Annotated in this window: 55 protein-coding genes, 2 tRNA genes and 1 riboswitch (2 of these 58 running past the window's edge); of the genes, 32 read left to right on the top strand and 25 right to left on the bottom strand. The window is 65.6% G+C overall.

What is annotated here, in order from left to right; translation table 11 throughout:
- Nucleotides 1-1,418, top strand: partial view of an MFS transporter gene (locus tag AB7008_RS01545; RefSeq protein ID WP_028158639.1) — the 3' portion only. 271 nt of this gene lie to the left of the window's left edge; 1,418 of the gene's 1,689 nt are visible here — the last part of the coding sequence; its start codon lies beyond the left edge, outside the window; the stop codon is at nt 1,416-1,418.
- A gap of 107 nt (nt 1,419-1,525) precedes the next feature.
- Here AB7008_RS01545 and AB7008_RS01540 read toward each other — a convergent pair whose 3' ends face one another.
- Nucleotides 1,526-1,741 carry a hypothetical protein gene (locus AB7008_RS01540; protein WP_014490726.1) on the bottom strand — a complete coding sequence of 72 codons (216 nt, stop codon included), beginning with the start codon at nt 1,739-1,741 and terminating at the stop codon, nt 1,526-1,528.
- 155 nt (nt 1,742-1,896) lie between these two features.
- Nucleotides 1,897-2,205 (bottom strand): hypothetical protein, encoded by a 309-nt coding sequence (locus tag AB7008_RS01535; protein WP_441258318.1) that lies wholly within the window; start codon nt 2,203-2,205, stop codon nt 1,897-1,899.
- Nucleotides 2,206-2,458: 253 nt separating this feature from the next.
- Here AB7008_RS01535 and AB7008_RS01530 point away from each other — a divergent pair, with 253 nt between their 5' ends.
- A complete protein-coding gene (locus AB7008_RS01530; protein ID WP_028158641.1) occupies nt 2,459-3,520 on the top strand; it encodes a polysaccharide deacetylase family protein in 1,062 nt (353 codons plus the stop codon).
- Nucleotides 3,521-3,593: 73 nt separating this feature from the next.
- Here AB7008_RS01530 and AB7008_RS01525 read toward each other — a convergent pair whose 3' ends face one another.
- The 5 genes from AB7008_RS01525 to AB7008_RS01505 form a co-directional block, all read right to left on the bottom strand.
- The gene (locus tag AB7008_RS01525) at nt 3,594-3,968 is read right to left on the bottom strand and encodes a hypothetical protein (RefSeq protein WP_441258317.1); all 375 of its coding nucleotides are present in this window, start codon (nt 3,966-3,968) and stop codon (nt 3,594-3,596) included.
- 171 nt (nt 3,969-4,139) lie between these two features.
- Nucleotides 4,140-4,215 (bottom strand) — tRNA-Thr (locus tag AB7008_RS01520).
- A 100-nt stretch (nt 4,216-4,315) separates the two neighbouring features.
- The gene (locus AB7008_RS01515; protein ID WP_304492284.1) at nt 4,316-6,091 is read right to left on the bottom strand and encodes a heme biosynthesis protein HemY; all 1,776 of its coding nucleotides are present in this window, start codon (nt 6,089-6,091) and stop codon (nt 4,316-4,318) included.
- Nucleotides 6,092-6,128: 37 nt separating this feature from the next.
- The gene (locus AB7008_RS01510; protein ID WP_441258316.1) at nt 6,129-7,364 is read right to left on the bottom strand and encodes a COG4223 family protein; all 1,236 of its coding nucleotides are present in this window, start codon (nt 7,362-7,364) and stop codon (nt 6,129-6,131) included.
- A 65-nt stretch (nt 7,365-7,429) separates the two neighbouring features.
- A complete protein-coding gene (locus AB7008_RS01505; RefSeq protein WP_304492282.1) occupies nt 7,430-8,191 on the bottom strand; it encodes a uroporphyrinogen-III synthase in 762 nt (253 codons plus the stop codon).
- 157 nt (nt 8,192-8,348) lie between these two features.
- On the opposite strand from AB7008_RS01505, the gene tsaD reads away from it, so the two are divergent.
- The 3 genes from tsaD to AB7008_RS01490 are packed head-to-tail and all read left to right on the top strand — an operon-like array spanning nt 8,349 to nt 10,815.
- Complete coding sequence (gene tsaD / locus AB7008_RS01500) at nt 8,349-9,416, top strand: tRNA (adenosine(37)-N6)-threonylcarbamoyltransferase complex transferase subunit TsaD (RefSeq protein ID WP_441261173.1); 1,068 nt, start codon at nt 8,349-8,351, stop codon at nt 9,414-9,416.
- A 2-nt stretch (nt 9,417-9,418) separates the two neighbouring features.
- On the top strand, nt 9,419-10,399 hold the full coding sequence (locus AB7008_RS01495) for an NAD(P)H-dependent glycerol-3-phosphate dehydrogenase (RefSeq protein ID WP_441258315.1): 981 nt from the start codon (nt 9,419-9,421) through the stop codon (nt 10,397-10,399).
- Between the two features lie 2 nt (nt 10,400-10,401).
- Entirely contained in the window at nt 10,402-10,815 is a 414-nt protein-coding gene (locus tag AB7008_RS01490) for an EVE domain-containing protein (RefSeq protein ID WP_028158648.1), read from the top strand.
- A 91-nt stretch (nt 10,816-10,906) separates the two neighbouring features.
- Here AB7008_RS01490 and AB7008_RS01485 read toward each other — a convergent pair whose 3' ends face one another.
- Nucleotides 10,907-12,001: an adenylate/guanylate cyclase domain-containing protein gene (locus AB7008_RS01485; protein WP_441261172.1), complete on the bottom strand. Its 1,095-nt coding sequence runs from the start codon at nt 11,999-12,001 to the stop codon at nt 10,907-10,909.
- A gap of 102 nt (nt 12,002-12,103) precedes the next feature.
- On the opposite strand from AB7008_RS01485, the gene AB7008_RS01480 reads away from it, so the two are divergent.
- Complete coding sequence (locus tag AB7008_RS01480; protein WP_041957300.1) at nt 12,104-12,559, top strand: SRPBCC family protein; 456 nt, start codon at nt 12,104-12,106, stop codon at nt 12,557-12,559.
- 14 nt (nt 12,560-12,573) lie between these two features.
- On the opposite strand, the gene AB7008_RS01475 is transcribed toward AB7008_RS01480, so the two are convergent.
- Nucleotides 12,574-13,743: a DNA topoisomerase IB gene (locus AB7008_RS01475; RefSeq protein ID WP_441258314.1), complete on the bottom strand. Its 1,170-nt coding sequence runs from the start codon at nt 13,741-13,743 to the stop codon at nt 12,574-12,576.
- A gap of 421 nt (nt 13,744-14,164) precedes the next feature.
- On the opposite strand from AB7008_RS01475, the gene acs reads away from it, so the two are divergent.
- Nucleotides 14,165-16,111, top strand: a complete 1,947-nt coding sequence (gene acs, locus AB7008_RS01470) for an acetate--CoA ligase (protein ID WP_028158652.1) — start codon at nt 14,165-14,167, stop codon at nt 16,109-16,111.
- Between the two features lie 410 nt (nt 16,112-16,521).
- Complete coding sequence (locus AB7008_RS01465) at nt 16,522-17,037, top strand: L,D-transpeptidase (protein WP_304492279.1); 516 nt, start codon at nt 16,522-16,524, stop codon at nt 17,035-17,037.
- 50 nt (nt 17,038-17,087) lie between these two features.
- Here the strand turns inward: AB7008_RS01465 and AB7008_RS01460 are convergent, their stop codons facing one another.
- Both AB7008_RS01460 and AB7008_RS01455 read right to left on the bottom strand, forming a co-directional pair.
- Nucleotides 17,088-17,675 carry a thermonuclease family protein gene (locus AB7008_RS01460; protein WP_071908726.1) on the bottom strand — a complete coding sequence of 196 codons (588 nt, stop codon included), beginning with the start codon at nt 17,673-17,675 and terminating at the stop codon, nt 17,088-17,090.
- A 56-nt stretch (nt 17,676-17,731) separates the two neighbouring features.
- Complete coding sequence (locus AB7008_RS01455; RefSeq protein ID WP_028151091.1) at nt 17,732-17,929, bottom strand: DUF1674 domain-containing protein; 198 nt, start codon at nt 17,927-17,929, stop codon at nt 17,732-17,734.
- A gap of 188 nt (nt 17,930-18,117) precedes the next feature.
- Here AB7008_RS01455 and AB7008_RS01450 point away from each other — a divergent pair, with 188 nt between their 5' ends.
- The 3 genes from AB7008_RS01450 (at nt 18,118) to purH (ending at nt 23,097) form a co-directional block, all read left to right on the top strand.
- Nucleotides 18,118-19,464, top strand: a complete 1,347-nt coding sequence (locus tag AB7008_RS01450) for an RsmB/NOP family class I SAM-dependent RNA methyltransferase (protein WP_248880911.1) — start codon at nt 18,118-18,120, stop codon at nt 19,462-19,464.
- Nucleotides 19,465-19,619: 155 nt separating this feature from the next.
- Nucleotides 19,620-21,338 carry a heparinase II/III family protein gene (locus AB7008_RS01445; RefSeq protein WP_441261171.1) on the top strand — a complete coding sequence of 573 codons (1,719 nt, stop codon included), beginning with the start codon at nt 19,620-19,622 and terminating at the stop codon, nt 21,336-21,338.
- 59 nt (nt 21,339-21,397) lie between these two features.
- Nucleotides 21,398-21,479, top strand: a riboswitch (ZMP/ZTP riboswitch).
- A 25-nt stretch (nt 21,480-21,504) separates the two neighbouring features.
- Nucleotides 21,505-23,097, top strand: coding sequence for a bifunctional phosphoribosylaminoimidazolecarboxamide formyltransferase/IMP cyclohydrolase (gene purH, locus AB7008_RS01440; protein ID WP_039155288.1), 1,593 nt, complete (start codon nt 21,505-21,507; stop codon nt 23,095-23,097).
- Nucleotides 23,098-23,198: 101 nt separating this feature from the next.
- Here purH and AB7008_RS01435 read toward each other — a convergent pair whose 3' ends face one another.
- On the bottom strand, nt 23,199-24,584 hold the full coding sequence (locus AB7008_RS01435) for an MFS transporter (protein ID WP_441258313.1): 1,386 nt from the start codon (nt 24,582-24,584) through the stop codon (nt 23,199-23,201).
- Between the two features lie 102 nt (nt 24,585-24,686).
- Between AB7008_RS01435 and ggt the strand changes: the two genes are divergently transcribed.
- Nucleotides 24,687-26,435 carry a gamma-glutamyltransferase gene (ggt, locus tag AB7008_RS01430; protein WP_441258312.1) on the top strand — a complete coding sequence of 583 codons (1,749 nt, stop codon included), beginning with the start codon at nt 24,687-24,689 and terminating at the stop codon, nt 26,433-26,435.
- Between the two features lie 97 nt (nt 26,436-26,532).
- Nucleotides 26,533-27,828, top strand: coding sequence for an MFS transporter (locus AB7008_RS01425; protein WP_039155286.1), 1,296 nt, complete (start codon nt 26,533-26,535; stop codon nt 27,826-27,828).
- Nucleotides 27,829-27,941: 113 nt separating this feature from the next.
- Here the strand turns inward: AB7008_RS01425 and AB7008_RS01420 are convergent, their stop codons facing one another.
- Complete coding sequence (locus AB7008_RS01420) at nt 27,942-28,607, bottom strand: glutathione S-transferase family protein (protein WP_014490749.1); 666 nt, start codon at nt 28,605-28,607, stop codon at nt 27,942-27,944.
- 161 nt (nt 28,608-28,768) lie between these two features.
- On the opposite strand from AB7008_RS01420, the gene AB7008_RS01415 reads away from it, so the two are divergent.
- From AB7008_RS01415 to panE, 4 genes are all read left to right on the top strand, one after another.
- Nucleotides 28,769-29,350, top strand: a complete 582-nt coding sequence (locus tag AB7008_RS01415; RefSeq protein WP_249155945.1) for a DUF2239 family protein — start codon at nt 28,769-28,771, stop codon at nt 29,348-29,350.
- Nucleotides 29,351-29,439: 89 nt separating this feature from the next.
- Complete coding sequence (locus AB7008_RS01410) at nt 29,440-30,789, top strand: MATE family efflux transporter (RefSeq protein ID WP_441258311.1); 1,350 nt, start codon at nt 29,440-29,442, stop codon at nt 30,787-30,789.
- 108 nt (nt 30,790-30,897) lie between these two features.
- Nucleotides 30,898-31,506 carry a 2-hydroxychromene-2-carboxylate isomerase gene (locus AB7008_RS01405; protein ID WP_028158663.1) on the top strand — a complete coding sequence of 203 codons (609 nt, stop codon included), beginning with the start codon at nt 30,898-30,900 and terminating at the stop codon, nt 31,504-31,506.
- Between the two features lie 112 nt (nt 31,507-31,618).
- Complete coding sequence (gene panE / locus AB7008_RS01400; RefSeq protein WP_304492276.1) at nt 31,619-32,542, top strand: 2-dehydropantoate 2-reductase; 924 nt, start codon at nt 31,619-31,621, stop codon at nt 32,540-32,542.
- A gap of 195 nt (nt 32,543-32,737) precedes the next feature.
- Here panE and AB7008_RS01395 read toward each other — a convergent pair whose 3' ends face one another.
- The 4 genes from AB7008_RS01395 to AB7008_RS01380 form a co-directional block, all read right to left on the bottom strand.
- On the bottom strand, nt 32,738-33,331 hold the full coding sequence (locus AB7008_RS01395) for a c-type cytochrome (RefSeq protein ID WP_304492275.1): 594 nt from the start codon (nt 33,329-33,331) through the stop codon (nt 32,738-32,740).
- 202 nt (nt 33,332-33,533) lie between these two features.
- Nucleotides 33,534-34,814: a PQQ-dependent sugar dehydrogenase gene (locus AB7008_RS01390; protein WP_028151103.1), complete on the bottom strand. Its 1,281-nt coding sequence runs from the start codon at nt 34,812-34,814 to the stop codon at nt 33,534-33,536.
- A gap of 379 nt (nt 34,815-35,193) precedes the next feature.
- The gene (locus tag AB7008_RS01385) at nt 35,194-36,180 is read right to left on the bottom strand and encodes an NAD-dependent epimerase/dehydratase family protein (protein WP_304492274.1); all 987 of its coding nucleotides are present in this window, start codon (nt 36,178-36,180) and stop codon (nt 35,194-35,196) included.
- 76 nt (nt 36,181-36,256) lie between these two features.
- Nucleotides 36,257-36,331: transfer RNA gene (locus AB7008_RS01380), tRNA-Gly, on the bottom strand.
- Nucleotides 36,332-36,606: 275 nt separating this feature from the next.
- Between AB7008_RS01380 and trxA the strand changes: the two genes are divergently transcribed.
- The gene (trxA, locus tag AB7008_RS01375) at nt 36,607-37,530 is read left to right on the top strand and encodes a thioredoxin (RefSeq protein ID WP_028158667.1); all 924 of its coding nucleotides are present in this window, start codon (nt 36,607-36,609) and stop codon (nt 37,528-37,530) included.
- 83 nt (nt 37,531-37,613) lie between these two features.
- Nucleotides 37,614-38,291, top strand: coding sequence for an LON peptidase substrate-binding domain-containing protein (locus AB7008_RS01370; RefSeq protein ID WP_014490758.1), 678 nt, complete (start codon nt 37,614-37,616; stop codon nt 38,289-38,291).
- A gap of 2 nt (nt 38,292-38,293) precedes the next feature.
- Here the strand turns inward: AB7008_RS01370 and AB7008_RS01365 are convergent, their stop codons facing one another.
- The 6 genes from AB7008_RS01365 to AB7008_RS01340 all read right to left on the bottom strand — a co-directional run bounded on the left by AB7008_RS01365 (nt 38,294) and on the right by AB7008_RS01340 (nt 41,869).
- A complete protein-coding gene (locus AB7008_RS01365) occupies nt 38,294-38,887 on the bottom strand; it encodes a cytochrome b/b6 domain-containing protein (protein WP_028158668.1) in 594 nt (197 codons plus the stop codon).
- 32 nt (nt 38,888-38,919) lie between these two features.
- Nucleotides 38,920-39,198, bottom strand: a complete 279-nt coding sequence (locus tag AB7008_RS01360; RefSeq protein ID WP_014490760.1) for a PepSY domain-containing protein — start codon at nt 39,196-39,198, stop codon at nt 38,920-38,922.
- A 219-nt stretch (nt 39,199-39,417) separates the two neighbouring features.
- Nucleotides 39,418-40,230, bottom strand: coding sequence for an SDR family oxidoreductase (locus AB7008_RS01355; protein WP_304492273.1), 813 nt, complete (start codon nt 40,228-40,230; stop codon nt 39,418-39,420).
- 3 nt (nt 40,231-40,233) lie between these two features.
- Entirely contained in the window at nt 40,234-40,677 is a 444-nt protein-coding gene (locus AB7008_RS01350) for a PaaI family thioesterase (RefSeq protein WP_304492272.1), read from the bottom strand.
- Nucleotides 40,674-41,477 (bottom strand): crotonase/enoyl-CoA hydratase family protein, encoded by an 804-nt coding sequence (locus tag AB7008_RS01345; RefSeq protein ID WP_441258310.1) that lies wholly within the window; start codon nt 41,475-41,477, stop codon nt 40,674-40,676. The genes AB7008_RS01350 and AB7008_RS01345 overlap by 4 nt, the downstream gene beginning before the upstream one ends.
- Before the next feature lie 41 nt (nt 41,478-41,518).
- Nucleotides 41,519-41,869: a hypothetical protein gene (locus AB7008_RS01340; RefSeq protein ID WP_028158672.1), complete on the bottom strand. Its 351-nt coding sequence runs from the start codon at nt 41,867-41,869 to the stop codon at nt 41,519-41,521.
- Nucleotides 41,870-41,973: 104 nt separating this feature from the next.
- Here AB7008_RS01340 and AB7008_RS01335 point away from each other — a divergent pair, with 104 nt between their 5' ends.
- Both AB7008_RS01335 and AB7008_RS01330 read left to right on the top strand, forming a co-directional pair.
- Nucleotides 41,974-42,504, top strand: a complete 531-nt coding sequence (locus AB7008_RS01335; protein WP_441258309.1) for a TetR/AcrR family transcriptional regulator — start codon at nt 41,974-41,976, stop codon at nt 42,502-42,504.
- Nucleotides 42,505-42,565: 61 nt separating this feature from the next.
- Nucleotides 42,566-42,763 (top strand): Trm112 family protein, encoded by a 198-nt coding sequence (locus AB7008_RS01330; protein WP_011083431.1) that lies wholly within the window; start codon nt 42,566-42,568, stop codon nt 42,761-42,763.
- A gap of 112 nt (nt 42,764-42,875) precedes the next feature.
- Here the strand turns inward: AB7008_RS01330 and AB7008_RS01325 are convergent, their stop codons facing one another.
- Entirely contained in the window at nt 42,876-44,096 is a 1,221-nt protein-coding gene (locus AB7008_RS01325) for a ubiquinone biosynthesis hydroxylase (RefSeq protein WP_441258308.1), read from the bottom strand.
- Between the two features lie 217 nt (nt 44,097-44,313).
- On the opposite strand from AB7008_RS01325, the gene tesB reads away from it, so the two are divergent.
- Nucleotides 44,314-45,177 (top strand): acyl-CoA thioesterase II, encoded by an 864-nt coding sequence (gene tesB / locus AB7008_RS01320; protein ID WP_028158675.1) that lies wholly within the window; start codon nt 44,314-44,316, stop codon nt 45,175-45,177.
- Nucleotides 45,178-45,214: 37 nt separating this feature from the next.
- Here the strand turns inward: tesB and AB7008_RS01315 are convergent, their stop codons facing one another.
- Nucleotides 45,215-46,120 carry a DUF4339 domain-containing protein gene (locus tag AB7008_RS01315; RefSeq protein ID WP_441258307.1) on the bottom strand — a complete coding sequence of 302 codons (906 nt, stop codon included), beginning with the start codon at nt 46,118-46,120 and terminating at the stop codon, nt 45,215-45,217.
- A 252-nt stretch (nt 46,121-46,372) separates the two neighbouring features.
- Between AB7008_RS01315 and AB7008_RS01310 the strand changes: the two genes are divergently transcribed.
- The 10 genes from AB7008_RS01310 to AB7008_RS01265 form a co-directional block, all read left to right on the top strand.
- Nucleotides 46,373-46,711 (top strand): P-II family nitrogen regulator, encoded by a 339-nt coding sequence (locus AB7008_RS01310; RefSeq protein ID WP_008142802.1) that lies wholly within the window; start codon nt 46,373-46,375, stop codon nt 46,709-46,711.
- A gap of 133 nt (nt 46,712-46,844) precedes the next feature.
- Nucleotides 46,845-48,146: an ammonium transporter gene (locus AB7008_RS01305; protein ID WP_028158677.1), complete on the top strand. Its 1,302-nt coding sequence runs from the start codon at nt 46,845-46,847 to the stop codon at nt 48,144-48,146.
- A gap of 57 nt (nt 48,147-48,203) precedes the next feature.
- Nucleotides 48,204-48,518, top strand: coding sequence for an ArsR/SmtB family transcription factor (locus AB7008_RS01300; RefSeq protein ID WP_014490770.1), 315 nt, complete (start codon nt 48,204-48,206; stop codon nt 48,516-48,518).
- 12 nt (nt 48,519-48,530) lie between these two features.
- Complete coding sequence (locus tag AB7008_RS01295; RefSeq protein ID WP_441258306.1) at nt 48,531-48,887, top strand: SRPBCC family protein; 357 nt, start codon at nt 48,531-48,533, stop codon at nt 48,885-48,887.
- 41 nt (nt 48,888-48,928) lie between these two features.
- A complete protein-coding gene (locus tag AB7008_RS01290) occupies nt 48,929-49,531 on the top strand; it encodes an ATP-dependent Clp protease proteolytic subunit (RefSeq protein WP_038932646.1) in 603 nt (200 codons plus the stop codon).
- 392 nt (nt 49,532-49,923) lie between these two features.
- Nucleotides 49,924-50,262 carry a P-II family nitrogen regulator gene (locus AB7008_RS01285; protein ID WP_008142813.1) on the top strand — a complete coding sequence of 113 codons (339 nt, stop codon included), beginning with the start codon at nt 49,924-49,926 and terminating at the stop codon, nt 50,260-50,262.
- Nucleotides 50,263-50,299: 37 nt separating this feature from the next.
- Entirely contained in the window at nt 50,300-51,748 is a 1,449-nt protein-coding gene (locus AB7008_RS01280; RefSeq protein WP_028158681.1) for an ammonium transporter, read from the top strand.
- A 215-nt stretch (nt 51,749-51,963) separates the two neighbouring features.
- Complete coding sequence (locus AB7008_RS01275; RefSeq protein ID WP_028158682.1) at nt 51,964-52,368, top strand: GFA family protein; 405 nt, start codon at nt 51,964-51,966, stop codon at nt 52,366-52,368.
- A gap of 358 nt (nt 52,369-52,726) precedes the next feature.
- Nucleotides 52,727-53,941 (top strand): aminotransferase class I/II-fold pyridoxal phosphate-dependent enzyme, encoded by a 1,215-nt coding sequence (locus AB7008_RS01270; protein ID WP_304492267.1) that lies wholly within the window; start codon nt 52,727-52,729, stop codon nt 53,939-53,941.
- 9 nt (nt 53,942-53,950) lie between these two features.
- Nucleotides 53,951-55,187: the 5' portion of a DNA translocase FtsK gene (locus AB7008_RS01265; protein ID WP_441258305.1), read on the top strand. The gene runs 1,247 nt beyond the window's last position; 1,237 of the gene's 2,484 nt are visible here — the first part of the coding sequence; the start codon lies at nt 53,951-53,953; its stop codon lies beyond the right edge, outside the window.

Below are 55,187 nucleotides of genomic sequence, written 5' to 3'. Positions count from 1 at the left end.
TGATTTCGCTCGCGATCGCGCTGATGGGCGCGACTGCGCTGACGGTGCTGGCCTGGCTCAAGCTGATCACCCCGGAAACGCTGCTCGTCTTCTGCTTTGTGGTGGGCAGCGGCAATGCGCTGTTTGGGCCGGCGTGGCAATCCTCGGTCAGCGAGCAGGTGCCGCCCGAAGCATTGCCGTCAGCCGTCGCGCTGAACGGCATCAGCTACAATATTGCACGCAGCTTCGGTCCCGCGGTCGGCGGTGTCATCGTCGCCTCGCTCGGCGCGGTGGCCGCCTTTGCCTGCAACGCGATCCTCTATCTGCCGCTGCTGGTGGTGCTGCTGCTCTGGCGGCGCAGCACCGAGCCCTCGCGCCTGCCGCGGGAGAAGCTCAACCGCGCGATGGTCTCGGGCTTCCGCTACATCACCAATTCGCCGCCGATCAAGATCGTGCTGTTGCGCACGCTGGTGATGGGCCTGATCGGCGGTGCCATCATGGCCCTGATGCCGCTGATCGCGCGCGACCTGCTGCATGGCGGCGCGCAGACCTACGGCATCATGCTGGGTGCCTTCGGCATGGGCGCCGTCGTCGGTGCGCTCAACATCCATGAATTGCGCAAGCGCATGAGCGGCGAGGCCGCGATCCGCGCCTGCACCATCTCGATGGCGTTCGCGATGGCCGCGCTTGCCGTGAGCACGGAGCCGGTGCTGACGGCGGCGGCGCTGGTGCTCGCCGGCGCGGTCTGGATGGCCGCCGTCGCGCTGTTCAACATCGGCGTGCAGCTCTCGGCGCCGCGCTGGGTCGCGGGCCGTTCGCTCGCGGCGTTCCAAGCCTCGATTTCCGGCGGCATCGCGATCGGCGCCTGGGGCTGGGGCCACCTCACCGATTATGCCGGCGTCGAGGTCGCGCTGCTGACGGCCGCCGGCCTGATGCTGATCTCGCCGGTGCTGGGCATCTGGCTGGCGATGCCACGCGTCGGCGCCCGCAACGAGGACGCGGACGTGCTCGCCGATCCCGAAGTCAAACTGTCGCTCACGGCGCGCAGCGGGCCGCTGGTGGTCGAGATCGAATACAGGGTGAGCCAGGAGAACGCGCGCGCCTTCCACAATGTGATGCAGGACGTGCAGCTCTCCCGGCAGCGCAACGGCGCCTATGGCTGGTCGATCGCGCGCGACATCGCCGACCCCGAATTGTGGACCGAGCGCTACCACTGTCCGACCTGGCTCGATTATCTGCGCCAGCGCAACCGCTCGACACAGTCCGAACGCGCGTTGCATCAGCAGGCGATCGATTTCCACATCGGCCCCGATCCGGTGCGGATCCGCCGCATGCTGGAGCGTCCGTTCGGCTCGGTGCGGTGGAAGGAAGAGACGCCGGATCGCGCCGGCGCCGAGGTGCTGCCGGTGGTCGCGAGCGCGGCGGGAAGCAGCACGTAGGTATCGTGAGCTCGTAGCCCGGATGGAGCGCAGCGCAAGCCGGGGCAGTCTCGCGGCAGGGAGAGAATCCCGGATTTCGCTCCGCGACATCCGGGCTACGAAAATCCCTACTGCCCGTGATCCGTCAGCACCTTGTCGCAGGCTTTGCTGAGGCGGGTGCGGTTCTGCTTGAGACAAGCGAGCACGACGCCATCGCCATTGTTCATCACGGCACGGCAGAAGCGCGTCACATCGCGCGCGCAGGCATCGTGGCCGGGCTGCTGTTGCGCTGAGGCGCTCGATGCGCACAGAATCAAAGAAACAATGAAAAGAAATCTGGTCATCGCGTAATGCCTCTTGCCCCAAAGATGTGCGGGCGAAGCTAGTGCGACGATCCCGGGGCCGCAACGGCTTTATTGCCGGGCGGGACTGGCGCGCGTGGCCCCGGCTTGACGCCGGGAGCACATCGCGAGGGGAGCCAACAACGATCGCCGTTGCGCTACTGCTTGTCCTGGGCGTCAGCGACCTTGCGTGAGGCGCCCTTTGCGAGGTCCTTGTCCATCACCGCGCGGCAGCCGGCGCTCAGGTCGGAACGATGCTTCATCATGCACGCCGTGATCTTCGGAATGTTGGGGATTTCCGAGGAGCACAGGCGGAAGGCATCGCCGGTGCACTGCTGCTGCGCCTCGGCCGAGAAGGCGAAGCTCGACGTCGTCGCGACGATCGAGACGATGGCGGCAAAGCCCAGAGCCAGGCTGGTGTCGCGGATCCTGCTCGTCAGCGATTTGGCAGAGAAAGATTTGGTCATTTGAAGCTCCCATGGGCGCCGCTGGAAGCGGGGCCCGTTGCTGGTGGGAACTACGATGCTCCGGCAAAACAGTTTCCACCGTGATGACGGTCACGGGTGGCCCGCCCTCTGTGACCTCCGTCACATGGCACACCTCGCTGAAAATCCGGCGCAAACGCCGTCGTGTTGGTGTCACGTTAACTGTTCCTTCGCATTAATGGCTCGTCGCGCGGGAGATTCCGCCGGGTTGGTTGCGTAATTGGAAAGAATAGCGATGCGTAATGCGTTGGGCCTGATGCTGGCCAGTGTAGTTGCGGCGGTCGTGATCGCCGCCGGCGGTTGGTTTTATTATTCCGCGCGCGCCGATCAGGGCGCTCCCAAAACAACGGCCGCTCGTGCCGCCGATCAATTGCCGGCACAGGCGAAGCTCGCCGCCAAGGATGACGTCGAGACCACCGCGGCGATCGCGACCAGGCCGACGGCACTTGCCCAGGCAGCGGCGCCTGCGCCCGCTCCGGCCATGCCGGTGCAGCCGAAGCAGGCCTGTGCCAATCCGAACGCGCTGGGCGTTGCCCGCGTGGTCGAGATCGACACCACCGGCGGACCCGGCTTCGGCTTCGACCATTTCAAGCAGTTCGACTTCCTCACCGACAAGGAGGTCGTGCTGACCTTCGACGACGGTCCGTGGCCGGTGAACACGCCCGCGGTGCTGAAGGCGCTCGCGGATGAATGCACCAAGGGTCTGTTCTTCTCGGTCGGCAAGCATGCGACCTATCATCCGGAAATCCTGCGCCAGGTGCTGGCCCAGGGCCACACGGTCGGCACGCACACCTGGTCGCATGTCAACCTGAACGGCAAGAAGATGACGGAGCAGCAGGCCAAGGACGAGGTCGAAAAGGGTATCAGTGCGGTGAAATTCGCGCTCGGTGCCAACCCCGCGCCGTTCTTCCGCTTCCCGCAGCTTCAGCACAATCCGGCGATCGTGAGCTATTTCGGCACCCGCAACGTCGCGATGTTCTCGACCGACATCGACTCCTTCGACTTCCGGAAGGGCGCGACGCCGGAGAAGATCATCGAGACGGTGATGACGCGGCTCGACAAGCTCGGCAAGGGCATCATCCTGATGCACGACTTCCAGAAGCACACCGGCGAAGCGATGCCGGCGCTGCTCGCGCGGCTGAAGGCCGGCGGATACAAGGTCGTGCAGATGAAAGCGAAGACGACGCTTCAGACGCTGCCGGAATATGACGAGGCACTGATGAAAGATATGAAAGTGCCGACCGCGGGCACGAACACGCGTCCGATCTCGAGCGTCGTGCAGACGGTTTCGCAGTAAGCCCGGAACGCTTCCTCAATACGCGCATGGCCGGGCTCTTGCCCGGCCATTTGCTTTCATAGCGAGCAGCGGCTTACCAGTAGATGCCGTGGCGATGCAGCTCGCTGATGATGCGGCCTTCGGTCCAGCCGCGCTTGTGCTTCGGCTTGCCCGCCTTTGCGGTCTTCGTGACGGGCTTGCTTGTCGCCGCCGGCGCTGAGGTCGTCGTCGTCGCGGTCACGGCAGGAGCCGTCGCCACGGCGGGAGCAGGGGCCGACACTGCCAGCGGACGATCGACGTATTTCGGGGCTTCCGTGGCTGGCGCGACTTCGCTGATTTGCATCGCCGGAGCGGTGGTCGTGGTGGCTTGCGGAGCGGCCGTTGCCGTGGCCAGCGACAGGCTGCGGTCGCCGGCATGGGCAGATGCAGAAGCCAGGGCCATGGCGGCCACCAGAATGATCTTGCGCATGTGAAATCTCCCCGTGTTTTCCGTGACCGGGAGACTAGGGGAGTTCACGTTGGAGATGATGTGACCGGGGTCACTCAGGTTGCCGCGCGATCTCGAACCGGCGCTCGCTCATGCCGGCCGGATGGCTCGGTCAAAACGCCGACTTATGACGATCGGATGAATTGGGAGCGCTGGTGCCGCAAGAGGGATTCGAACCCCCGACCCCGTCATTACGAATGACGTGCTCTACCGACTGAGCTATTGCGGCGAACCCTGCCGGGACCCGCGCAATGCCGGTCCCGATACGCGCGCTCCTGATATCGGGCATGGCCCGAATTGGCAAGGTGGAGCGGGCTTCGAAATGTGCCTCACGCGCCCCAGCGGGACCAGAATCCGCGCCAGCCGCCGGCCTGGGCCTTTGCATGGGCTCTGGGCGTGCCGATTTGTTCCGCAAATTCATCGCTCGGACCCTCGTCGTCGATCCCGGGATCGTCGGGGGCGCGGACGATCGGGATGACGGCCTGGACCGGGGCCGGCGCGGGCTTGGCGAGGTCGGCGCGGGTCCGGAACACCGGCGTTGCCGCCTCGGGCGATGATTCGGCCGTCTCAGGGGCGGGATTGACCGGCTCAGCGGCGGGCGTGACCGCAGGCTCTTCCTTGGCGGCCTCCGCGGTCGTCTCCTTGGCCTCAGGGGGCGAATTGTCCTGTGCGGCGGGGACGGGATCCGGCGCGGCCACGGGCGGTTCCACCGGGGCTTCGCTCGGGGCTGCCGTCACCCGCTTCGGCGGCGGCGCGGCCAGCATGGCTTCCTCGAAGGCCGAGGATTCGATCGTGGCGCCCTTGTCGGAGGGCAGGCTCGCGACCGGCGTTTGCCACTGGAAGGCATCGAGACGGCCGGTGACCGGCGAGACCGGACGCCAGCGGTCGCTGACGTAGCCGTCAGCGGTCCAGGCCGGATCGTGGCGGGCGCGCACCGCGCGCAAGGTCCAGGCGCGGGCACGGCCGCCGTCGCCATGCTCGGTGCGCTCGAGCTCGGCCATCAGCAGCGCGACGCGCTGGGTCGGATCATTGATGTAAGGCGCCAGCACCGCGCGCGCGCGCGCAAACTCGGAGGCGTCGATCGCGGCGCGCGCGATCGCGAGCTGGCCCTCGACATGGCCGGCCTTGTCGGCCGGCGTCTTGGCCGCCAGCGTCTCGACCCGCTGCAGGCGCTGCCGCGCGGAATCGCCGAGCTTCACATGCGCATAGGCGTCGGCAAGATCCGGATGCGGATTGGCGAGCCACGCGGCCTCGACCAGCTTCATGGAGCGGCGCACCTGATGCGCTTCGCTCTCGAACTTGGCCGCGAGCACCGCGGCCGGCACCAGCGTCGGCGCGAGCTTGATGGCCTCCATCACGCTCTCGCGCGCGACGTCGCGGTCCATGGTTTCCAATTCCAGCGCGCGGGCCGTGAGCAGCACACCGCGCTGGCGGCGATAGGCCGCCTTGTCGATCAGGCCCGCGGACAGATTCGAATCCAGGATCGCGAGCGCGCCGCTCCAGTCGCCGCGCGCGCAGCGGAAGCCGAGCACCGCGTGCGAGGCCCAGGTCGAGGACGGCGACAGCTTGATCGCTTCCTCCGCGATCATCACGGCGCCGACCGCATCGTCGGCACGCTGCGCCTCGATGAACAGGCCGCGCAGGCCGAGCAGCCGGGTATCCTCGCGCTCGGCCATGACGCGAAAGACGCGCTGGGCCTCGTCGCGATTGCCTTCGAGCTGGGCCGACTGCGCGTGCAGCAGCAGTGCGAGCGGATCGTTCGCGGCCAGCCGCCGCGCGGTATCGGCGTGACGGCGGGCGAGGGCGGTATCGCCATGACCGATCGCGAGCAGGCCGTGGGTGATGGCATGGCGGCCGCGCGCATGGCGTTTCTCATGACGGCGGCGGCGCAGGCGTCCCGGCGCGCGCCAGATCATCGTCACGATGCTCCAGACCAGCACGACCGCCGCTGCAAAGACGCCGAGCAGAAACACGAACCGCGGAAGCGTCGTTGACGCGCGGAAGCCGCCCGCGGTCAGGACGAGATCGCCGGGTTGATCGGCAACCCAGGCCGCGCCGGCCGCGGCCAGCGCGATCAGGACGAGGAAGAGGACGATGCGAAGCATGGCGATCCCTATTACGCGCTGATTGTTGCGCGAACCTTTACTGAGCAGGCTTGACCAGATCGGGCTTGGCGAGATCCGCCATGGCATCGTCGGCGAATTTGCGGGAGGCACCGAGCGCGGCGTCGCGCGCATCGGCCTTGTCGAGCCAGGCCTGTGCCGGCGCACGATCGGCCTCGGACAGCGTCTTCAGCTCGCGCCTTGCTTCCGCGAAATCGTTGCGGAGCGCTGCTGCCGTCACCCGTGCGACGATGGCACCGCGATCATTGCCGACGCCGTCGGTGCGCTCGATACGAACGAGTTTCGAGGCCCCCGCCTGGAGACGCTCGACGATGCCGGCACCGGCGGCCGGGGTTTCCGCCGGCGGCGAGAGCTTGGGCACGATGTTGAGCAGCTCACGGCTCAGCGCAACCGGCGTCGGAATGCCTGACGATGCAAAGGTGTCGAGCGGCTTCAGCATATCGGGCTTGGCCGCGAGCGACCGCGCCGCGGCCAATTGCGATTCGTAGGGATCGCCATGCCGAACCGCGACGTCGAGCAGAGCTGCCGCCACGACATGGCGCAGGGGCTTGTCATTCGTCGCCTTGTTGTCGGCAATCTTCTCGCCCTGCTGTGCGAGCTCGGCGCGCTCCGTCTTGCTGGCACGCTCCAGCTGCGCAATGCGGTCGCTGAGAGCGGCAAGATCGGGCGCGGCGGCGCGCGGTGCCGATTTCACGTCGTTGGCGGTCTTGTCTGATTGTGCGCGCAGATTGGCGATGTCACTGCGCAAGGCACTTGCGGATTTCTCCAGTGCATCGATCCGCGCCACCGTGGCCGGATCGGCGGCGGGCTTGCCCGCCTTGGCTTCGACCGCGGCGACACGTCCGCTGAGCGCGTCGACCGTTGCGCTCGTGACCTGCGGCGCGGCCGGCGGCGCCTGCACGGCGGGCCAGCCCAGCATCCAGCCGACGGCAATCACGATCGCGGCTGCGACCGCGCCGGAGAACGGCGCAATGACCCAGGGCGACACCGGCGCCGACGCGGGAGCGGGAGCAACCGCGGCCTCCGCGTGCGCGGGCTCCGGGTCGGGCCTGGCCTCTTCGGATTTGGACTCTTCGACCATGGCCTGCTCTGGCGTGGCCTGCTCCGGCGTCGGCTGAACCTCCGGTTCGGCGGCCGCCGTTGGCTGCGGCTGGGTCGAGATTTCGGTTGCCTCAAGGTCGATGGTGGGCGGGGTGCGCTTGGCACGGCCTGACTCGGGAGCCGGTCCTGCGTCTTCAGGCTTGTCATCGGCCATCGTGACGGTTCCTCACACTCAAATGCCCTAAACGGACCCGATCGCGTCGGATTCGGCCCGACCTCTTACGCCAAACGGGTCCGCAAAGCACGCTCCAAGGTATCAAATAGGGCATTTTCGTCCGGCGTCGCGGCCCCCAGAACCTGCGACGCGCCGGCATCGCGCAGCACGCTGGCGACCGTCTCGGACAGGCAGCATTGCGGGATCGCCAGCGCCGAGATTTCGACGCCTTCGTCCCGTGCCGCATCCAGAAAGGCCCGCGCGCTGCGACGGGAGTAGTGCAGCACCGCCTCGATCCCATGCGCGGCAAAGCCATCGCAGACATCGCGCGGCAGGATCTTGACCGGAGTCATGCGATAGGTGGTCTGCGTCACCACGCTGAAGCCCTCCGCGCCGAGCTCGCCACCGAGATCGCGCGACAGATCCGCGCCCGCGAGATAGAGCAGCGTGCCTTTCTTCTTCAGCACCTTGTCGCGCGCGCTCTGCATCACCTTGTCGCGCAAGGCCGCGGCATCGCCGCCGGCGACGATCACCTCGGCGAAGCCGGCGTCGCGCGCCGCGGCAGCCGTGTGCTCGCCGACCGCAAACAGCGGCAGCTCGAAAAGGCCAAGGTTCTTTAAGCCAAGATCCTGCAATTGCGGCGCGACGGCGCGGATCGCATTGGCCGACGTGACGATGATGGCGCCGTAGTCGGCCTCACTCTCGTCATGGAAGGCGACCGGCTCGAACTTGAGCATCGGGGCGAGCAGCACCGCATGACCCCGCGCCCGCAAATTTTTCGCCGTCGCCTCATTGTCGGGATGCGGCCGTGTGACAAGAATGGACATCGCTTGTGTTCCCGAACCGCGTGGCGGTGACGCATTCACGAAGGCGGCTGCGCGTGACGATTGCGCAAGTGGACCCCGGAATGCTACCGGACGTACCAGAACTCTGCTTTACGGATGAGCGCAAGAGCGCAAATTGGATAACAATTCGGCAATGCTGGTGCTGGGCATCGAAACCACCTGCGACGAGACCGCCGCGGCCGTGATCGAGCGCGCGCCCGACGGCAGCGGCAAGATCTTGTCCAACATCGTGCGGTCCCAGATCGAGGAGCATGCCCGCTTCGGCGGCGTGGTGCCGGAGATCGCCGCGCGCGCGCATGTCGACGTCCTCGACGGCATCATCGACCGGGCCATGCACGAGGCCGGCATCGACTATGCGCAGCTCAACGGTGTCGCCGCCGCGGCGGGGCCGGGGCTGATCGGCGGCGTCATCGTCGGCCTCACCACCGCGAAGGCGATCGCGATGGTACACGACACGCCGCTCGTCGCGGTCAACCATCTCGAGGCGCATGCACTGACGCCGCGCCTCACCGACGGAATTGAATTTCCCTACTGCCTGTTCCTCGCCTCGGGCGGGCATACCCAGATCGTCGCCGTCACCGGCGTCGGCCAATATGTGCGGCTCGGCACCACCGTCGACGACGCGATGGGCGAAGCCTTCGACAAGGTCGCGAAGATGCTGGGCCTGCCCTATCCGGGCGGGCCGCAGGTCGAACGCGCCGCGGCAAGCGGCGATGCCACGCGCTTCGCCTTCCCGCGCCCGATGCAGGGACGGCCCGATGCCAATTTCTCGCTGTCGGGATTGAAGACGGCGGTGCGCAACGAGGCGAACCTGCTCACCGAGATCGCGCCGCAGGATATCAGCGATCTCTGCGCGAGTTTTCAAGCCGCAGTGCTCGACTCGACGGCCGACCGGCTGAGCGTCGGCCTGAGGCTTTTCCGCGAGCAGTTCGGTGCTCCGCATGCCCTCGTCGCCGCCGGCGGCGTCGCGGCCAATCAGGCGATCCGCGGCGCCCTGCATGACGTCGCGCGGCAGGCCGGGACGCAACTGATCATGCCGCCGCCCGCGCTCTGCACCGACAACGGCGCGATGATCGCCTGGGCCGGCGCCGAGCGCCTGGCACTCGGCATGATCGACACGATGGAAGCCCAACCCCGCGCACGCTGGCTGCTCGATGCCAACGCCAAGGCGCCGGCCGGTTACGGCAACACGCGGGCGGGATTCTAGCCATGACGGCGTTCCGGTCGGTCGCAGTGATTGGTGCGGGCGCATGGGGCACGGCATTGGCGACGGTCGCGGCGCGCGCCGGACGGAACGTGACGCTCTGGGCGCGCAACAGCGAACATGCCGCGCGAATCGCCTCGACCCGCGACAATCCGCGGCTGCCCGGCGTGCGGCTGGCGCCGGAGATCGTCGTGACGCACGAGCTTGCGGAGGCCGCGCGCGCGGACATGGTGCTGATCGCGACGCCCGCGCAGCATTTGCGCGGCGCGGTCAACATGCTGGCCTCGCATCTGACAAAGCCGGCGCCGATCGTCGCCTGCGCCAAAGGCATCGAGCACGGCACCCATAAATTCATGACCGACGTCATCGCGGAAGCCGCACCTCACGCGCAGCCGGCGATCCTGTCAGGCCCGAGCTTTGCCGACGACGTCGCGCGCGGCCTGCCGACCGCGGTGACGCTGGCGGCGAAGGACGAGGCGCTGGCGAGCGCGCTGGTGCAGGCACTGGGCTCGGCGACCTTCCGGCCCTATCACACGACGGATGTCCGCGGCGTCGAGATCGGCGGTGCGGCCAAGAACGTGTTGGCGATCGCGGTTGGCATCGCGGTCGGGCGCAAGCTCGGCGCCTCCGCCCAGGCTGCGCTGACGACCCGCGGCTTTGCCGAGCTCACGCGCCTCGGCCGTGCCCTCGGCGCGCGCCGCGAGACGCTCACGGGCCTGTCCGGCCTCGGCGATCTGATCCTGACCTGCTCGAGCCCGCAATCGCGCAATCTCGCGCACGGCCTGGCGCTGGGCCGCGGCGAGCAGCCGCCCGCGGGCAAGCTCGCCGAGGGCGAGTTCACCGCACCAGTGTTGATCGAACTCGCAGCTTCGCACGACATCGAGATGCCGGTATCAGAAGCGGTCGCTTCGATCCTGAGCGGCCGGAGCACGATCGACGCTGCGATCTCGGGGCTGCTGACGCGCCCCTTCAAGGCAGAGGAATGAACATGGCGTACTGGCTGGTGAAATCCGAACCGTCGGTGTGGTCCTGGGACCAGCAGGTGGCGAAGGGCGCCAAGGGCGAGGCCTGGACCGGCGTGCGCAATTACACCGCGCGCCAGAATCTCGTGAACATGAAGAAGGGCGACAAGGCGTTCTTCTATCATTCCAACGAGGGCAAGGAGATCGTCGGCATCGCGGAGGTCATCAAGGAGGCCTATCCCGATCCGACCGACAAGACCGAAAAATTCGTCTGCGTCGACATCAAGGCCGACAAGCCACTGAAGACGCCGGTGACGATGGCCGCGATCAAGGCGGACAAGAAGCTCGCTGATATGGCGCTGGTGAAATATTCGCGTCTGTCGGTGCAGCCGGTGACGGCGGAAGAGTGGAAGCTCGTCTGCAAGATGGGCGGGGTTTAGTTGCAGGTGCTGTAGCCTGGATGGAGCGAAGCGCAATCCGGGAAAGTTGGGATTGGGGCACGGCCCCGGATTACGCTTCGCTCGATCCGGGCTACGATATCCGGGTTTGCGTCTCCGGCAGCGTAAACACCTCGCAGGGCGACGCGATGCCGCGCAACGGATGCGATCCGAGCGCGACGAGAGGCGTGTCCGTCTCCGCGGCCAGCGCCCCCGATACCAGCACGGTCCGTTCCAGGGGCTTGCACAATCCCTCCAGCCGGCTGGCGAGATTGACGGCGGGACCGATCGCCGTGAAATCGAGCCTGTTGGCGGCGCCGATATTGCCCCAGAGTATTTCGCCGAGATGAAGGGCCGCGCCGAATGCAAGCGGCGGCAGTCCTTGAGCGCCGCGCTCCCCGTTGAGATACGCCATGCCGGCTTCGGCTGCGCCTGCGGCACGCAGGGCGGCGTCGCAGGCGCGGCGCGGTGAGGCCTCGACCACCGGGAAGATCGCGAGCACGCCGTCGCCGATGAATTTCAGCACCTCGCCGCCGAAGGCATGAACAGCACCGGCGATGCGATCGAACCAGGCGTCGAGCGCTGCGATGACGTCGGCCGGCGGTGTGGTCTCCGACAAGGTCGTGAAGTTGCGCAGATCGGCGTAGAGCAGGGCGGCTTGAATGGTCTCGCCGAGATCACGCCGCAGCGGCGCCGCCAGCACCCGCTCCGCACTGCGCTTGCCGAGATAGGCATCGAGCGTCGCGCGCAACGTGGCGCGCGCAGCGAGCACGGCCAGCGGCGTCGCGGCGAAACGCGCAGCCTGGCGCAATTGCTCGATCTCGTCTGCGGTGAACGGACGCGGCCCGATCCAGCCGAGCTGCGGCCCATCTTGTCGTCCGACCACCTCTTCGTGCACCTCGCCGCGCGCGATGTCGCGCAGCCAGCGGCGCCCGGCATCATCGGGCGGGTCGGGTGCCAGCCCACTTGGTGCGAAGCCGAGCGCCTCGATGACCCGGCCGGTCTCCGCGCGCCACAGCCAGGTCCGCTTCGCGATCAGCGGATGCGGCACCTCCAACGTCAGGCTGCCTGCCGCAAGCGGCACACCGTCGGCGACCAGATGAGCGCCGAGTTCCGCGAGCAGACGGTCGGCTCCGGGGCAGTCCGAGGCGGCATCGACGAGCCAGGCGAGGGTCCGGGAGAGCTGCATGGCCCGATGATGGCGAAGGTCGGCCGTCTTTGTCACGGGCAATCCTTGACGCACCGCTCCGCCGCCGCCATGTGGCCAGTGTCAGCCGAGGGATGATCGCCGATGACCGAGCCATTCGTAGTGCGACGCGAAACCCAGATCGCAGCCCCCCGCGCCACCGTCTTCGCCTATTTGACCGACCCCGAGAAAATCCTGAGCTGGATGGGTTCCGACGCGACCACGGAGCCGCATCCCGGCGGGCTCTATCTCCTCAAGGGCATCGGCCCGCGCGGCGGCGTTGGCCGCGGCACCTTCCGCGAGGTCGTGCCGGTGCATCGCCTGGCCTACACATTCGGCTGGGAGGGCGGTCAGGAAGTGCCGCCCGGCTCGAGCCTGATCGAGATCGACCTGATCGAGCGCGACGGCGGCACGCTGCTGCGCATGACCCATAGCGGGCTCCCGACCGAGGAACAGGCCGCCGCGCACGCGAAAGGATGGGCGCATTATCTGGGCCGGCTCACGAGCGCAGCCGCGGGCAGCGATCCCGGTCCGGACACGGGTGTATCCGACAAAATGTAGCGACGTCGGGCGGATCACACCGCCGCGGTCGCCACCACCTGCTGCAAGAGTTGCTCGCGCCTGGCCTGCGAACGCTGGCCCTTCATGGTGGCGGCGAAGCGTTCGAGGATACCGTCCTCGAAGGCGGTGACGATGGTGTCGTGGACGTAGCTCTTGCGGCAGATCGCCGGCGTGTTGGAAAGCTTGTCGGCTGCGGCGCGGATCGCGTCCAGCACCTGCTTCTTGCGGCCGCGCTGGCTGGTCGCCGGCGTGATCCGCGACAGCGATTCCACCACGACCGCGGACGCCATCAGCGTGCGAAAATCCTTCAGCGAAATCTTGATGCCGGCGATCTCGCGCAGAAACGCGTTCACCTGCGTGGTGCTGACCGCGCGCACGATGCCGTAGGCGTCGCGATACTGGAACATGCGCTTGCCGGGAACGCCGTTCAGGATGCCGATGGCGCGCACCAGCTTGGCCGCGTCGCACTCCTTGCGCACCGCCTTGCCGCCCTTGGCCTTGAAGGTCAGCACGAAGGAATCGTCCTCGAGCGTAACGTTCGACTTCAGCATCGTGGTGGCGCCGCGGGTGCCGTTGAGGCGGGCATAGGATTCGTTGCCGGGACGGATCGCAGTGCGTGCGATCAGCTCGATCACGGCCGAGAGTGCGAATTCACGCGTCGGCTCGTCACCCGACAGGAACGCCGAGACCTTGCGCCGGATCTTTGGCAGCGCGCCGACGAGCTTTTCCAGCCGGTGCGCCTTGCGGTGCTCGCGGACCTTTTCCCAATCGGCGTGGTAGCGGTATTGCAGCCTGCCCGCGGCATCGCGTCCCACCGCCTGGAGATGCGAGCTCGGATCGGCCGAGTAACGCACCTCGCGATAGGCCGGCGGCACCGCCATGGCGTGCAGCCGGCGGATGGTGCGGGCGTCGCGGATATGCGCGCCATTGGGGCGGACGAAGGAATAGCCCTTGCCGCGCCTGACGCGGCGGATGGTCAGCTCGTTCTGGTCGCCGAGCCGCAGCCCCAGCTCCTTGGCGAGCGCCTCGACAGTCGCCGCGGGCGCGGCGTCGAAGACCTTTTTCGGGCTGAGACGGGCGGAACCGGCCGGTTTCGGCCATTGTCCGAGGGCTTTGGCCAGCGCGACAGCAGCAGGATCGGCCGAAGCGAGCCGCATCGTCCCGAGATTCTGCTGATCCATCATAGTCTTAAGCCTTAGCCCTGTCTGTTATCGGTCAATGCCGCTGTTCTGATTTTTGTTCCAAGGGTCTCTTGGAGGTCTCTTGGACGGTCTCTTGGGACCCGGGTTAGCCACTTAGGGTGTTCCGAACCGCATTGCGAGTCCCGAATCAGTGAGAGGCGGTTTCTAAATACCTCCTGCGGCGCATGGACGCCCTGCATGGGGCTATTCCGGCGTCTTGGTAAAGACCTGGAAAGCCGCGCCGGCCTGTTTCAGATCTGCGACAGTCGCGCCGGGCGGCGTTGATCTTCCGCATGGCCGGCCGCTCGCCGAAGGTCCAGCTTGTGCTCCTTGTCGGGTCCGGTTAGGCGGACGCATAATCGGTTCAATGATGACGTCGGCTCGCCAGTCGCCTGGGCTCGGCTTGCCGTATCTGGAGGGAAGCATGTCCGAGAAGACCTACGACGTCCCCGCGGAATGGGCCAAGCGCGCCTGGATCGACCAAGCCAAGTACAAGGACATGTACGCCCGCTCGATCTCGGACCCGAACGCCTTCTGGGCTGAGCAGGCCAAGCGCATCGACTGGATGCACGCGCCGACGAAGATCGAGAACGTCTCCTTCGCGCCCGGCAACATCTCGATCAAATGGTTCGAGGACGGCGTCCTCAACGTCGCCTGGAACTGCATCGACCGGCACCTGCACAAGCGCGCCAACCAGACCGCGATCATCTGGGAAGGTGACGATCCCTCGCAGTCCCGCCACATCACCTACAAGGAGCTGCACGACGAGGTCTGCCGGATGGCCAACATCCTGCGCACCCGCAACGTCAAGAAGGGCGACCGCGTCACCATCTACCTGCCGATGATTCCGGAAGCGGCCTACGCGATGCTGGCCTGCGCGCGGATCGGCGCGATCCACTCCGTGGTGTTCGCCGGCTTCTCGCCCGACAGCCTCGCCCAGCGCATCAACGACTGCCAGTCCAAGGTCATCATCACCGCGGACGAAGGTCTGCGCGGCGGCAAGAAGGTGCCGCTGAAGGCCAATGTCGACGCGGCGCTCGCCAAGGCCGACGGCGTCGACTGGGTCGTCGTGGTCAAGCGCACCGGCGGCACGGTCGAGATGAATCCGTCACGCGATCTCTGGTATCACGACGCCGCCAAAATGGTGACGACGGAATGCCCGGCCGAGCACATGCATGCCGAGGATCCGCTGTTCATCCTCTATACCTCAGGCTCGACCGGCCAGCCCAAGGGCGTGCTGCACACTTCCGGCGGCTATCTGGTGTTCGCCGCGATGACGCATCAATACGTCTTCGACTATCACGACGGCGACATCTACTGGTGCACCGCCGACGTCGGCTGGGTCACCGGACATAGCTACATCCTCTACGGGCCGCTGGCGAACGGTGCGACCACGCTGATGTTCGAAGGCGTGCCGAATTACCCGGATAATTCCCGTTTCTGGAACGTCATCGACAAGCACAAGGTCAACATCTTCTACACCGCGCCGACCGCGATCCGCGCGCTGATGCAGAGCGGCGACGAGCCCGTAAAGAAGACGTCGCGCGCAAGCCTCCGGCTGCTCGGCTCGGTCGGCGAGCCGATCAATCCGGAAGCCTGGGAGTGGTATCACCGCGTCGTCGGCGACGATCGCTGCCCGATCGTCGACACCTGGTGGCAGACCGAGACCGGCGGCATCCTGATCACGCCGCTGCCGGGCGCGACCAGGCTGAAGCCGGGCTCGGCGACGCAGCCGTTCTTCGGCGTCGTGCCCGAGATCGTCGATGCCGACGGCAAGGTGCTGGACGGCGAGACATCAGGCAATCTCTGCCTGACGCGGTCATGGCCGGGCCAGATGCGCACGGTCTATGGCGACCATGCCCGCTTCGAGCAGACCTATTTCTCGACCTACAAGGGCAAGTATTTCACCGGCGACGGCTGCCGGCGCGATGCCGACGGCTATTACTGGATCACCGGCCGCGTCGACGACGTCATCAACGTCTCCGGCCACCGCATGGGCACCGCCGAAGTCGAGAGCGCGCTGGTTGCGCACGAGAAGGTATCGGAAGCCGCCGTGGTCGGCTTCCCGCACGACATCAAGGGCCAGGGCATCTACGCCTATGTCACCCTGATGGCCGGCGTCGAGCCGACCGAAGATTTGCGCAAGGAGCTCGTCACCTGGGTGCGCAAGGAGATCGGTCCGATCGCCTCGCCCGACCAGATCCAGTTCGCACCGGGCCTGCCCAAGACCCGCTCCGGCAAGATCATGCGCCGCATCCTGCGCAAGATCGCCGAGGACGAGCCGGGCAGCCTCGGCGATACCTCGACGCTCGCCGATCCGGCCGTCGTCGACGATCTCGTCAAGAACCGGCAGAACAAGAAGTCGGCGTAAGGCACGCCCTCGTGCCCCGGACGCAGCGCAGCGCTTCTTCAGCGGTGCGCTGCAGAGCCGGGGCCGATCCAACGGCAGAGCGTGTGGCCTCCTGGGTCCCGGCTCTGCGCAGCAGCGCCAAGGCGCTGCAGCGCGTCCGGGACGCATTCCCCCCTGAAATAACGGCCATTCACACCCTCACGCACTTGTCAGGGCCCGCGGCGGCGCGCTCGCGTCATTCCAGCCGAGTGTTGTTTTCTTGTCATTTACTTTACTTCGAACATTTTCTTTGTTCCCCCTGCTGGCGGGCCCTTGGCGGCCGCGCGTGGAAACCATCCGGTTAACAGGCGCGGTTAAGAATATCCGGGCAAGCGGGCAATTGCCGGTGCTGCGTAGTTTTGGACGATCCGTTCGGGGCAGAGGAAAAATTGATGTCGGTAAGAATTGCTGTGGCGCTCGCCGCCACCATCGGGGCCGGGGTCTTGATGTCGACGGCCGCGCAGGCGCGGCCGGAAATGGTGGGGGCGCACCTGGCCGATTATTCGCCGGGCACCATCGTGGTCAAAACCAACGAGCGGCGGCTCTATCTCATCCTCGATAACGGCCACGCCGTGCGCTACCCGGTCGGCGTCGGCAAGTCCGGCAAGCAATGGTCCGGCACCACCCGCATCGACGGCAAATATCTCAACCCGGCCTGGTCGCCGCCTGCGGAAGTGAAGCGCGACAAGCCCAGCATCCCCGATGTTATTCCGGGCGGCTCGCCGCGCAACCCGATGGGCGTTGCGGCGATGACGTTGGCCGGCGGCGAATATGCCATCCACGGCACCAATGTGCCGGGCTCGGTCGGCGGCTTCGTCTCCTATGGCTGCATCCGCATGCTCAACGACGACATCACCGATCTCTACAGCCGCGTCTCGGTCGGCACGACGGTGGTCGTGACGCGCTGACCGCGGGGATCAGGCAAGCAAGAGCCGCGTCTTTCGACGCGGCTCTTTTGTTACCAGAAGCGCCAGCCGCGCGCGCACCAGCCGTCGCGATGGCCGCCATTGTAGCTCCGCGCGTAACCGCCCGCGAGCAACGCGGCAGATACGTCCGCAGTTCGCCTTGTCGCAACGTTGGCGAGAACACGGCCGTATTTGTCGGGGCCGAGATTGGTGATCGTCACGCCGCCCTGGCCGAGCAGATCGCGCAGCGCGCCGGTCGCCGCTTGAGCCTTGTCCAATTCATCCTGGCAGGATGCCTTCATCTCCGGCGCATCGATACCGCGCAGGCGAACGCGCGCAACGAGAACGCGTCCGTCGCGCTGGTGCACGCGAGCGAGAAAGGTATCGCCGTCGATCGTGCGAATGACGTCGACCGGCTGACGGATGTCCGGATTGGCCTGCTGCAAAATGATCTGGGCATCTCGCGATTGACCGTCGATCGCATGCGGGAAGGGCCAGTTCATCCCGTGCCGGAACGTAAGCACGACGGCCACCACGATTGCGACCACGAACATCCACGGCAACAGCCCGGAGAAGTGACGGCCGAACGGCGAACCACTGTATGAGGGCCGGTATGGATGGCTGGGATCGAAACGCGGCATCCGCGCACGCTAGGGCTGAGTCGGGCGATCCGGCAAGACAGCCTCAAAAGCCAGTCTCAAAAGTCCGACGCGATGCCCTTACGTTCCCAATCGCCATAGCGGGTGGGCTCAGGCCCCTTCGGCCCCTGCAATTCCTTCGGCGCCGCCGCGGCGTGGGCAGCAGCAGCCTGCCGGCGCGCCTCGGCCTCGGCCAGCGCGCGCTGGGCGGCTGGCGGAAGCGGCTTGCGATCGGGAACAGGGGGCTGGTCACTCATCTCGGCGGTTCCTAGCGCAGGATCACGGGGTGTGCGACGTCCAATAACGCATTGCTGAGATGGTCATGACGGGCTGTAAAGGCGAGAGGCCATTCTTACATTTGGCATATTCGCGTGCCAGAGATAGCTCTCTCGAGGCATGCGCCCATTGCGGCGGAACTGCCGCTCGCTCAGAACCTTGCGTCCGCATGCCATCTCAACGTTTCGCTCCTCCGTCCGAAGTGCCCGGTCTCGCGGCGCGGCGGATTGCCGCCGACATCGTCGACGGTGTGCTGCACAAGCACCGCACGCTTGACGATCAGCTCGACGGCAGCGGTGCCCATCCCGGATTGAAGACGCTCGCCGACCGCGACCGCGCGCTGATGCGCCGCTTGGTCGCGACCGTGCTGCGCCGGCTCGGCACGCTCGGCCATGTGCTGTCCCGCCTGCTCGACAAGGGCATTCCCTCAGAAGCGCCGCGCGCGCAGAGCGCACTCCTGATCGGCGCCGCCCAGATCCTCTGGATGGACGTGCCCGATCACGCCGCGGTCGATCTCTCCGTCCGCCTCGTCCAATCCGACCGGCGTGCCGCGCGTTATGCCGGCCTCGTCAATGCCGTGCTGCGCCGCTGCGCGCGCGAGGGCAAGGCGCTGGTGGACGAAGTTGCCAATCAATCGCTGGACCTGCCGCCCTGGCTGCTCGCGCGCTGGAGCGCGCATTACGGCGAGGCGACCGCGAGGGACATGGCGCTGGCGCTCGGCCACGAGCCCTCGCTCGACCTCACCGTGAAATCGGACGCCGCGCAATGGGCGAGCCGCCTGCATGGCGAGACGCTGCCGACCGGCACGGTGCGGATGCTGCTGCACGGCTCGGTGACGGTGCTGCCGGGCTTTGCCGAAGGACAATGGTGGGTGCAGGACGCCGCCGCGGCGCTGCCGGCGCGGCTGTTCGGCGACATCAAGGGCAAGGCCGTTGCCGATCTCTGCGCCGCCCCGGGCGGCAAGACCGCGCAACTGGCACAGGCCGGCGCGCATGTCACGGCGATCGACCGCTCACCCGCCCGGGTGGCGCGTCTGCGCGAGAATCTGACGCGGCTGTCGCTCCAGGCCGAGACTGTCGTCGCCGACGCCGTGGAATGGGCCGGCCCTGCCGAGGGTTTTGACGGCATCCTGATCGACGCGCCCTGCACATCAACCGGCACGATCCGGCGCCATCCCGACGTCGCGTGGCTCCGGCAGGAATCCGACGTCGCCGCCCTGACCGCGCTCCAGCGGCGGCTGCTGAAGAAATCCGTCTCGCTGCTCAAGCCGGGCGGGACGCTGGTCTACTGCACCTGTTCGCTGGAACCCGAAGAGGGCGAGCAGGCGATCGCGGCGCTGCTGGCCACGGAGGGTGGCCTGCGCCGCGTGCCGATCGAAGCTTCCGAGGTCTCGGGGCTCAGCGAGATCATCACCACGGAGGGCGACCTGCGCACGCTGCCCAGCCACCTGCCGAACGCCGATCCCAAGCTCGGCGGGCTCGACGGATTCTACGCAGCCCGGCTCGTTAAATCCTGATTTTGCACCGGTTTTTGCGCCGGCGCTGATTCGCGACACTTCAAGATGGTGTCAGACGTCCGATTTTGGGATTAAGAAGGATTCGTCGTTAATCCTCTCCCCCTCCAAGGCAAGGCGTGTCGGTCGCTCAACGCAGACGTATCTCGACGCTGGTGATGAACCGCTTCGCGCGGAACATGCTCGCGCGCGCGAGCGGCGGTTCCGTTGCGCTGTCGCGGGTCTGGCCCGGCCGTACCGACCGGCTGATCATCGCGCCGCATGACCTGCGCACGGCGGATGCGACCCGCGCCGCCGAGATCTATGCCGGCCGCTTCGTCTTCGCCGGCAAGATCGTCAATTGCCACGGCCGCTCGATCTTCGATCTCGAACCGCCGTCGGAAGACTGGGAGGTCGCGCTGCTCGGCTTCGGCTGGCTGCGCCATCTGCGCGCCGCCGACACCGCGCTGACGCGGGCTAATGCGCGCGCGCTGGTCGAGGACTGGATCGCCAACCCCGCCAACAAGCGCCGCCCCGTCGCGCGGCGCGCCGACGTGCTGGCGCGGCGTGTGATCTCGCTGCTGTCGCAGGCGCCGCTGGTGCTCAACGACACCGACAACAAATTCTACCGCCGCTATTTGCGGGCGCTGGCGCGGGAGATCCGCCTCCTGCGCTACACCATGGTCAACATTCCCGACGGGGTGCCGAAGCTCCAGGTGCAGATCGCGCTGTGCTACGCGGCGCTGTGCCTTGCCAACCAGGCGCGACAGATCCGCAGCGCGTCGAAAAAGCTTTCGGACGAGTTGCAGCGGCAGATCCTGCCCGACGGCGGCCACATCTCGCGCAATCCGGGCGCGCTGATCGAGCTCCTGATCGACCTGTTGCCGCTGCGGCAGACCTTTGCTGCGCGCAACATCGCGCCGCCGCCGGCGCTGCTCAATGCGATCGACCGCATGATGCCGATGCTGCGCTTCTTCCGGCACGGCGACGGCAATTTCGCGCTGTTCAACGGCATGAGCGCGACGCCCTCGGACCTGCTCGCCACGCTGCTCGCCTATGACGACACCCACGGTGCGCCGATGGCGAACATGCCGCATACCGGCTTCCAGCGCCTCGACGCCGGCCAGACCACGCTGATCATCGACACCGGCCCGCCGCCGCCGGCCGGCGTCAGCCACGACGCCCATGCCGGCTGCCTGTCGTTCGAATTGTCTTCCGGCATCAGCCGCATCGTCACCAATTGCGGCATGCCGACCACGGGCCGCGACAATTGGCGGCCGTTCGCACGCGGCACCGCGGCGCATTCGACGCTGACCTATCACGAGACGTCCTCGTGTCAGTTCGTCGAGATGTCGGCGATGAAGCGCCTCCTGCACGGCTCGCCGGTCACCAGCGGCCCCGTCGAGGTCGAGAGCTATCGCGAGATCGTTCAGAACGGCACGCTGCTCACGACCTCGCATGACGGCTACCTCGCGAAATTCGGCGCGATCCATCGCCGCGTGCTGATGGTCGCCAATGACGGCGCACGCATCGACGGCGAGGACACGCTGTCGCCGCTGCAGGGCGGACGCTTCAAGGGCGCCGACGCGGATTTCGCACTACGCTTCCATCTGCATCCGGCGGTGAAAGCGAGCCGGCTGTCGGATGCCCGCGGCGTCATGCTGGTGCTGCCGAACCGCGACGTCTGGACCTTCGAGGCGCTCGACGACAAGGTCGACCTCGAGGACAGCGTGTTCCTGGCCGGCAATGACGGCCCGCGCCGCACCGCGCAGATCGTGATCCGGCAGGATGCGCGGCAGGCGCCGTCGATCCGCTGGAGCTTCGTCCGCTCCACCGCTTCGCCGGCGGTCACCAATGCCCGCCGCAACGCCCGGCGCGAGCCGGAACTTCCGCTGTAAACGCGCACGATTCGGCCCCATCTCATCGTTGTGAAAACGGCCGAAAGCTGCTATCGAGCCCTCGCTCGCGCGACTGGCGACCTTGGATGGAGCACCATCGGGAAGCGCGGGATACAGAAGCCGCGCGCCTGGGCATAGACACTCCTTAAGACAGAGGATCTTGCTCATGACTGACCATCCCCGCCGCGTCACCCGTGCTCTTCTCTCCGTCTCCGACAAGACCGGCCTGATCGAGTTCGCAAAGGCGCTTGCCGCGCACGATGTCGAGCTGGTCTCGACCGGCGGCACCGCCAAGGCGATCGCCGCAGCCGGCCTCAAGGTGAAGGACGTTTCCGACCTCACCGGCTTCCCCGAGATGATGGACGGCCGCGTCAAGACGCTGCATCCGAAGGTGCATGGCGGCCTGCTCGCGATCCGCGACAACAAGGAACATGCGGACGCCATGAAGGCGCACGGCATCGCGCCGATCGATCTCCTGGTCGTCAACCTGTATCCGTTCGAGGCCACCGTCGACAAAGGCGCGGGCTTCGAGGATTGCATCGAGAACATCGACATCGGCGGCCCCGCGATGATCCGCGCCGCGGCGAAGAACCATGACGACGTCGCCGTCGTGGTCGAGGCCGAGGACTACAAGGCCGTGCTCGACGAGCTCGCGGCCAACAACGGATCGACGACGTTGAAGCTGCGCCGGCGGCTTGCCGCAAAGGCCTATGCGCGCACCGGCGCTTATGACGCCGCGATCTCGAACTGGTTCAACCGCCAGCTCGAAATCGACGCGCCCGACTTCCGCGCCTTCGGCGGCAGACTGATCCAGTCGCTGCGCTATGGCGAGAACCCGCACCAGACCGCGGCGTTCTATGCGACGCCCGACAAGCGGCCAGGCGTCTCGACCGCGCGGCAACTCCAGGGCAAGGAGCTCTCCTACAACAACATCAACGACACCGATGCGGCCTATGAGTGCATCGGCGAGTTCGACGCCAAGCGCACCGCGGCCTGCGTCATCGTCAAGCACGCCAATCCGTGCGGCGTCGCCGAGGGCTCCGATCTCGTCAGCGCCTATCGCAAGGCGCTGGCCTGCGATTCCACCTCGGCGTTCGGCGGCATCATCGCGATGAACCGCGCGCTCGACGCCGACACCGCGCGCGAGATTACAAAGATCTTCACCGAGGTGATCATCGCGCCCGATGCCAGCGAGGAGGCGATCGCGATCATCGGCGCGCGCAAGAATCTGCGCCTCCTGCTCGCCGGCAGCCTGCCCGATCCGCGCGCGCCTGGCCTCACCGCCAAGACGGTCGCCGGCGGTCTTCTCGTGCAAAGCCGCGACAACGCCGTGGTCGACGACATGACCTTCAAAGTTGTGACCAAGCGTGCGCCCACCGACGCCGAGATGCGCGATCTGAAATTCGCGTTCCGCGTGGCAAAACACGTCAAGTCCAACACCATCATCTACGCCAAGGATCTCGCCACCGTCGGCATCGGCGCGGGCCAGATGAGCCGGGTGGATTCAGCGCGGATCGCGGCGCGCAAGGCGCAGGACGCAGCCAATGAGCTCAAGCTCGCCGAGCCGCTCACCAAGGGCTCGGTGGTGGCGTCGGATGCGTTCTTCCCGTTCGCCGACGGCATGCTCGCCTGCATCGAGGCCGGCGCCACCGCCGTGGTGCAGCCCGGCGGCTCCATGCGCGACGACGAGGTGATCAAGGCCGCCGATGAGCACGGCATCGCCATGGTGTTCACGGGCACGCGGCACTTCAGGCACTAACTCATCGCGAGCGTAGCCCGGATGGAGCGCAGCGAAATCCGGGTCTCACGTCTCAGCAACAGCGGCCCCGGATCGCGCTTCGCTCCATCCGGGCTCCGCTACTAATCCCTCACCCGCATCAACAGCCCCAACCCGGCGACGAAGAACACCACCAGCACGGCCATGCCGGCCTTCTGGCTCGCCGTCACCGCGGTGATCATGCCGATCAGCAGCGGGCCGATGAAGGACGTTACCTTCCCCGTCAGCGCGAACAGGCCGAAATACTGCGCGATGCGGTCCTTGGGCGCGAGACGGATCAGCAGCGTGCGCGAGGCGGCCTGAAGCGGGCCGCCAGCAGCGCCGATGAGACAACCCAAAACGAGATAGGCGCGCTCGGCCGCGCTCGAGAACAAGGGCGCGCCCGGAAGAGGCGGCGCGACCTTGACGAAGAGGACACTGCCCTTGTCGACCAGAAGAATCGCCGCCACCGCCAGCAACAGAACAAGCAGGCTGCCGGCGATGACGCGCTTCGGCCCGAGACGATCGTCGAGCTTGCCGCCGAGCCAAGCGCCAAGGGCGCCGGCAATCGCGAGCATGATGCCGAAGGTGCCGATCTGGATCGTGTGCCAGCCGAAGGTGCCGGCGGCATAGATGCCGCCGAACGCGAACAGCGACACCAGCCCGTCGGTATAGATCATGTTGGCGAGCAGGAATGCCGCGAGCGATTTCCGCTGCGGCAGACCCTTGATCGATTGCCTGAGATCCGACAATCCCTCGCGCAGCGCCTCGCGCACCGGATGCTTCGCCGGATAATCCGGCGTGAACAGGAACAATGGCGTCACGAAGATGATGAACCACAGCCCGGTCAGCGGTCCCACGATGCGATCGCCCTGGTGGCTGACCGGATCGAGCCCGAACAGCGGCCTGAAGCCGAGCAGCGTGCGGCCGGTCTCGGGATTGGCGGCGAGGAAGCCGAGCACGATGACGAGGCTGACGATGCCGCCGATGTAACCCGTGGCCCAGCCGGTGCCGGAGAGCCGGCCGATCCGCTCGGGCGGCACCAGGGTCGGCATCATCGCGTTGTTGAAGACGGTGGCGAATTCCGCGCCGACGCTGGCGAGTGCGACCGCGGTGAGCAGCGGCGCAATGATGGCGGGATCGCCGGGCTTGCCGATCCAGAGCGTGCAGGCCGCCAGCACCAGCAGCGCGCCGAATCCCGCGATCCACGGCTTCCTGCGGCCTGAGGCATCGGCAATGGCGCCGAGCACCGGCGACATCAGCGCGATCGCGAGGCCCGCAGCCGCCATCGCGAAGCCCCACAACGACTGGCCGGTGGCGGGATCTGGCGCAATGCTGGTGGCGAAATAGGGTGCGAAAACAAAGGTCGTGATCAGCGTGAAATAAGGCTGCGCGGCCCAGTCGAAAAAAATCCAGCTGATGATGGCGGCGCGCGGCGGATAGGTCCGCTGCGCGCCGGCCAAGCGCGCATCCGGGGCGATCGTCGTCATATTCCAGTCCCCATCACGAACAGTTTTGCCTCTGTGAGGGCAAACCGTATAGCATTGAAGCGACGCGTGTGAACTGGCCCGAGGCCACGGCGGAAGCTTGATATGTCGTCATATTCGACACGGCGGACATTTTTCGCCTTCGTTGCCACTCTGGCGTTTGGTCTTGCGTCTGCGGCCGCACAGGATGCGCGGCGGACCTATGTCCCACCCGCGCTCGACACGGTGCACGCCGTTCCGTCCGAGCACGGCATGGTGGTGGCGCAGGAAAAAATATCGGCGCAAGTCGGCGCCGACATCCTGCGCCGCGGTGGCAACGCGGTCGACGCCGCGGTCGCCACCGGCTTTGCGATGGCCGTGACGTATCCGCGCGCCGGCAATATCGGCGGCGGCGGATTCATGGTGATCCATTCGGCCGAGCGCAACGAGGACATCACGATCGACTATCGCGAGACCGCGCCGGCCGCGACCACCCCGCAGATCTTCCTCGGCGCTGACGGCAAGCCCGATGCGGTGAAGTCGCGGGATTCCGCGCTCGGCGTCGGCGTGCCAGGCACCGTCGCAGGTCTTGCGCTGGCCTTGGAAAAATACGGCTCGGGCCGGTTCACGCTGGCACAGCTGCTCGAGCCCGCGATTGGGCTCGCCCGCGACGGCTTTGTCGTCACCGACGACATTGCCGACACGCTGCCGGGTTGGCACCGGCGGCTGGCGCGCTGGCCGTCGTCGGCCAAGATCTTCTCGCGCCCCGACGGCACGGCGCTCGGCGAAGGCGACAGGCTGGTCCAGAGCGATCTCGCCGAAACGCTGTCGGCCGTCGCCGCACAGGGGCCACGCGGCTTCTATGAGGGGCCGGTCGCGGACAAGCTCGCCAAGGCCGTGGCTGACGCCGGCGGGATCATGACGCCGGCCGATCTGAAATCCTATTCTGCAGTGATCCGTGCCCCGGTGCACGGCACCTATCGCGGCTACGACATTGTCTCGATGCCGCTGCCTTCCTCCGGCGGCGTGGTGCTGGTGGAGACGCTCAACATCCTCGAGGGCTTTCAGCTGGCCGATCTAAAACAGGGGTCGCCGGCTTCGCTGCATCTGCTGATCGAAGCCATGAAGCGCGCCTATGCGGATCGTGCGCGCTATCTCGGCGATCCCGCCTTCGTCAATGCACCGATCGAGACGCTCACTGCAAAGGACTACGCCGCCAAGCTGCGCGCCGGCATCTCCACGGAGCGCGCTACGCCGTCGAAGCAGCTCATCTCCGCCCCTCCCGCGCCGCGCGAGGGGACCAACACCACGCATTTTTCTGTCGTCGATGCCGGCGGCAATGCCGTCAGCAACACGTATACGCTGAACTTCAGCTACGGCGTCGGCCTCGTTGCCGACGGAACCGGCGTGCTGCTCAACAACGAGCTCGACGATTTCACCGCAGCGGTCGGCGCTTCCAACGCCTACGGCCTCGTCGGTTTCGAGCCCAATCTGCCCGGGCCCGGCAAGCGGCCGTTGTCCTCCATGTCCCCGACCATCGTGCTCAAGGACGGCAAGCCGGTGCTGGTGACGGGCTCGCCCGGCGGCAGCCGCATCATCTCGACCGTGCTCCAGGTCATCGTCAACGTGCTCGACTACAAGATGGATGTGGCCGCCGCCGTCGCTGCGCCACGGCTGCATCACCAATGGCTGCCGGACGAGGTGCGCGTCGAGAGCGGCTTTCCCGGCGATGTGCTGGTCGAGCTGAAGGCGATGGATCACCTCATCGTCGAGCCGATGGGACAGACTTCGGCCAATTCGATTCTGGTGACGCCGAACGGGCCATTCGGCGCGCCCGATCCGCGTACCCGCGGCGCGGAAGCCGCGGGACAGTAGTCTCGCCGTTGCATGGCACGGCAGCGCGCGCCTGCTTGCGCGGGCTGCCATGCGTGCTACCACCGCGCAGCTTCAAGGAACCGCCGGGGAAACGCACATGAGCACAGCCGATCCGACCCAGCGCATTGAGCGCGCGGAGATCGAAGACACCAGCCTTCTCGCCTTCTACCGCGACATGAACGCGCCGGAGCGGCGGACGTTCTGGGCCTGCGCCGCGGGCTGGGCGCTCGACGGCATGGACTTCATGATCTATCCGCTGGTGATCGGCACCATCATCGCGCTGTGGAAGGTCGATGCGGCCTCGGCCGGACTCGCCGGCACCGTGACGCTGCTGGCCTCCGCGATCGGCGGCTGGCTCGGCGGCTACCTCTCCGATCATATCGGACGTGTCAGGACGCTCCAGATCACCATCATCTGGTTCTCGTTCTTCTCGCTGGTCTGCGCGGTCGTGCAGAATTTCGACCAGCTCCTGATCGCACGCGCCGTGCTCGGCCTCGGCTTCGGCGGCGAGTGGGCGGCGGGCGCCGTGCTGATGGGCGAGGCGATCCGGCCGCAATATCGCGGACGCGCAGTCGGCTCGGTGCAGTCCGGCTGGGCGGTCGGCTGGGGTCTCGCGGTGCTGTCGCAGGCGATCCTGTTCTCGCTGATACCGGCCGAGACGGCATGGCGCTGGATGTTCGTGATCGGCGCGCTGCCGGCGTTGCTGGTGTTCTACATCCGCCGCTCCGTCACCGAGCCCGAGATCGCGGCCGAGGCCCGCGCAAAACAGGCCGCGAGCGGCGATCGTCCGGCGCTCTGGGAAATCTTCTCCGGCCCGATCCTGAAGACCACGATCCTGGCCTCGCTGATGGCGACCGGCTGCCAGGGCGGCTACTACGCGATCACCTTCTGGGTGCCGCAGTTCTTGACCAAGGAGCGGCACCTGTCGATCGTCGGTTCGACCGGTTATCTCTCGACGCTGATCATCGGCTCTTTCATCGGCTATCTCGTCGGGGCCTGGCTCGCGGATCGCATCGGCCGGCGCAATCTGTTCCTGATCTTCTCGATCGGCGCCATGGCCGTGGTGCTGCTCTACACGCAGCTGCCGCTGACCAACGAGATCCTGTGGGTGCTCGGCTTCCCGCTCGGCTTCTTCGCCTCGGGCTATTTCTCGGGAATCGGCGCGTTCCTGACCGAGCTCTATCCGACGCGGCTGCGCGGCTCCGGCCAGGGCTTCTGCTACAATTTCGGCCGCGGCATCGGCGCGCTGTTTCCGTTCCTGGTCGGCGCGCTCTCGGCGACGACGTCGCTCGCCAATGCGATCGCGATGTTCGCGGTGGTGGCTTACGCGTTATTCTTCATTGCGGCCTTCGCGCTGCCGGAGACGCGCGGGCGCGTGCTGCACGCGGACTGACTACTCGACTTCATCCCGGGGCGGTTCGAAGAGCCGAACCCGGGATCTCAAGATTGTGGCGCGAGATTCCGGGTTCGGTGCTGTGCACCGCCCCGGAATGACGGAAGAGAGACTTACCGTCCCACCTGATACGGCCCGCCCTTTTCCAGCGCTCTGGCATAGGCCGGCCGCGCGTGGATGCGCTCCAGGAATGCCATCGCCTTGGGATGGCCGAGCTCGAGCCCGCCACGCGCCTGCGCGGCTTCGAGCGGGAAGCTCATCTGGATGTCGGCGGCGGTGAACTCGTTGCCGGCAAACCACTCGCTCTTGCCGAGCTCGCCTTCCCAATAATCCATGTGCTGCTTGAGCTGCGGATTGACCAGCGCGGTGAGCGCCTGGTTCGAGACCTTGCGCACCAGCGGGCGAAGCAGCGCGGGTGCGCGCTTCGGCATCAGCGTGAACAGCAGCTTGAGCAGCAGCGGCTGCATCGCCGAGCCCTCCGCATAGTGCAGCCAATAGGTGAAGCGCAGCCGCTCCGGCGTGTTCGGCGGCGGAATCAGCCGGCCGTTGCCGTAGGTGGCGATGAGATATTCGATGATCGCGCCTGACTCGGCGATGGTGTTGCCGTTGTCGGTGATGACGGGCGACTTGCCGAGCGGATGGATGGCGCGCAGCTCCTTCGGCGCGCGCATGTCCGGCTGGCGCTGATAGCGCACGATCTCGTAGGGCACGCCCAACTCCTCGAGCAGCCACAGCACCCGCTGCGAGCGGGAATTGTTGAGGTGGTGAACGGTCAGCATCGTTGAGGTCCCCAGGCTAGGCGCGGTCGGCCGCGCCGTTCGTGCCAGCCCGGGAACGCAATGTCGAGCCATCCAGACGGATAATTTCACCCGGGTATATTGACGCGAGCAATTTACCCGGATATTAAAGGGCCAACGTCATCAATATGGCAATGATTTCAATGCAACGGATTTTCACGGCCTTCCAGGGTCATCGCCGCCTGGCGTCCGGGCCAGCAGGAGAGGTCGCGCTGGTCGTCAAGCGGATGACGTCACCGCCGGACGAACCCATCATCATCTTCGAGGACGGCACCGGCCGATCGATCGACTTCGATCTGCGCGGCGGGGATCGCGAGGTGCTGGCGCGGGTGGCGAAGCTCATCCCGCCGCCGGTCGAGGAGACCGCGCCCCCGAGCGAGCCCCGCGGGCGCGGCCGGCCCAAGCTCGGCGTGGTCGCGCGCGAGGTGACGCTGCTCCCGCGCCACTGGGAATGGCTCAACGCGCAACCGGGCGGCGCCTCGGTCGCGTTGCGGAAGCTCGTCGACGAGGCAAGACGCGTAAGCGGCGACAAGGACCGCGAGCGGCAGGCCCGCGATGCGGCCTATCACTTCATGTCGACCATGGCGGGTAATCTGCCGCAGTTCGAGGAAGCTTCGCGCGCCCTGTTCGCGGATGACCGGCGGCGCTTCACCGGACTGATCGCCGACTGGCCGGTCGACGTCCGCGACCACATCGTCAAGCTCGCCTACAGCGACCGCGCTTAGGCGCAACACTTTCTCTCACCCCATCGACGGCCAAGCCGCGCGCGCATCGCGCGGCAACGGCTTCGCACGCCCCGACGAAAGGCCCATCCATGTCCGCGCCAAAGCCACTCTGGACGACATTCCTCCGCTTCCTCGCACCGCTGGTGCTGAGCAACGCGCTGCAATCGCTGTTCGGGACCGTCAGCAACGTCTATCTCGGCCAGATGATCGGCGTCGACGCGCTCGCCGCGGTGTCGGCGTTCTTCCCGGTGATGTTCTTCCTGTTCGCCTTCGTCATGGGCCTGAGCACCGGCGCCACCGTGCTGATCGGCCAGGCCTTTGGCGCGGGCGAGCACGGCAGGATCAGGATCGTCGTCGGCACGACGCTCGCGATCGGCCTGCTGCTCTCACTTTCGGTTGCGCTGGCCGGCGGCTTCTTCAGCCGGCAACTGATGACGATGCTCGCGACGCCAGCGGACATCCTCGACCAGGCCAGTGCTTATGCGCGCATCATGCTGCTCACCATGCCGCTCGGCTTCGTCTTCCTGCTGATGACGGCGATGATCCGCGGCGTCGGCGACGCCGTGACGCCGCTGCTGGCGCTGGCCTTGTCGACTACCATCGGATTGATCCTGACGCCGATGCTGATCCGCGGCGCGTTCGGATTGCCTGCCGCCGGAATCACCAGTCCGGCCTGGGCGGCCGCGATTGCCAACGCGCTGACGCTGCTCGCGCTGGCCGCCTATCTGCTGCGGACGAAGCATGCACTGGCACCGGACGCCGCGCTGCTGCGTCATCTGCGGCTCAATCGTGCCGTGCTCGGAAACATCCTCGGCATCGGACTGCCGAGCGCGGTCGGCATGGTGGTAATGGCAATCGCCGAGTTGGTGCTGCTCGGGCTCGTCAATGGCTTTGGATCGGATGCAACCGCCGCGTATGGCGCGGTCAACCAGGTGATGGGCTACACGCAGTTCACGGCAATGTCGATTTCGATCGCGGTCTCGATCCTCGGCGCACAGGCCATCGGCGGCGGCGACAGGGCGCTGCTCGATGGCATCGTGCGCACTGGCCTCATTTTCAACATCGTCCTGACCGGCGGGCTGGTGGGGCTGATCTATCTGGCGCCGCGGGCCGTGCTCGGCCTCTTCATCACCGACAGTGCCGTGCTTGATCTCGCGAAGGGACTGCTTCACATCGCGCTATGGAGCTCGGTGCCGTTCGGCCTGGCCACCGTGTTTTCCGGAGCCATGCGCGCGGCCGGCGTCGCCTTGACGCCGATGCTGCTCTCGATCTTCGCCATTGTCGCGATCGAGCTGCCGGCCGCGGTGTTCCTGAGCCGCGCGATCGGCCTTGAGGGCGTGTGGGCCGCCTATCCGATCGTGTTCTGCGCCATGTTGGTTTTGCAGATGGGCTATTACCTCGTGGTGTGGCGCAGGCGCGCGATCAGGCGTCTGATCTGACCGGATCATCAAGATATTATGACCATCATTAAACGGTGGACCGGTGGCGCGCCCTGCGCCACAATGGATGAAAAGCCAGATCAGAAAGCCAGGTCAGGGAGAACGATTTTGACCCGCACAGCCCCGCAATTCCTGTTCGATTTCGGCAGCCCGAACGCCTATCTCAGTCATCTCGCGATCCCGGCGATCGAGCAGCGCATCGGTATCAAGTTCGAATACGTGCCGATCCTGCTCGGCGGCATCTTCAAGTCGACCAACAACAAGTCACCGGCCGAGACGCTCGCCGGCATCAAGAACAAGCGCGAATTCCAGGCGGTCGAGACCGAGCGCTTCGTCAAGCGCTTCAAGGTCCAGCCCTATGTCATGAATCCGTTCTTCCCGGTCAACACGCTGAACCTGATGCGGACCGCGATCGCGGCACAGACCGAGGGCGTGTTCGAAAAATATGTCGAGGCCGCCTTCCACCACATGTGGCGCGAGCCGAAGAAGATGGACGACCCGGAGGTCGCAGCCAAGGCGCTGGCGTCCTCCGGCCTCGATGCCCAAAAACTGTTCGCCCGCGCCCAGGAGCCCGAGGTCAAGGGTAAGCTGATCAAGAACACCGAGGACGCCGTTGCCCGCGGTGCGTTCGGCTCACCCACCTTCTTCGTCGGTAACGAGATGTTCTTCGGCAAGGAGCAGCTGCGCGAGGTCGAGGAATTGGTGCTGGAAACGTAGTCTGCACATCTCCAGCGACAGAATGTGATCGCGGTAGCATTCTGGGTTGCTTCGCTTCGTTCGCAACGACGTCTATAGATAGGCCGCTAATAGCAACAATAAGGAATTTCCCATGCGTATCCTCGTGGTCGGCGCCGGCGCCATCGGCGGCTACTTTGGTGGCAGGCTGTTACAGGCCGGCCGCGACGTCACCTTCCTGGTCCGGCCGCGCCGCGCCAGCGAGCTCGCGAGCGCCGGCCTCGTCATCAAGAGCCCGAACGGCGACGTGACCTTGAAGAATCCGCCGACCGTTCAAGCCGACGCGCTCAAGGACAAGTTCGACGTCGTGCTGTTAAGCTGCAAGGCATTCGACCTCGACGACGCCATCAAGTCGTTCGCGGCCGCCGTCGGCCCTGGTACGGCGATCATTCCCATGCTCAACGGCATGAAGCATCTCGACACGCTCGACGAAAAATTCGGCAAGGAGCGCGTGCTCGGCGGCCTCTGCGCCATCGCGGCGACCCTGAACGAGAAGCGCGAAGTGGTGCAGCTCCAGCCGATGCAGTCGCTCAATTACGGCGAGCGCGACGGCAAGCTCTCGGACCGGGTCAAGGCGATCGACGAGGCCTTCAAGGGCGGCATCAATGGCGCCGCCGCCAGCCCGAACATCATGCAGGACATGTGGGAGAAGTGGGTGTTCCTGTCTTCGCTCGCCGCAAGCACCAGCCTGATGCGTACCTCCGTCGGCAACATCCTCGCGGCCCCCGGCGGCAGGGACTTTTTGCTCGGCATGCTGGACGAGACCAGCGCAATCGCCACCGCGTCGGGCTACACGCCGGGCGGCCCGTTCTTCGAGCGCGTGAAGGGCAACCTCACCACCGAGGGATCGCCGATGACGGCATCCATGTTCCGCGATATCAAGGCGGGCCTGCCGGTCGAGGCCGATCACGTCATCGGCGATCTCATCGCCCGCGCCGATGCGGCAAAGGTGCCAGTGCCGAAGCTGCGCATCGCGTATACGCATCTGAAGGCGTATGAGAAGCAGCGGGCGGGCTGACCGCACACTCAACTGTCGTCCCGGACAAGCGCAGCGAAGCGGAGCGCCGATCCGGGACCCATAACCACAGGAAGTGGTTATGGCGCGCGCTGGTCACCACAAGTCTTCGTCAAACTTGGTCCTGTGGTTATGGGTCCCGGGTTCGCGCTTTGCGCGCCCCGGGACGACAATCGAGTTTGCCGCCACAGCTCCGCGCTATTTGAAATACGCGAGATAGTGCGAGACGGCGGTGATTTCCTCATCGCTCATGTGATAGGCGACATCGGCCATCGCAGCGCCACCGCCGCCGACGCGCTGGCTGCTCTTGTAGTCGTGCAACGACTTGACCAGGTATTCCTCGCGCTGGCCGGCGAGCCGCGCGACGGCCTTGGTGCCGGCGAAGCTATCCGTATGGCACGAGGCGCAGCGGCGGCCGACGGCCACTTGCGCGCCCTTTGTGGACAGGTCCGGATCCCCGTCTTCCGCTGCCTTCGGCGGCGTCATCTGCGCGAAATAGGCGCCGAAATTGCGGATGTCCTCGTTGGTGATCTCCTCGGCGATCGGCTGCATCTGGTCGTTCTTGCGCGAGCCGGCGCGGAAGAACACGAGCTGCCACTGGATGAATTGATCGGGCTGGCCGGCCAGCGAGGGGATGTTCTCCGTCTGCGAGATACCGTTCTCGCCGTGACAGCCGGAGCAGACGGCGGCCTTCTCCTGGATCGCGGCATTGTCGGCGGCCTGAGCGCGGACGATTGCAAGTGCTGCGAGCGATAGCGTCACAGACAGAATTCCAAACCGAACGACTCGCATGGCTGATTTCTCCGACTGTCATTGCCGGGCTTGCCCCGCCTGCTTGGCGTAGGCCCGGCAATCCATCCCGTTTGCAAAGAGGTTTCTGGTTTGATGGATGTCCGGATCAAGTCCGGGCACGACGAACGCGTTCCGCTGCAAGCCTGTCACAAACAAAAGAGGCTGCGGCCGTCATCCGGTCGCAGCCTCGTGTCGTCGCACGCTACTTCTTGCTGTAGCTGATGCGATAGATCGCGCCGGCCCAGTCGTCGGCGACGAGGATCGAGCCATCCTTGGCGAGGATGATGTCGTTGGGACGGCCGAGATAGCCCTGGTCGCCCTCGATCCAGCCGGAGGCGAACACCTCCTTCTTGGCGTTCTTGCCGTCGGGGCCGACGATTACGCGCGTGATATTGCCGCCCTGGTACTTGTGGCGATTCCAAGAGCCGTGCTCGGCGATCAGGATGTTGTTCTTGTACTCGGCGGGGAATTGGTCGCCGGTATAGAACTTCATGCCGAGCGGAGCGACATGCGCGCCGAGGTTCAGCACGGGCGGCGTGAACTCGGAGCATTTGTGGCCCATCGCGAACTTCGGATCGGGCAGGTCGCCCTGGTGGCAATAGGGATAGCCGAAGTGCTCGCCGATCTTGTTGATCATGTTCAGCTTGTCGCTGGGCAGATCGTCGCTGATCCAGTCGCGCGCGTTCTCGGTGAACCAGAACTTGCCGGTGCGCGGATCGACGTCGCCGCCGACCGAGTTACGAACGCCGAGCGCATAGATTTCGGCGTTGCCGGTCTTGGGATCGACGCGGCGGATCTGCGAGACGCTGGTCGGGGGCACGCCGACGTTGAAGGGCGGGCCGAACGGGAGGTAGAACCAGCCTTCCTTGTCGACCGCGATGTACTTCCAGCCATGCGCGGCATAGGAGGGCATGTCGTCATAGACGACCTTGCCGTCGCCGAGCTTGTCGAGATTGGCTTCCGCGTTGTCGTAACGGATCAGCTTGTCGACCGCGATGACGTAGAGCGCGCCATCCCTGAAGGCGAGACCGGTGGGCATGTTCAGCCCCTTCAGGATGGTCTTGACCTCTTTCTTTCCGTTGTTGTCCTTGATGGCATAGACGTTACCGAGGCCGAACGAGCCGACGAACAGCGTGCCCTTGTCACCCCAGGCCATCTGCCGCGCGGCGAGAACGCCGGGCGCATAGACTTCGATCTTGAAGCCGGCCGGCAGCTTGATCTTCTTCATCATCGCGGCGAGCTCGGCTTCCGACGCGCCGGTCGGCGGGCCCGACGGCGGCGCGAGGCCCTTCTGCGCCTCGGTCTCGTCGCCGAGGAACCAGTCATCCGGTGGATGGGTCCAGAACTCCTTGGTGCCGGATTCGTATTTCTTCAGCTGGCGGTTCTTGTCCTGCTGTTGCGCGCTGACTGCGCTTGTCCCCGCGAGAAGGGCAACCGCTGCAAGCGCCAGGACGGATTGAAAGACGGATTGATGGAATTTCATCGCGTCACTCCCCTAAGGCAGCCGTCAGGGCTGCACGTAATTTTGTTTTGCTAGTCGAGAGGCGAAGTTCCGACTCTGTCAGGACGACAGACGCAAAAATGTTAGCACATCTGCGGACGGTGAGAAGCGCGTCGGGAGCACTGCAGTCAGACTCAATAGAAATTGAGACTGAATGCCACGAAGATTTGCACGGCGACGATCACGATCACGCTGCAACGCGGAATCAAAATGGCGCGTGACTGATTTGCAGGCAGCAGGCGGGGCGGTCGCACAAAATTGCGAAAACAACCCCATGCACAGTAGAACGGCTCAGCCCGGTCTGCTCCCGGTGACGCCGGGCAGACATTTGATGCGTCGAGCAAAACAACAAAGACGGCGATTACGAGGCGACGGGATAGGGTCCGTCGTCGAATACGGTGTCGTGATAGCCTTTCGACCCGATCTCGCGTGCCAGCGTGCTGCGAAAATCCGTGCCCTCGCGCAGGCTGTTCAGGACATGCGCGAAGTCGAATTCGGGCCGCCAGCCCAGCTCGCGCCGCGCGCGGTCGTTGACATAGACGCGGTCGATCTCGGGGAATAGCCGCCATCCGCGCGCCGCATAGAGCTGCGTGCAATCCGGGTAGAGCTCGCGCACGACACCGGCCGCGTCGCGCGCGAGCGCCGCGAGATGACGGGGCTCGAACGGGCTGGTGGCGGAGATGATGTAACGGGCAAAACCGATCTTCGGCGCACGCGCGACGGCGAGCAGATGGGCGCTCACCGCGTCCGCTATATCCAACCGTCTATAGAGCAGCTCGTTGGCCTGCGCGTTGTCCAGCGGGTAAGCCGATCGCATCGCGGGATCGTCATCGTCCTCCGGAAAGAAGCGCGAGGTCCTCAAGATCACGACCGGCAGGCCGCGCTCGCGAAAGAACAGCTCGCACAGAGTCTCGGCCATCAGCTTGGTCGTGCCGTAGATGTTCTTCGGCACCGGCGCCAGGTCCTCGGTGACCCACACCGCGGCCTGTCCGGCTTCGGGTCGAAGCTGCGACCCGAATGCGCTGGTGGTGCTGGTGAAGACGAAGCTGCGCACGCCGGCCGCCACCGCGGCCTCGAGCAGATTGAGCGTGCCGGTGACATTGGTGTCGACGAAATCCTGCTTGCCGTGGGTCGCCACATGCGGCTTGTGCAGCGTCGCGGTGTGAATGACGGCGCCGACGCCCTCGATCTGCCGCCGCACGAAGTCGGGATCCACGATCGAGCCGACGGTGTCGGTGAAGGGCGATGGCTTCAGATCGATCCCACGCGCGTGGGAACTGCGCCCCCTGAGCATACGGAGAACAGCCTCCCCGAGGTGGCCTGCGCTGCCCGTGACCAGAATTGTCATTTGAGACCCAATACAGCCGCCAGCGGCGTGGAAGACCACGGCCCGACCCGGTTTGGCTGGATGCTTTGGGAAAAATTGGAGCGGGCGAAGGGGCTCGAACCCTCGACCCCGACCTTGGCAAGGTCGTGCTCTACCACTGAGCTACACCCGCATCCTGTGTCGGTCGCGTGACGCGCCGGCAACGGCTGTCGTATGCCAAAAGCGGACGGCGAATGCAACAGCTACCGGCAGCATAGATTCGCAATTGAAGGGCCCATATGGACCCCGAATGCGGCCAAATCGCCCGAAAACGCTCCGGAACCGGCGAATCGACCCTGATGGATTGAAATTCGGCCCATTCGGCCCAATCTAGGAGCCGACAACAAAGCATATGAATCGGCGACGTGCTAAAGAGCCGCCATTCCAGCCATCAGACGAGGGGATCCCGTGACGATCATCGAACAGGGTAACGGAGCGGCGGGCCCGGCTGCGGCCGATCTGATCAAGGACACCACCACCCAGACCTTCGTGAAGGACGTCATCGAGGAATCGAAGCGCCAGCCGGTGCTGATCGACTTCTGGGCGGAGTGGTGCGGCCCCTGCAAGCAGCTCACGCCCGTCCTGGAAAAGGCGGTCAAGGCGGCCAAGGGCAAGGTCAAGTTGGTCAAGATGAACATCGACCAGCATCCGGCGATCCCGGGCCAGATGGGCATCCAGTCGATCCCGGCCGTGATCGCCTTCGTCAACGGCCAGCCGGCCGACGGCTTCATGGGCGCAGTGCCGGAGAGCCAGGTCAACGCCTTCATCGAAAAGGTGACCAAGGGCGTGACGGCGCCGGGCGAGCCCAATATCGCCGAGATCCTGCAAGAGGCCGAGGCGGTGCTCGCCGAGGGAGACGCCGCCGCCGCGGCGCAGATCTATGCCGAGGTGCTGCAGCACGATTCGACCAACATCGCGGCCCTTGCCGGGCTCGCGAAATGCTACGCCGTCTCCGGCGCGATGGAGCAGGCCAAGCAGACGCTGGCGATGGTGCCGGAATCCAAGCGCAACGACCCCGCCGTGAAGGCCGTGCAGACCGCGATCGATCTCACCGAGCAGGCGGAGCAATTGGGGCCGGTGGCCGAGCTGGAACAGAAAGTCGCCGCAAACCCGCTCGATCATCAGGCTCGCTTCGACCTTGCGACCGCGCTGAATGCGCAAGGCAACCGGACGGCGGCCACCGAGCAATTGCTGGCGATCATCAGGCGCGACCGCAAGTGGAACGACGACGGCGCCCGCAAGCAGCTCGTGCAATTCTTCGAGGCCTGGGGTGGCACGGATGATGCTACCGTCGAAGGACGAAAGCGCTTGTCGACGATCCTGTTTTCGTAAGGATTATTGTTGGAGCATGATCTTGTCGGAAAGCCGCTTCACACTTTTCCGGATCATGCTCTAGCGCGTCTAGCGGGGTCCAGATGCCGATCAATATCGAATATCGCGGCCCCGCCGACCTGCCGGAGATCATTCCGGTATTTCCGCTGCCGGGCGCGCTTTTGCTGCCGCGCGGCCAGATGCCGCTCAACATCTTCGAGCCGCGTTACCTTTCGATGGTCGACGATTCGTTGCGCGACGGTCATCGCCTGATCGGCATGATCCAGCCCGACGTCGCCCACTCGCCGAAGAATTCCGACAGGCCGGCGCTGTTCCGCGTCGGCTGCGTCGGCCGTATCACCCAGCTCGCCGAATCCGGCGACGGCCGCTACCTCCTCGAGCTCACCGGCGTCTCGCGCTTCAAGGTGGTCGAGGAGCTCGAAGTGCTGACCGCCTACCGCCAGTGCAAGGTGGACTTCTTCACCTTCGTCGACGACTTCACCGCGCGCATGGGCGAGGAGGAGGTCGATCGCGAGGCGCTGCTGACCGTGCTGGCGGATTTCTTGAAGGCCAACAATCTCAAGGTCGACTGGGAAGGCGTCGAGAGCGCGCCCAACGAGGCGCTCGTCAACGCGCTGGCGATGATGTCGCCCTATGGCCCTGCGGAAAAGCAGGCCATGCTGGAGGCGCCGGATTTGAAGACCCGCGCCGAAATCCTGATCGCGGTGACCGAGATGGATCTCGCCAAGAAGCGCACCTCGGGCGATCCGCCGTTGCAGTGACCTCAGTTGTGATGCCGGATGCGCTTGCGGCCGGTGAACATCGCGCGGATCAGGTTCTCGCGCTGAAGAAGCCCCATCAGCACCACGCCCAGCACGTGCACCACGACCAGCACGATGACGGCGTCCGATGCGTAGGCATGGGTGTCCTCGATCCACCAGATGCCGAAGAAGGTCACGGTCACCGACAGCGCGCCGGTGATGGCCGAGACGGCGATCGACAGCAGCAGCGCCACCAGCATCAACGTGCCGGCCGGATTGAGCCCGATATAGCGACCGGTGATGCCGCGGCGCAGATTCCAGAGATAGCCTGGCGCGGCACGAAGCCTGACGCCGACCATGCGGAAGCGCGAATAGCGGCTTCCCCAAAGACCCCACACCAGACGGAAGGCGAGAAGCCCGAGCACCGTATAGCCGACGATGCGGTGAACGGTGTCGTAGACGGTGGGCGTGAACCACGCGGCCAAAATGCTGGCCGCGAGGGCCCAGTGCCACAGGCGCAACGGGAGGTCCCAGACAGCGACGGTCCGCGATGCAGTTCGATCCGCGGGGGCCCTGTCGGACACCCCGCGCGCTTCTGGCACCGCTTCGTCGATCAAGCCGTGACTATCCTTGAGCCTTACTTGAGACCTTACTTGGCAACCGTCTTCTTCAGGCTGAGATCTTCCGGGCTGTAGAACAGCTCGTAGAGCTTGCCTTCCTTGACGCCGTAGACCTCATAGCACGAGCCTTCGATCTTGGAGCGCCGCACCTCGTAACCCAGCGCCTTGGCCTTGGCTTCGGCTTCGCTGGCCGGCTTCCACGACGCCTTGTCGAGCTTGGTGCAATCCTTGAAGCCGTCGGCCATGGCCGCCGAGCTCATTCCCAAGCCGACCGTCAGTGCAATTGCAACAACACGAATGACCTTCACGAACGTCTCCTCCTCTGTCGTGTGCGCGCGTGGCGCGAAGCGGGACCGAAGGAAGCAAAGGAGAGGATGAAGTCAATCCGGTTCGAGCCTGACAGGATTTAGAGTTATTCTAATGATCCGAAAAAGATCAGCGTGCTCCGTGCGCAGCATGGATTTGGACAGTCGCTGCGGCCTTACGCCTCACGGCTTGGAGGATGCCCGCTGGCCTTGTCAGTTGCGCTAGGCCGCACTTCGCGCCTCAGGAGAGTTACGCCGCAGCCAGTCCGTCCAGGTGAGGCGTCCGCGCACGCCCTGACTGACGACGAAGCCCATGCCGCGCGCCCTTGTCTCCGAAAGATCGATCGGCAGGATTCTTCGATGCAGTCGTCTCGCATCCTGATACTGGCGGGCGAAGAGGACCAGATCGAGCGTTTCTGGCCCGCCGATCTCCGCGCGCACGCCGCGCTGTCCGTCGAACGCGCAGGTGACGACGTGGTCGGCCACATCGGACGTGTCGACCGGATTGAATCGCGTCGTCGGCACCGGCCACACCGGAAGCCAGGCGAGGCCCGAAAGCAGCCTGTCGAACAGATAATAGAACGGCATCGCGCGGACGACGGACCAAGACAGGCTGGATGCGCGCACCAGCCGTTCGCCGGCGAGCTTGACCCGCGAATAGGGCAGGGTCGCTTCGTCGAGACCGACGATCGAGACGTGGAGGAAGTGCCGCACCCCGGCTTCCGCACCGAATGCCAGCAGCCGCTCAGTACCCTCGACATCGACCGCCGAAGGCGATCTGAAGAAGTCGATCGGACGGATGCTGCCGCGCCGTGCGATCGGCGACCAGGTCGCCGCATGGATAACGGTGTCGACGTCATGCAGCGCGGCCCGCAACCCGACGCCTGTGGCGAGATCACCTGCGGCCCATTCGACGTCCGATCGCGCACCAGGCGCGCGCGCAAGCACCCGGACGCGATACCCGGCGCGAACGACACGGTCGACGATATCCCGGCCGAGATGACCTGTGCCTCCGGTGACCAATGTCAGCGCCATGGCTCAGCTCCCGTCAGCCTTGCGCGGCTCGCCGGTGGGAACGAGCACAGTTTCGCCGGTCGCGACGAGAGCCAGATCATCTCGCTCATCGGCCGCGAAAAGCTCGGCGCGGGCAAACACCTGCCTGCGCCCGGCGCGGAGCGTCGTTCCCTTGGCGACGAAATAAGTGCCGATCGCCGGCCTCAGGCAATTCATCGAGAAATGCGACGCAGTGACCGGACCCACGAGCGTCGCAGCGGCGAAGCCACAGGCGGTGTCGAGCAGGGCCGCAATCAGACCGGCGTGCAGATTTCCGGAATATTGGGTGAGGTCGTCGCGCCAGCTCATGCGGATAGTCACCTCGCCTTTGCCGGCCGCAGCGACTTCGAAGCCCACGGAGCGGTTGAACGCCGCGGAGGCGTTGACCGCGTGGAGCGTTTGCGGGTCGAATCCATGGGTCTCACTCATGCCCGGCTCCATCGCGGTGCGCGGTTCTCAAGGTTGCTTCTGATGGCCTCGATGTGATTGGGCGCGCCGAGCAGTGCCGCCTGCTCGGCGGTTTCCGCGGCGAGACCGGTCGCGGCGTTGGAGGTCGCCGACAGGTTCAACAGGCGCTTGGCCGCGCGGACGGCATCGGGGCTGCGGCTCGCGATCTCCCGCGCCGTGGCGAGCGCAGCCGACACAGGATCCTCGGTGAGCCGCGTCGCAAAGCCATAGGCAAGCGCTTCTTCCGCTGAAAAGACGCGGCCGGAATAGGTCAGCTCGCGCACGACATCGTCGCGCGCGAGATGGCGCATCAGCTGGGTGCCGCACATGTCGGGCACGAGGCCCCATTTGGCCTCGATGACTCCTAGCCTTGTTCCGGGCGCGAGATAGCGGAGATCAGCCCCCAGCGCGAGCTGGAAGCCGCCGCCGAAGGCAACGCCGTGCACCGCTGCGATCACCGGCACCGGCAGCTCACGCCAGAGCCAGACGAGATGCTGGGCGTAGTTCGCGATACCGTGTGTCCGGCGCGTCAGGTCAATGGACGGGAGCAGCGGATCGCCGTTCGCGGTGGCGAGAAGGCGGTCGAGGTCGAGGCCTGCGCAGAAAGCACGCCCTTCGCCGGAGAGAACGACGGCGCGGAGGTCCTTGCGCGCGCCGAGCCGCGTGCCTGCTGCGATGATCGCCTCGAACATCGCGGGGTCGAGCGCATTCATCTTGTCCGGACGGTTCAGCCGGAGATGAGCCACGCCGCTCTCGATGGTCAGTCGAACCCGATTTTCCATGACGCCGCTCCGCTTGAATGCGTGGCTTGTCGGCTCGAGGCTCAGTAACCGGCGACCGCCAGCACGACGACCACGCTGAGCATCATCCAGCCGAAATGGCGTCCGCGCGTGGCCCAAGCGTTGGCGAGGGCGGAGAAGCCGAACACGCAGGCCAGGGTCGCGACGATCCAGTGGCGTGCCGTCTCCGAGCCCATCCAGGGCGCCGCGATGAGGAGCACGCCGCCGCCGATCCAGGCGACGGTCGAGGCCTGCCAGACCAGGCGGATCAGGGTGCGCAGCCGTTCCGGCTCGATGCTCGCGCGGACAAAGACCTTAGTCTCGCCGAGGATGCCGTGGATGAGAGCCACAATGATGGTCAGCACGCCGGCGCACTGGAGCAAAAGGTCACGCATCGCCACACCTTCCCGGATCTTCCATACATCTGTGTATGGTGAGATAGGCGCTAGCGGGCAACCTGTCAATACACTAGTGTATGGTGAAATTCCGGGACCCCGCCATGACCGAACAGCTGACCGCCGACGACTGGATCAAGGAGGGGCTGAAGGCGCTCGCCAAAAACGGCTTCACGGCCTTGAAGGCCGATCCGCTGGCGAAAGCCATGGGCGTTTCGCGCGGCAGCTTCTACTGGCATTTCGCCGATCTCGGCGCGTTCCACGCAGCCATCCTGAAGCGCTGGCGCGACATCGCGGCCGAGCAGATCATCGCGGACGTCGAGGCCACCGGTGACGAGCCGCTCAAGGCGCTGCTGCGGCGATCCTTCAGCGCGCGGCTCGACCTGGAGCGCGCCGTGCGCAACTGGGCGGCGTTCGATGCGGCCGCGCAGGGCGCGGTGCGCGCAATCGACCGCCGCAGGATCGACTATATCGAGACGCTGCTTGCGACGCGGGGGCTCGCGCCGGCAATGGCGCAGGCCCGGGCTCAGATCCTGTACTGGACGTTTCTCGGTTTTGCGTTGTCGGGCGCGCCGGTGCCGCCGGCACGGCTCCAGGGCCTGCTCGACGAGATCCTGACGATGGTGTCCGCCTGAACGGCGACGATGGGCGAGCGCAGTTTTCTGTGCTAGAGGCTCCGGACTGCCGGAGACCCCAATGAACGCGCCCACCGAACGCCCCGAAACCAGCGTCGATCCCAAATTGCTGGAGATCCTCGTCTGCCCGCTGACCAAGGGTCCGCTGGAGTTCGATTCCGCGAAGCAGGAGCTGATCTCGCGCAGCGCCAAGCTGGCCTACCCGATCCGCGACGGCATCCCGATCATGCTGCCGGAAGAGGCGCGCAAGATCGATTGAGAGCGCGTAGCCCGGATGGAGCGCAGCGCAATCCGGGAATTCTTGCGCTAACGATGCAGCGGCCCCGGATTACGCTTCGCTCCATCCGGACTACAAAGATCCGAGCCTTTTCCTACAACGCCTCGCCCTTCAGCAACCGCGGGATCTCACCGGTCAAACCGGCGGCCTGGCGGATGAAGAGGTTCTTCAGCGGCGGGGCGCGGTCGACGAGGCCGAGGCCGATGTCGCGCACCGTGCGCAGCAGCGTCGACTGGTTGGAGAACAGGAAGTTCAGCGAGTTGGTGGCAACGCCCATCGCCATGGTGTCGAAGCGGCGCCAGCGCTGGTAGCGTTCGAGCACGTCGGCGCCACCGAGATCCATGCCGAGCCGCGCGGCATCGACCACGACCTCGGCCAGTGCTGCGACATCCTTCAGCCCCATGTTGAGGCCCTGGCCCGCGATCGGGTGGATGACATGCGCGGAATCGCCGACCAGCGCGAGACGCTCGGCGATGAAGGAGCGCGCCACGAAATAGGACAGCGGGAACGCGCGCGGCTTGTCGAGCGCCTTGATCTCGCCGAGATGCAGGCCGAACCGGCGCTCGAGCTCGCCGTGGAACTCCTCGTCGCTCAACGCGATGATGCGCGCGGCCTCGCTGCGGCGCTCGGTCCACACGAGCGAGGATCGTTTTCCCGAGAGCGGCAGGATCGCGAAGGGACCCGCGGGCAGGAAGTGCTCCTCGGCGCGGCCGTCATGATCGCGCTCATGGCCGACGGTAACGACGATGCCGGATTGATCGTACTCCCAGCCATGGGTGACGATGCCGGCGCGCTCGCGCAGCTTCGACCGCGCGCCATCGGCGGCGACCAGCAGGCTTGCCGCAATCACGCTGCCGTCGCCGAGGGTCACGTCGACGCCTTCCGGGCGCGCATCATAGGACGCGACCGTCGTGGCGCGGAGATCGATACCCTCGGCCTCGGCCCGCACCACCAGCGCGTCGATCAGGCGGCGGTTCTCGACCATGTGCGCAAACGGCTCGCCGGGCGCGACATCGCCGGCAAAGTTCAGAAAAACCGGACGGGTGGCGTCTTCCAGCTTTGAATCGGTGACGACCATGTCGAGGATCGGCTGCGCCTCGCCCCTGACGGCGTCCCAGGCGCCGATTACCTCGAACAGGCGGCGGCAGGCGGCCACGATCGCGGTCGCGCGCGGGTCGCTGCTCGGACGGGTCGCGAGCGCGGGGTCGGCGACGATGACGGGAATCTCGGGCCCGAGCCCTTGGCGCAACGCCAGGGCCAGCGCGAGGCCGGCAAACGCGCCGCCACCAATGACAATGCTACCCTGTACCGGCATACCAAATTCCTGGCTCACACTTCGGCTTTTTCTTGGTCTTGCTAGCAGACTTGAGGTGGGCGAAACAGTGCGGTGAAACAGGGGCGGAACTGCCTCATTCCGTCATTCCGGGCCGCGCAAAAGCGCGAACCCGGAATCCAGAGGTTATCGGCTCGGGATTCCGGGGCCATCGCTGTCGCGATGCCCGGGAATGACGAGACGCTTCGAAAGCACCATCATGTCCAAAAGCCTGATCGACCTGATCTCGATCCTCGACCTCGAACAGCTCGAGGTGAATCTGTTCCGCGGCAACAGCCCGAAGACGAGCTGGCAGCGGGTGTTCGGCGGCCAGGTGATCGGGCAGGCGATGGTTGCGGCCTGCCGCACGGTCGAGGGCCGGCTGCCGCATTCGCTGCATTGCTATTTCATCCTGCCGGGCGATCCGCAGATCCCGATCATCTACCAGGTCGAGCGCCTGCGCGACGGCAAGAGCTATTCGACCCGCCGCGTCACCGCGATCCAGCACGGCAACGCGATCTTCTCGATCATGGTGTCGTTCCACACCGACGAGGAGAGCGCGTTCGATCATCAGGACAAGATGCCCGACGTGCCGCCGCCGGAAAAGCTGACGGCGGAGGAGGTGGCGAAGCAGCCGATGTTCAAGGAGATGCCGGAGTTCATCCGCCGCTACTACGAATCCGATCGTCCGATCGAGCTGCGCCCGGTCGAGCTCAGCCGCTATTTCGGCGAGAAGATCGACGACGGCCGCATTCACGTCTGGATCAGGACCGCGGCGAAATTGCCCGACGATCCGGCGCTGCACATGTGCGCGCTCGCCTATGCCTCGGACTTTTCGCTGCTCGACGCGATCATGGCGCGCTACGGCCGCACGCTGTTCGACAAGCGCATGATGCCGGCGAGCCTCGACCATGCGATGTGGTTTCACCGCCCGTTCCGCGCCGACGAATGGCTGCTCTACGCGCAGGATTCGCCGAACGCGCGAGGCGGCCGCGGCTTGACCCGCGGCTCGATCTTCAAGCCCGATGGCACGCTGGTCGCCTCCGTCGCGCAGGAAGGTTCTGTGCGCGAGCGCAAGTCCTAGAGCCCAAGCGCGAGTTCGTCGCGCCTGGGATTTGCGATCAAGCTCCGAGCGACCCGCGCGGAGCGAGCTCGGTCTGCGACGCGAACCAGTTCATGATCCAGCGATACACCCACGGGATCGGGATGATGAAGCTGGACAGGATTGCGGCGACGATGCCGCGCCAGAGAATGCCGAGACCGCTGCCCTTGAAGATGATCTCGCGGCGCGTGCCTTCGATGCTGCGGCAGAACCAGCGCATCTGAGCCGCGGCGACCCAGGCCCAGCCGATGATCGTGATGATCGAGATCGCGAACAGCAGATTCCAGCCGATATAGGCCCAGACGGAGCCGGAGAAGCTGAGACCGAGCGGCTGCCCGTTGGAGGCGAGGTTCGCGACCATCCATTTGATCAGCAGCCAGTAGAGCGCGATCTGCGCGATGAGGAGCAGATTGCTGAGCAGCGCACTGCCGATGACGCCGATCGCGATCGCCAGGACGATGAAGCCGAAAAACCAGGGCACCAGCGTCATCGCATTCCCGGTGAAGCTGAGATTGGGCCGGCCAGGCACCTTCACGCAGGACACGATCCATTTCGTGTACCAGACGAACACCCACGGCACCGGAATGATGAGGCACATGCCGATCAGCATCACGATGCTGCGCCAGGTGAACTCGAGGATGCCGAAATCGACCGACAGCGCTCCTCCGCTGCCGCCGCCACCTGCGTAGCCGGCGCCAGCGTAACCACCGGAGCCCATCATCGGCGGACCACCGGCCGGCATCATCGGGGGCGCACCGCCGCCGATCAGGCCGGGGATTTCGGCGGCCTTCTGCCAGCCGGCCATGCCCTCGGACCACACCAGCGTATCCGGGCGCACAACTCCCTGCGCGACCAGGTCGCGGAATTGCCCCTCCGGATAGGGCCCCTGTTGCTTGCCCTCGGATGCGTAGAACCAACTCGCCATGAAACGTCCCCCTCAAACATACTTTTGTACCGGCCAAGAAGCTTAGGTTCACCGCTTCGGTTCACCGCATCCATGCCAAAAACGCATTGTGAAGGATGAACGGATGCCCTGTACAGAGGCGGCCGTTCACATGGCCAAACGTTTTTCCGCTTCAGTCTGCAAGTTTTTTATGCCATTTGCCCGGAAAGATGCCAGATTGACGCTGCGCCGGGGACATACGGCGTGGCGCATCCCCGGGGAATAGGCCTGACCATGAAACTCGTCGTCGCGATCATCAAACCCTTCAAGCTCGATGAAGTCCGCCAAGCGCTGACCGCGATCGGCGTCCACGGCATGACCGTGACCGAGGTCAAAGGCTACGGCCGCCAGAAGGGTCATACCGAGATCTATCGTGGCGCGGAATATGTCGTGAACTTCCTGCCGAAGCTGCGGATCGAGATCGCGGTCGCCTCCGACGTCGCCGACAAGGCGGTCGCCGTGATCACCGCGACGGCGCGCACCGGGCAGATCGGCGACGGCAAGATCTTCGTCACGCCGATCGACCACGCGCTGCGCATCCGCACCGGCGAAACCGACAGCGACGCGCTTTAAGACTTTTTGTTTTGACGCGTTTTCTTCACGCGAACCGGTATCCACTTCGCTCGAAAACGCTTTGATCCTTCTTCGATCGCACCGGGCAACGACGCCACAGCGTGCGACGCCAATTGATGCCGGGGGGAATGACATGGCGGGATTGTTGCGCCGCGCAGCTGCTATGGCTGCGCCGCTGGGATTTGTGACGTTCGTCGCGGCGCCCGCATACGCCGCGGGCTCCGAGATCAACACCGCCGACACCGCCTGGATGATCGTCGCCACCGCGCTGGTGCTGATGATGACGATCCCCGGCTTGGCGCTGTTTTATTCCGGCATGGTGCGCAAGAAGAACGTGCTCGCCACCATGGCGCAGAGCCTCGCCGCGGTGACGATGATCTCGATCCTCTGGGTGGCGTTCGGCTATTCGCTCTGCTTCGTCGGCGACGGGCCATGGATCGGAACGCTCGATCGCTGGTTCCTCGCGGGCATGACGATGGACAGCGTCAACCCGGCGGCGAAGACGATCCCGGAAGCGCTGTTCATGCTGTACCAGATGACCTTTGCCATCATCACGGTGGCGCTGGTCGCGGGCTCGGTCGCCGACCGGATGCGATTCTCCGCCTATCTGGTGTTCTCGGTCGCCTGGTTCATCTTCGTCTACATTCCGCTGGCGCATTGGGTGTGGGGTGGCGGCTTCCTCGCCAGCATGGGCGTGCTGGATTTCGCCGGCGGCCTCGTCGTGCATCTGTCGGCCGGCACCGCCGGCCTCGTCGCCGCCAAGGTGATGGGCCGCCGCCACGGCTACGGCACCGAAAATCTCTCGCCGTTCGATCTGTCGCTCGCGGTGATGGGCACCGGCCTGTTGTGGGTCGGCTGGTTCGGCTTCAACGGCGGCTCGGCGGGCGCGGCCAATTCGCGCGCGGTGCTGGCGATCATCGCGACGCATCTTGCGGCCTGCTCCGGCGCGCTGACCTGGGGCGCGATCGAATGGTCGACCCGGCGCAAGCCGTCGGTGCTCGGCATGATCTCCGGCGCAGTCGCCGGGCTCGGCACGATCACGCCGGCCTCGGGCTTCGTTGCGCCATGGCATGGCATCGTCATCGGCATCGTCGCCGGCGCGGTCTGCTACTGGGCCTGCACCTGGCTCAAGCACCGCTTCAACTATGACGACTCCCTCGACGTGTTCGGCGTCCACGGCATCGGCGGCCTGACCGGCACGCTGCTGGCCGGCGTGTTCGCGACCAGCGCGATCGGCGGCACCGCCGGCCTGATCGAGGGCCATCCGCAGCAATTGCTGATCCAGCTCTACGGCGTCGCCGTCACCTTCGTCTGGGCAGCCGGGGTGAGTTTCGTCCTGCTCAAGCTGGTCGCGCTGTTCGTTCCCTTGCGCGTATCCCGCGAGCACGAGCTCGAAGGGCTCGATATCTCGCAGCACGGCGAAGCGCTTCAGTAATCGGGGCTTGAGTAATCCGGGCTTGCGCAACACATAAGTACATGCTTATGTGTTGGCATGATCGAAGCCGACATCTTCAAGGCACTGGCCGACCCGACGCGCCGAAAGGTCTTTGAGAAGCTCGCCGGCGGAAGCCTGAATGCCAGCGCTTTGCGCGACGGTTTGGAGATCAGCCAGCCGGCGATGTCGCAGCATCTTTCGGTGCTGCGCGCGGCAGGCCTCGTGCGCGAACAGCGGCAGGGCCGCTTCGTGAACTACGAAGTCGACCCGGACGGAATCGTGGCCATCGGCACATGGCTCGCGCGCTACCGTGCCTACTGGCCCAAGCGCATGGAAGCACTCGCCGATCTCCTCAAGGACATGGATCAATAAGGACTGGGATCAATGAGCGACGCCGCGAAGCCTGATCGTCCCGACGAAGCCCTGGTACTTGAATATGAACTCGATGCGCCGCCGGCAAAGGTCTGGCGCGCCGTGACCATTCCGGCCTTGCGCGAGCGCTGGCTGCCGGATTGCGACCTTGCAGGCGCCGAGCCTGAATCAACGATCGCAGGCGAAGAGGTGCGCTACCGGCTGCGCGATTCAGAGCCGCCGTTTCGCGAGAGCCACGTCATCTTCCGAATCGAGCCGAACGAGGACGGCGGCACCCGCTTCCGCATCATCCAGCAAGCCTGCGAAGAGCGAACAAAGCTGCCGCAGCCGGCCAATAGCAATTGCTGCCTGATGCGCGCGGCCGCTTAAACACCAACAAGACTTCACACCTGCAAACATGGAGGTCGCCAATGCGCGACATGCTTCAGCTCGTCCCTATGGTTGTCGAACAATCCGCCCGCGGCGAGCGATCCTTCGACATCTATTCGCGGCTCCTGCGCGAGCGCATCATCTTCCTCAACGGCGAGGTCAATGATGCGATGTCCGGACTGGTCTGCGCGCAATTGTTGTTCCTGGAGGCGGAGAATCCGAACAGGCCGATCAATCTCTACATCAACTCCTATGGCGGCGTGGTTACCTCTGGTCTCGCCATGTACGACACCATGCAGTTCATCAAGGCGCCGGTTCATACGCTGTGCATGGGCACCGCACGCTCGATGGGCTCGTTCCTGCTGATGGCCGGCGAGCCAGGTCACCGCGCCGCGCTGCCCAATGCGAGCCTTCACGTGCATCAGCCGCTCGGCGGCTTCCAGGGCCAGGCGTCCGACATCCTGATCCATGCGAACGAAATGCAGGAGACCAAGCGGCGCATCACCCGGCTCTACGCGCAGCATTGCGGGCGCACCGAGGCGGAGGTGGAACGGACCCTGGACCGCGACCACTTCATGACCGCGCAGCAGGGGGTCGAGTGGGGATTGATCGACCGGGTCTTTGCGGAGCGCGAGGCCGCCTGAGGGTCCGGGCCGGTTGCGCGCATCCCGTGAGCACGCCGAGGGCCGGTTCGATATTCCGCAGGGTGCCGGGGCCCTTTGTCGGGCCCCTTCTGTAATCAAATACCTTCTTGCTGCCCGACACGTGAGCAGCAATTGTGTCGACAGCCTGTCGTGCCCGCTTTTTGATCAGGTGTGACCACGTTTTGAGCGCGACGTAATAGCGCACTGCACCGCAATACGCGTCAAACGCGAAAACACCCGTTTTCATAGTCCGTTAGGCAACGCGCCCGATCTGGCACGGCATTTGATTCTAGGGGTGGTGGCTGTGCCCGCGTAGTGAACTTCTCCCTCGTGGCGAACCAGTCGAGAAACGCCCGGCCACGTCCGGACCGGGCCAAGCGGGGATAGGACCCATGAAAATTGTTATGGCGATTATCAAGCCATTCAAGCTGGAAGAAGTCCGTGACGCCCTGACCGCCATCGGCGTTCATGGTCTCACGGTGACGGAAGTCAAGGGATATGGCCGCCAGAAAGGCCATACGGAAATCTATCGCGGTGCCGAATACGCCGTGAGCTTCCTGCCCAAGATCAAGATCGAGGTCGCTGTCGCCTCCGACCAGGTCGACAAGACCATCGACGCCATCACGTCCGCCGCGAAAACCGGGCAGATCGGCGACGGCAAGATCTTCGTCATCAACCTCGACCATGCGGTTCGCATCCGCACCGGCGAGGCCGATGCCGCGGCCCTTTGATTTCGCGCTCAACCTTTACCAATCAGGAGTGAATAAAATGACGTTTAAGCGTCCCTATGGCGCGGGATTGGCGGCTCTCGCAGTCGGCATGTTCGCTGCGACCGCGGCCTATGCCGAGCCAACGGTCAACAAGGGAGACAACGCCTGGATGCTGACATCGACAGTGCTCGTGCTGTTGATGACCATCCCCGGCCTCGCGCTGTTCTACGGCGGTCTCGTCCGTTCCAAAAACATGCTCTCGGTGCTGATGCAGGTGTTCTACACCGTCTGCGTCGTCACCGTGATCTGGGCCGTGTACGGCTACAGCCTCGCCTTCACCGGCGGTTCCGACTTCATCGGCGGCTTCTCCAAGGCCTTCATGATGGGCGTCACCACCGACTCGAAGGCCGCGACCTTCTCGGTCGACGCCAACATCTCGGAGCTCATCTATATGTGCTTCCAGATGACCTTCGCGGCGATCACGCCCGCCCTCATCGTCGGCGCCTTCGCCGAGCGCATGAAGTTCGCGGCAATCGCGCTCTTCATCCCGCTCTGGGTCACGCTGATCTACTTCCCGATCGCGCACATGGTCTGGTACTGGCCCGGCCCGGACATGATCCAGGACGCTGCCAAGGCACTCGCTGCTGCCACTGATGCGGCTGCGAAGACCGCGGCGCAGGCCAAGCTCGACGAGATCAACGCCGACGCCGGCTGGATCTTCAAGAAGGGCGCGATCGACTTCGCTGGCGGCACCGTGGTGCACATCAACGCCGGCATCGCAGGTCTCGTCGGCGCTCTGCTGATCGGCAAGCGCGTCGGCTACGGCAAGGAGCTGATGGCTCCGCACTCGCTGACCATGTCGATGATCGGCGCCTCGCTGCTCTGGGTCGGCTGGTTCGGCTTCAACGCCGGCTCCAACCTCGAAGCCAACGGCGGCGCTGCCCTCGCCATGACCAACTCCTTCGTCGCCACCGCGGCCGCCGCGCTGTCGTGGATGTTCGCGGAGTGGATCGTGAAGGGTCACCCGTCGGTGCTCGGCGTCATCTCCGGCGCTGTCGCGGGCCTCGTGGCCGTCACGCCTGCCGCCGGTTTCGCCGGCGTGATGGGTGCGATCGTCCTCGGCCTCGTGGTCGGCGTGGTCTGCCTGTTCTTCTGCACCGTGGTGAAGAACGCGCTCGGCTACGATGACAGCCTCGATGTGTTCGGCGTGCACTGCATCGGCGGCATCGTCGGCGCCCTCGGCACCGGCATCCTCGTCAATCCGGCGCTGGGTGGTGCGGGCATCATCGACTACACCGCGATCCCGCCGAAGGTTGCCGATTACGACTTCGCGGCGCAGATGACCTCCCAGCTCTGGGGCGTCTGCACCACGCTGGTGTGGTCGGGCATCGGTTCGGCGATCCTCTACAAGGTCGTCGATGTGATCGTTGGCCTCCGCGCCAATGTCGAGACCGAGCGTGAAGGCCTCGACATCACCGAGCACACCGAGCGCGCCTACAACATGTAACTCTCCTCCCGGGCGCGGCCTCCTCGGGGGCCGTGCCCACGACTACGGTTTGGGGCACATACCCGGCAATGTCCCGACCGTTGAGGGGCTTCAGCGCAAGCTGAAGCCCCTTTCTTTTTGCCTTCTTTGTCCTGCGCAACAAAGAAAGGGATTGCCATTTCAGATTGCCGGCGCAGAAATATCGACCACAACGAAAAACAAACCGGGAGGTCGTCATGCGTTTGGAAGGCGGATGTTATTGCGGCGAAGTGCGCTACGTGGCCGAAGGCGATCCGATGATGCAGGCCCAGTGTCATTGCCGCGAGTGCCAGTACATCTCGGGCGGCGCACCCAACACCTTCATCGCGATGCCGGTGGCCGGCTTCAGCTACATCACCGGGCAGCCCAAGCAGTTCACGCGCAAGGACCTCGAACGCGCCGTCACGCGCGAATTCTGCGCCGAGTGCGGCACCCATCTGGTGACCAAGGTTCCGGGCCTGCCCGCGGCGATCCTGAAGGTCGGCACCCTGGACGAGCCAAAGCAGTTCCATCCGCAGATGGCGATCTACACCTGCGACAAGCAGGAGTTTCACGCGATCCCGGCGGGCATGGCGACGTTCGAGAAGCTGCCGGGGCACTGAGCGCGCCTATCCCGAGAGACTCGTCATGCCCGGGCTCGTCCCGCCTGCGCGGCCGAAGCCGCTTCGGCGAGGCGAAGGCCCGGGTATCCACGTTCTTGGGCGTGCCAGGAAGGCCGTGGATGGCCGGGACAAGCCCGGCCTTGACGGAACCCGGGCCCGCCCCATCCGCAGTATCCGGCCTCATTATTCCCCCTCTGAACGGGGCCGGACCTCCAATCCGGGTCACGGAAATGACTCTTGATGGCGCGGAAAGCCGATGGTTAATCGCGTCTTAACCTCGCCCTATCTATGGTGAAGTGAACCGCTTCCCGCCGGCGCCTTGGTGCGACCGGCTGTTCCAAGAGTGCTGGCGTCCAGAATGGCTATGACCGCTTCATCCCGTGCGCCGCAGGACAGTGGAAGCTCCGATAGCGAACGCTCGCCCTTCGTCCGGCTGAACGAGCTGCTGGCCCCCCATCAGCCGGGTAAGCCCTTGATTACGCTTGCAGTCGGCGAGCCCCAGCATCCCGTACCTGACTTCGTCGGCCCAGTGCTGGCCAAGCACATCGCCGATTTCGGCCGTTACCCCGCGAACAAGGGCACCGACCCGTTCCGCACGGCAGCGGGCGCCTGGCTGTCGTCGCGCTTCAAGCTACCGCGGCCGCTCGATCCCGAAAGCGAGATTCTCGTCCTCAATGGCAGCCGCGAGGGGCTGTTCCTCGCCGCGATCGCGGCCGCGCGCTATGTCGGTCCGCGCCCCGGCAAGCCCGCGATCCTGATGCCGAACCCGTTCTATCCGGTCTATGGCGCCGGCGCCCGCGCCGCGGCCTGCGAGCCGGTCTACCTGCCGACCACCGTCGAAAACGGCTTCCTGCCCGATCTCGATGCCATCGACGAAGCGACGCTGGCGCGCACGGTGGCGTTCTATCTGGCCTCGCCCGCCAATCCGCAGGGCTCGGTCGCCAAGCCCGACTATTTCAGACGGTTGAAGCAGCTCGCCGACCGCTACGGCTTCGTGATCCTCAGCGACGAGTGCTATTCGGAGATCTACACCCGCGAGGCCCCGGGCAGCGCGCTCGAATGCGCCGGCCCTGATTTCACCCGCGTGGTTGCGTTCCAGTCGCTGTCGAAGCGCTCCAACCTGCCAGGCCTGCGCGTCGGTTTCGCCGCCGGCGACAAGCGATTCATCGGCATGTTCCTCGAGCTGCGCAACATCGCGGCGCCGCAGGTGCCGGTGCCGCTCCAGCATGTCGCGACCGTTGCCTACGGCGACGAGGCGCATGTCGAGGAGAACCGCCGGCTCTACCGGATCAAGTTCGATCTCGCCGACCAGATCATCGGCGATCGTTACGGCTATCGCCGGCCTGACGCGGGCTTCTGCGTCTGGCTCAACACGTCCGCGCTCGGCGACGACGTGTCGATCACGCTCAAGCTCTTCAAGGAAGCAGGCGTACGCGTGGTGCCCGGCAGCTATCTGGCGCGGCTCCAGCCCGACGGCTTCAATCCGGGCGCAGGTTTCATTCGCCTAGCGCTGGTGCAGGATGGCGAGACCACGGCGCAGGCGCTGCACCGCCTGGTCGAGACTCTGGGTTAGGCGGGGCCCATGAGCATGTCGGCAATCGAACGTGTCATTCCACTGGTCGGCCATCTGCCACCGTCGATCCGCGAAGGGCTGGCGCGACGTATGCGCGAGCTTACCGGTCTCGGCCTGATTGCATTGTCCGGCGTCGCCTCGGCCGCGCTGATGACCTGGTCGGTGCAGGATCCAAGCCTCAGCCACGCGACCTCGCGGCCGATCCGCAACATTCTCGGCTATGCCGGCGCGATCGGCGCCGACCTTGCGATGCAGATCCTCGGGCTCGGCGCGATCATGCTGATCCTGACGGTCGCGGTCTGGGGCTGGCGCATGATGACCCATCGCCCGTTCGACCGCGAGGCACTGCGGCTCGGTTCCTGGATTCTCTGCACCGTGATCGCGGCCGGCTTCGTCAGCTGCTGGCCGCATGGCGGCGCCTGGCCGCTGCCGACCGGCCTCGGTGGCGTGGTCGGCGATGCCTTGGTGCGCGCGCCCGCGGTGATTTTCGGACCGGCGGGCACGATCTATCGCATGGTGCTGGGGACGATCCTGTTCGCCGCGATGGGCGCGACCTTCCTGATCGCCTGCGGCCTCGGTGCGCGCGAGCATGACGACGAGCTCGCGGAGATCGAGGACGAGGACAAGCCGCTCGACGAGGACGAGGAGAGCGATCGCGGCTCGGTGTCGCTGGGCTGGCTGTTCCACGCATTGATGAGCACGAAGGCGCGGCTGATCTGGCTGCTCGGCACCGCTTACCGCTCGCTGGTTTCGAGCGGACCGAAGACCAAGGCCGTTGCGTTCAGCCGCCAGGAGCCGAATCTCGGCGGCGGCCGCACCGCGCCGTCGATCTCGCCGCAGTCCGAAGACGAGATTGACGAGGACGAGCACGAAGAAGAGGAAGACGAGGAGGAGGAGGAGGAAGAGGAAGAGCCGGCCGCGCGCGCCCCGCGCAAGAAGGCTGCACCGAAGGCCGCTTCCAAGAAATCCGACAAGTTCGAGCTTCCGTCCGTGTCCGTTCTGGCCGCGCCCAAGGCGGGCGATCGCCAGCCGCTCAGCAAGGCCGAGCTGGAAGCCAATTCGCGCTCGCTCGAAGGCGTGCTGCAGGATTTCGGCGTGCGCGGCGAGATCGTGAAGGCCAATCCGGGTCCCGTGGTCACGCTGTACGAGCTGGAGCCGGCGCCCGGCATCAAGTCGTCGCGCGTGATCGGGCTCGCCGACGATATCGCCCGCTCGATGAGCGCGCTGTCGGCGCGCGTGGCGGTCG

Origin of the sequence: Bradyrhizobium sp. 521_C7_N1_3 (assembly GCF_052075975.1) — a bacterium.
GTDB classification, from domain to species: Bacteria; Pseudomonadota; Alphaproteobacteria; order Rhizobiales; family Xanthobacteraceae; genus Bradyrhizobium; species Bradyrhizobium japonicum.
This window is presented reverse-complemented; position numbering and strand designations above follow the sequence as displayed.

What these genes read in the sequence shown, in the direction of transcription:
- AB7008_RS01495 (WP_441258315.1), top strand. Translation starts at nt 9,419, where the DNA reads ATGACGGCGTTCCGGTCGGTCGCAGTGATTGGTGCGGGCGCATGGGGC.
- AB7008_RS01535 (WP_441258318.1), bottom strand. Translation starts at nt 2,205, where the DNA reads ATGACCAAATCTTTCTCTGCCAAATCGCTGACGAGCAGGATCCGCGAC.
- AB7008_RS01355 (WP_304492273.1), bottom strand. Translation starts at nt 40,230, where the DNA reads ATGGCGCTGACATTGGTCACCGGAGGCACAGGTCATCTCGGCCGGGAT.
- AB7008_RS01515 (WP_304492284.1), bottom strand. Translation starts at nt 6,091, where the DNA reads ATGCTTCGCATCGTCCTCTTCCTCGTCCTGATCGCGCTGGCCGCGGCC.
- purH (WP_039155288.1), top strand. Translation starts at nt 21,505, where the DNA reads ATGACTGACCATCCCCGCCGCGTCACCCGTGCTCTTCTCTCCGTCTCC.
- AB7008_RS01435 (WP_441258313.1), bottom strand. Translation starts at nt 24,584, where the DNA reads ATGACGACGATCGCCCCGGATGCGCGCTTGGCCGGCGCGCAGCGGACC.
- AB7008_RS01340 (WP_028158672.1), bottom strand. Translation starts at nt 41,869, where the DNA reads ATGCGTGACCTTTTGCTCCAGTGCGCCGGCGTGCTGACCATCATTGTG.
- AB7008_RS01270 (WP_304492267.1), top strand. Translation starts at nt 52,727, where the DNA reads ATGGCTATGACCGCTTCATCCCGTGCGCCGCAGGACAGTGGAAGCTCC.
- AB7008_RS01530 (WP_028158641.1), top strand. Translation starts at nt 2,459, where the DNA reads ATGCGTAATGCGTTGGGCCTGATGCTGGCCAGTGTAGTTGCGGCGGTC.
- AB7008_RS01300 (WP_014490770.1), top strand. Translation starts at nt 48,204, where the DNA reads ATGATCGAAGCCGACATCTTCAAGGCACTGGCCGACCCGACGCGCCGA.
- AB7008_RS01445 (WP_441261171.1), top strand. Translation starts at nt 19,620, where the DNA reads ATGAACCGCTTCGCGCGGAACATGCTCGCGCGCGCGAGCGGCGGTTCC.
- AB7008_RS01290 (WP_038932646.1), top strand. Translation starts at nt 48,929, where the DNA reads ATGCGCGACATGCTTCAGCTCGTCCCTATGGTTGTCGAACAATCCGCC.
- AB7008_RS01335 (WP_441258309.1), top strand. Translation starts at nt 41,974, where the DNA reads ATGACCGAACAGCTGACCGCCGACGACTGGATCAAGGAGGGGCTGAAG.
- AB7008_RS01505 (WP_304492282.1), bottom strand. Translation starts at nt 8,191, where the DNA reads ATGTCCATTCTTGTCACACGGCCGCATCCCGACAATGAGGCGACGGCG.
- AB7008_RS01485 (WP_441261172.1), bottom strand. Translation starts at nt 12,001, where the DNA reads ATGCAGCTCTCCCGGACCCTCGCCTGGCTCGTCGATGCCGCCTCGGAC.
- acs (WP_028158652.1), top strand. Translation starts at nt 14,165, where the DNA reads ATGTCCGAGAAGACCTACGACGTCCCCGCGGAATGGGCCAAGCGCGCC.
- AB7008_RS01540 (WP_014490726.1), bottom strand. Translation starts at nt 1,741, where the DNA reads ATGACCAGATTTCTTTTCATTGTTTCTTTGATTCTGTGCGCATCGAGC.
- AB7008_RS01420 (WP_014490749.1), bottom strand. Translation starts at nt 28,607, where the DNA reads ATGCTGACCGTTCACCACCTCAACAATTCCCGCTCGCAGCGGGTGCTG.
- AB7008_RS01410 (WP_441258311.1), top strand. Translation starts at nt 29,440, where the DNA reads ATGTCCGCGCCAAAGCCACTCTGGACGACATTCCTCCGCTTCCTCGCA.
- AB7008_RS01465 (WP_304492279.1), top strand. Translation starts at nt 16,522, where the DNA reads ATGTCGGTAAGAATTGCTGTGGCGCTCGCCGCCACCATCGGGGCCGGG.
- AB7008_RS01370 (WP_014490758.1), top strand. Translation starts at nt 37,614, where the DNA reads ATGCCGATCAATATCGAATATCGCGGCCCCGCCGACCTGCCGGAGATC.
- AB7008_RS01385 (WP_304492274.1), bottom strand. Translation starts at nt 36,180, where the DNA reads ATGACAATTCTGGTCACGGGCAGCGCAGGCCACCTCGGGGAGGCTGTT.
- AB7008_RS01285 (WP_008142813.1), top strand. Translation starts at nt 49,924, where the DNA reads ATGAAAATTGTTATGGCGATTATCAAGCCATTCAAGCTGGAAGAAGTC.
- panE (WP_304492276.1), top strand. Translation starts at nt 31,619, where the DNA reads ATGCGTATCCTCGTGGTCGGCGCCGGCGCCATCGGCGGCTACTTTGGT.
- AB7008_RS01415 (WP_249155945.1), top strand. Translation starts at nt 28,769, where the DNA reads ATGCAACGGATTTTCACGGCCTTCCAGGGTCATCGCCGCCTGGCGTCC.
- AB7008_RS01395 (WP_304492275.1), bottom strand. Translation starts at nt 33,331, where the DNA reads ATGCGAGTCGTTCGGTTTGGAATTCTGTCTGTGACGCTATCGCTCGCA.
- AB7008_RS01490 (WP_028158648.1), top strand. Translation starts at nt 10,402, where the DNA reads ATGGCGTACTGGCTGGTGAAATCCGAACCGTCGGTGTGGTCCTGGGAC.
- AB7008_RS01455 (WP_028151091.1), bottom strand. Translation starts at nt 17,929, where the DNA reads ATGAGTGACCAGCCCCCTGTTCCCGATCGCAAGCCGCTTCCGCCAGCC.
- AB7008_RS01310 (WP_008142802.1), top strand. Translation starts at nt 46,373, where the DNA reads ATGAAACTCGTCGTCGCGATCATCAAACCCTTCAAGCTCGATGAAGTC.
- ggt (WP_441258312.1), top strand. Translation starts at nt 24,687, where the DNA reads ATGTCGTCATATTCGACACGGCGGACATTTTTCGCCTTCGTTGCCACT.
- AB7008_RS01450 (WP_248880911.1), top strand. Translation starts at nt 18,118, where the DNA reads ATGCCATCTCAACGTTTCGCTCCTCCGTCCGAAGTGCCCGGTCTCGCG.
- AB7008_RS01330 (WP_011083431.1), top strand. Translation starts at nt 42,566, where the DNA reads ATGAACGCGCCCACCGAACGCCCCGAAACCAGCGTCGATCCCAAATTG.
- AB7008_RS01305 (WP_028158677.1), top strand. Translation starts at nt 46,845, where the DNA reads ATGGCGGGATTGTTGCGCCGCGCAGCTGCTATGGCTGCGCCGCTGGGA.
- AB7008_RS01460 (WP_071908726.1), bottom strand. Translation starts at nt 17,675, where the DNA reads ATGCCGCGTTTCGATCCCAGCCATCCATACCGGCCCTCATACAGTGGT.
- AB7008_RS01315 (WP_441258307.1), bottom strand. Translation starts at nt 46,120, where the DNA reads ATGGCGAGTTGGTTCTACGCATCCGAGGGCAAGCAACAGGGGCCCTAT.
- AB7008_RS01525 (WP_441258317.1), bottom strand. Translation starts at nt 3,968, where the DNA reads ATGCGCAAGATCATTCTGGTGGCCGCCATGGCCCTGGCTTCTGCATCT.
- AB7008_RS01325 (WP_441258308.1), bottom strand. Translation starts at nt 44,096, where the DNA reads ATGCCGGTACAGGGTAGCATTGTCATTGGTGGCGGCGCGTTTGCCGGC.
- AB7008_RS01425 (WP_039155286.1), top strand. Translation starts at nt 26,533, where the DNA reads ATGAGCACAGCCGATCCGACCCAGCGCATTGAGCGCGCGGAGATCGAA.
- AB7008_RS01480 (WP_041957300.1), top strand. Translation starts at nt 12,104, where the DNA reads ATGACCGAGCCATTCGTAGTGCGACGCGAAACCCAGATCGCAGCCCCC.
- AB7008_RS01345 (WP_441258310.1), bottom strand. Translation starts at nt 41,477, where the DNA reads ATGGAAAATCGGGTTCGACTGACCATCGAGAGCGGCGTGGCTCATCTC.
- AB7008_RS01350 (WP_304492272.1), bottom strand. Translation starts at nt 40,677, where the DNA reads ATGAGTGAGACCCATGGATTCGACCCGCAAACGCTCCACGCGGTCAAC.
- tesB (WP_028158675.1), top strand. Translation starts at nt 44,314, where the DNA reads ATGTCCAAAAGCCTGATCGACCTGATCTCGATCCTCGACCTCGAACAG.
- AB7008_RS01510 (WP_441258316.1), bottom strand. Translation starts at nt 7,364, where the DNA reads ATGGCCGATGACAAGCCTGAAGACGCAGGACCGGCTCCCGAGTCAGGC.
- AB7008_RS01295 (WP_441258306.1), top strand. Translation starts at nt 48,531, where the DNA reads ATGAGCGACGCCGCGAAGCCTGATCGTCCCGACGAAGCCCTGGTACTT.
- AB7008_RS01280 (WP_028158681.1), top strand. Translation starts at nt 50,300, where the DNA reads ATGACGTTTAAGCGTCCCTATGGCGCGGGATTGGCGGCTCTCGCAGTC.
- AB7008_RS01475 (WP_441258314.1), bottom strand. Translation starts at nt 13,743, where the DNA reads ATGATGGATCAGCAGAATCTCGGGACGATGCGGCTCGCTTCGGCCGAT.
- AB7008_RS01390 (WP_028151103.1), bottom strand. Translation starts at nt 34,814, where the DNA reads ATGAAATTCCATCAATCCGTCTTTCAATCCGTCCTGGCGCTTGCAGCG.
- AB7008_RS01275 (WP_028158682.1), top strand. Translation starts at nt 51,964, where the DNA reads ATGCGTTTGGAAGGCGGATGTTATTGCGGCGAAGTGCGCTACGTGGCC.